Consider the following 46,284-nt stretch of genomic DNA (forward strand, 5'->3'; position numbering starts at 1 on the left):
CCCGAGCAGGAACACACCACCGAGCACCAGCAGCAGCACCACCGTCAGGGCAACCTCGTGGCCGTGCAGCGCGGCGGGGAAGAAGGGGTTCTCCACCACGTGCACCGAGGCATCCGCCGTCGACAAGGTGATGGTGATGATCCACGAGGTGGCCACGAACCCGAGCAGGGCCAGTACGAACAGCTTGCCCCACCAGAACGGCAGCAGATCCTCGAGCATCGCCACCGACCCCGCGCCGTGCGGGCTCTGCTTGGCCACCCGCCGGTACATCGGCAGCATCCCCAGCAACGTCAACGCCACGATCAGCAGCGTCGCCAGCGGTGACACCGCTCCCGCGGCGAGCGCGGCGATCGCCGGCACGTAGGCCAGGCTGGAAAAGTAGTCGACCCCCGTCAGGCACATCACCTTCCACCACGCATGCGCCTCGGCATGCGCCACACCGGCCGCCGGCCCCACAGGCTGGACCTGATGCCGCAACAGCCACCGCGCGGTCCTGCCTGTCGGGTGCGCCCGCAGAGCGGGACTGTCCACCACCTCCGGAACCACCGGCTGACCCGCGCTGTCCATGTCCCCCACGTCCTTCCCTACCTGCCTGTCGGATGCGTCGCGGCGGTCATCGCCTGGATGCCGCCGCGACGATCACCGAGTACACGTCCCGCGATCACGCGATCCAGTACCTGTAATGCCCTGGACCAGCGGCTTGTCCCAGGTGGTCACTCGCCTTGCCGGGCTCTTTGCCAAGGGGCGTCTTCGGACGCGCCGGAAAGGGCCGCCGAGACGATCCGCGGGATCCTTCGGTGCCGGTGGATGCACCGGGTTCGGTGACACCGCAGCACGCGCGGCGCCGCCCGCGGAGTGTGCTGTCCCGGGACACGTCATGGCCCGCGCTGTCGATCGGCGGGGCCGGATCGTAGGCTTCGAATCATGACCGACACCCACACTCCGGCGCCGCGTGATGCCTATGAGCTGTTGCTGGCCGGCAACCAGCGCTTCCTTGCGGGCACCCCTGAGCACCCGCACCAGGACGCCGCGCGCCGCGCGCAGATCGCACCCGCCCAGAAGCCGTTCGCTGTGCTGTTCGGGTGCTCCGACTCCCGGCTGGCCGCCGAGATCATCTTCGATCAGGGGCTGGGGGACCTCTTCGTCGTGCGCACCGCCGGGCACGTCGTCGGCGCGGAGGCGCTGGGCAGCATCGAGTACGGCGTGAGCGTGCTGGACTGCCCGCTGGTGGTGGTACTCGGCCATGACTCGTGCGGGGCCATCGCGGCTGCGTGCGCCGCCGCCGACGGCGGTCAAGTGCCCGCCGGATTCGTGAGGGACGTCGTCGAGCGGGTGACCCCCAGCGTCCTGGCGGCGCGGGCCGCCGGGCGCGACCAGCCCGAGGAGGTCCTCGCCGAGCACATCGAGCGGACCGTCGACCTGCTGCTGGAACGCTCCCGCGTCCTGGCCGATCGGGTCGCTAATGGCCGGGCGGCCGTGGTGGGCCTGTCCTACCGCCTGGCCGACGGCAGTGCCCAGCCCGTCGCGGCCCGTGGGATCGAGGCCTCGCTCCCCGCCGTCCCCTGACCTGCGACTTCGCCCCTACGGACCCCGGCGTCAGTGGCTCGCATGAGTACGTCCTACGGGCCGCGAGACGGTCGCCGCCGAGGCGGCCTACCTCGGCTCATGGGCATGGTGGGGTCCGGGACATGGTGCGTCTTCGAGACGGTGCTTTTGCGGGTGGCCCGCTGGTGAGGAAGTCCAGCGTCGACGCGCAGGTTGTCGACGGGGGCGAGCGTTTGCACGTTGGCGGCGGACTACGGGAGATCCGGTCGGCCATGGTGCCGAGGTCGAACAGAGTGGTCCCGGCGGCCCGGTCGAGAGCGCAGTCCGCTGCCCCACGCACCCAATCCGACCACGCGTCAGCCACGCAGTACCTGACGTGCGCGAGCGAACGGACGTCGGTGCAGCCCACCGCAGGAGTGGATGTCGGTGCAGGAGCTCGTCGACCTTCTCCGGCTCAGCCAACTCGGCCGCCCAGCTTCTGCCAGGTGCAGCTGCCCCAGTAGTCGTGCCAGTCGCGGTGGAAGGCGGCGTGCTGCTCCACCGCTTGAACTTCCCACTCCGGTAGGCGCGTCTGGACCATGGCTTCGGTGATGCCGTCACTTGTTGGGTCTCCGCCGGGCTCGGATCGCCGCAGGGGTTGGTCAGCGTGCCGAGCAGCACCCGTTCCCGGGGCTGTGGTTACGGCGATCTCCGTGATCTGTGAGTTCGCGGACGCTGGGGGTACTCCCCGTTCATCACTGCCCCCTCTAGGGAAAGAGAGAGTCATGTCGCAGGCTACTAGGAACGGCGAGGGTAATCGGTTCTGCAAGGCGTGTGGCACGCCGGCCGAGGATGGGAAGCTGTGCAGCCATTGCGGCGCTGTCCTGGACCTCCCTGACGATGCAGGACTGGTCGAGGACCAAGGTGCAGCAGCGCGCCGTGACTTCGAAGGACGTGCCCAGCGGTAAGGCGTGGGAAGAAGGGCCAACCCGATCAACCTGCAACGTTGAACAGCGTCCGCTGGGGGTACAGGGGCCGGCATGGCATCCAAGTCTGATCGCGTCATGTCATTGCGGGCAGTGCGGCAGCTGCGCCGGGTCCGCACTTTCTACGTGGGTGGCGTCCTGCTGTGGGCGGTGCTGACCGCCTTTACCGCATGGCAGTCGCCCGGCAGCAGGCAGATGTGGGTGTCCGCCCTCCTCCTGATCGTCTTCAGCGGCCTGCTGCTCACAGTCTCCCTGTGGCTGGAGCGCCTCGACGCAACAAGCGAGGGATGTCCCGCGCACCACGCCGTACCCCGGAAGGCGTCTGCAACACGTCACGCGCCCGCCTGACGCACCCTGAGATCCGTCCTTTTCCGGCCTTCTCCTCGGGAGTGGGGGGCAAGGAGCGGTCAGGGGGTAGGCGGGTAGGTGTGGATGGCGCACGACTTCGACAGGGTGATCAGAGTCCCCAGGAAGCCCGTGCCCGTGGGACGATGCGGATGTGGCGATGGGCCAGGTGGGCGGCGCTCGTTCTCGCGGTCAGCTGGGCGGCGAACGGGACCGTCAATCTCCTCCGGGGCGAGCAGGGCTGGGACCTGTGGTGGCCTGTCGCCAGTACCGTCGTCTGGGCAGCGCTGGCCGGGTACGGCTTCAGGACCTACCGCCGGATCAGGACCACGACCCTGCCGGCCATCACTGGCCGCTCGTCTGCCTGACCACCTGGACCAGCCCGCTCCTGTTCGCCGCCGCAGTTCGACCCAGCCGACTACCGCGAGCGTCAAGCGGTCGAGTGCGGGCCCAACCGCTTCAAGGGGCATCGCGCCGTCGCCGCGCGGTACGACAAGCCAGCGGTCCGCTGCGAGGCGACTGTCCTTGTCGCAGTGCTCGTGCCGAGATGAAAGCTCGTGGACGCAGGTACGTACCAAGTCGCGCCCAAGGGGGAGTCAAAGTAGACCCATGGGGTGCCGTGGGCTCGATTAACGGAAGTACGTTCCCCGCATGAACTTACGATTCCGTTCTCTCCCGGCTCGCCGCGCCGTGCTGCGGGCCGGACTCACCTCCGCAGCCGTTGTCGGTGCAGCCGCTGTGAGTTCCTCTTCCGGGGCATCCGCTGCTGCACCGCGGCCGCGCCCGACAACACCGAACCAGGTCCTGCACGCATTGGCCGCGGGGAATCGGCGGTGGCGCACCTTCAGGGAGGTACATCCTGACGAGACGCCGGCCGTGCGCGAAAGTCTGACATCTGGTCAGCACCCCTTCGCTGTGATACTCGGCTGCGTAGACTCGCGTGTCCCGCCCGAGCTGGTTTTCGATCAAGGGCTTGGTGATCTGCTCACCGTACGGTCCGCCGGCGAGGTGCTGGACGAAGCGGTCCTGGGCAGCATCGCCTACGGTGTCCTCGAGTTGCACATCCCGCTGGTCATGGTGCTCGGACACCAGTCGTGTGGAGCGGTCCGTGCGGCTGTCGAGGCAGAGACTTCCGGCACCCAATTGCCCAGCCACATCCAGTATCTGGCGGATCAGATACGTCCGACCATCGACCACTCCAAGGAAGGGGATGCCCGGATAGACGCCACCATAGACGCCAACGTCCGGGCAGTGAGATCCCGCCTGGCCATCGAGCCCGATCTGGCGGCCAAGGTCACCGCCGGACAACTGGCCATCGTTGGAGCGCGCTATGAACTGACCAGCCAGCGCGTACACATCATCAATTAATGGGCTATCGCGCCCTCCTTCAGCGGGCAGCCGATCCAGCGAGCGGCGCCCCCTGCCGATAGGGCGTGACCCAGGAACGCCTTGCCGGGGGGGCGGGGAATGAAGAGTCGCCCGTGGTCACGGGCTTGCCGGCCCGTGAGGCGACATGGTTCCGCTGTGTGCGCATAGCCCAGGCTCAGCCTCGCGCAGTGCGCCCACAGGCAGCGGCCTCAACGGCGGGCGGGCCGTTGGCGGCGACGGCCTCCGCCACGGCGATTCAGGCGGCCCGCCTACGCTGCGAGCCGCGTACGGCTCCGCCCTCTCTCATCTACGAACCGGCCGGCTAGCACGGAAGCGAAGGAGGCGAAGGCCCGCCACCATCTACCTCGCCGGACTCCACCGCGCCGCCACCTCCATCTGGTCGGCACGATGATCCGGCAGCCAGCCATGCACGAGCCACAGCATCCGGCCACCGGGCCCGGAACGGTCACACTGCTGTCACCGCTCGCCGTATCGCCGCTGGCGCCCTGGTCTCCGTGGTGACCCTGCCGGCATCCGCCTCCGAGCACGCCCGCCCCGACCGGCCCAAGTTCCACATCACGGCCGTCCAGTACGACTCCCCGGGCTGTGACGACCGCTCCAACCGTTCCCTGAACCGCGAGTGGGTGGAGATCACCAACACCGCCAGCCGCGCGGTCAACCTCGAGGTTGGCCCTTCGAAGACGAGGGCGGACACACCTACACCTTCGACCACTACCACCTCGAAGGCCGCGAGACCGTCCGTATCCACACCGGCGTCAGCCGCGAACACAGCACCGACCTCTACCAGGACCGCCGCCACGACGTCTGGGACAACCGCTCCGACACCTCCACCCTGCGCAACGACCGCGGCCGATTCATCGACGACGCCTCCTGGGGCCACCGCGGCCATGGCGGTGGCCACGGGCACCGTTGACCGTCGGCACCCCGGCGATGAGCTGACCACCTCGCCGACGCACTGACCTACCGGCTTTGCCCCCGGCCCTCGGGCCGGGGGCAAAGTCGTGGTCCGTGGCTCGCGCTCAGCCCTCGCTGGGCCGGGCGTGAGTACTCGGTCGAGTGAAGTGACATGGCGGACGGCCACCCCCATCGGTACGGCCCCTCGTCATGCCAGGCATGCAACCGGGCAACGAAGCACACGTGGCGCAGCTGGGTCTTGCCGTCGTCGAGGTGGCGGCGTGCGACGACCAGACCGTCTTCGCCATCCAGGAGCTGCTCGCCGGGCGCTGGGCGACCGCGACGGCGGGCCGGACGACGCGGGTGCTGGGCGAGCCCGGTGCATGTCGGTCGCGGGCGGGAGCGCGATCCGGATCGCCGACGGCGGCAGCGACGGGGTTCTGTACGGCGACTACGAGGAGGACTTTGCCACCCAGGCGCGCCCCGAGAGTGCACCTACTTCCCGATCTCCCCGCTGGCGCCGGGGACGCCCTCCATGTGCGAGGAGCACTTGCAGGCCATGACCCACCTGCGGCACAGGTGCATCGTGCCCGGCCGCCCCACCGGCCCAGCCGCCCGACACCGATCAACCTCAACGAAAGGCACGAGCATGAACACGACGACGACCCTGGCGCTCCGACTCGGCCCCGCAGCACTGGGAGCGCCGCTACCCCGTCCTGATCGGCGAGACCACCGTGATCGGCGCGGTGGACCGCTGGCACCGCGACTGGCTCACCCTCACCAGCGAGGGCGAGCACAACCTCGGCCGTCCGGAGAAGGGCCGCCGCGGCGTCCCCCAGGCGGCCGCACAGGCGGCGGCCGCGCACGTGGCCGCCGAGTACGCTGCCGGTTGCATCACGGCCATGTCCTTCGCGGACGTGATGGCCGCCGTGCCGGTGCCGGACGGCGATGTGCCGCTGTTGCACCCGCGGATGCCGGAGACCCCCCGCAACGTCGAGACCGCACAGCAGGTCATGGCCGCGCTGGCACTGCACCGCTGGAAGCCGTACACCGGCTTTTCCGACAGCGACAACCCGTGGTGGCAGGAGTGCCTGCTGTGCGGCTGGCAGGGCCCGCGCTACTGGTCGCACCAGCGCGGCCGCAACGGCGAACTGCCCAGCACCCACCGGCACCCGGCGTCCGCCGAGTTCGGGGCGCCCGCCGGGTGTGCCGGTGACGCCAAGGTCCGCGAACTGATCACCGCCTACCAGCAGTAGCCCTCACCTCCAGGCAGCCGGGCCCGGACGAGCGCCGGGCCCGGCGCCCCTCATCAGGAGGAACCTCATGGCAGTCGACTACAGCGTCAAGGGAACTGTCTAGTTGTACCCGCCCGTCCCGCTCGCCCAGTTGTGGGAGCTGTTCGAGGTCGAAGACTTCCACGTCGCCCCCCACGGCATCACGGAGAGCGAGCTGACGGCACTGGTCGAACGGGAGGCGCGGGTGCTCGTTCCCGACAGCGACAGCGGCACCGACGACCAGGGCCGCCCGAAGGCCGTCAAGTACCTGCGAGTGCGCGACCGCGCGACCTACTCCTACTCGATCAACCGCCGCCTCATGGCCCTGTCCGCATGGATGGGCGAGGCCCACGAGTTCGACGGCGAACTGCACTACCAGGACGGCGACGTCGGCACGAAGGGCGTGATCGAACCGTTCGAGGACGGCGGGCAGCCCGAGTGGCACCAGACCGCCGGACGGCTGTGGTGACGCCGCCGGAGCAGGGCGCCCGCGCTCCCTGCTGATCGGCCCCGGCCCGGCCGGCGGGGGGAGTGGGGAGCGGAAACCTCCGCTCCCCGTCGGCTGGACGGCCCCAGGAATGCAGGCGGCCGACGGGGCGCAAAAGCGTGGGAATCCCGTCGGCCGCAATGGCCCGGCCACCGAGCGCCCTCAACAGGCCGTCAACCGAGCACGCCAGCATGGTAGACGCGTTCCACACACACCAAGGATCAGGACCCATGAAGACCCTCGACGGACGGACGTACGCCACCCGAGCCGAGCTGTCCGCCCGCGCCGGGTACAAGGGCGAGGCCACCCTGCGCAACCTGTGGGCGGACCGCGAGAGCAACGGTCACCCGCCCGCCCGCCGGATCGACCGCGCCCTGTACTGGGACCTGGAGGTCTGGGAGCGCTGGCACACCGAGTACCGGCGGCAGCGCAACGGCGTCGACTACAGCGGCAACCCCGACGAGGAACTGCCCCCGGCGGACCAGGCCAAGGTGCTCGGGATCAGCGTCAGCGCGATCAGCCACTACCGCGACAACCCGCCGCCCGGGTGGCCCGCGCCCGTGCGCGAGGAGGAGCTGGAGAGCGGCCACATGCGCGAGTACCGCACCCGGCGCCAGCTTTGGGCCTACGCCGACGCCGGTCCCCGGGCCGGAGCGGCTGGCCGCACGCCGGCGGAGGGCCCGGACCCCAGGGTCGCCCTGGCGGTCGAGGCCCTGGCCGCCGCGCCCGGCCGGAAGGCGGGGGAGATTGCCGCCGCCCTCGCCGAGCAGCACGGCGAGGCCTGAGCACCTGGAAGCGCGCCGTCACCGAGGCCCGTAAGCATGGCTGACCGCTCCATCCGGCCAGCCATGCCCGTAATGGGTGCCTCAGGGGGACACCCATTAGTCAAAAGTCAGTGTTTCCTATCTTGTAAGTCAGTGTGTAGTGCCCGTCGTCGCCGCCGCCGTCAAAGTCCGCCTCGTGTTCTCCGACAGGCTCACTGGGGGAGATGTCTATCCAGCCGAGAGAGTCGGAACCAAGAGGACTCTCGTCATCCCGCAGGCTGAATCGCACGTTGTTGCCATTGAACGAAACGATGGGGCTGAAAACGTTGTACGTGCCGGTGGCCGTCACCCCGACGGTGCCGTCGCCAGCATTTGGCCAGAATCGGATGCCGTTGTAGAACATGAACAGTTCATCAACGTCATCGTCGTCGGTTGCGTGGCAAGTTATTCGCAGTGCTTGGACGGCCTTACCCATGAAAATCGCCTCCCGACTCGGCAAGTCGGAATTTTTCGCGCTGGTGTGATTTGCGTGCGCTCTTGCGCAAGGCTATGCATCCAGGCAAATGGCGTTCGTCGTAGAGCTGGACTAGTCCCGCCATCTACAGCTCGCCCCCGAGTGATGCTCGTCTCTTTTATGGGACCACTTTTTCGTTGGTGATGCAACCCACCTTCTTGTTCTGTTGAGGATCAATTCAATATTTGACGCTTGGACGATCAGGGGTGTTTAGCCATTTCCGTGAAGTCGCAGTTCAGGCAGGGGGTGAAGGGGTCGGTTGAGGAACCTTGACTCATCCCTAGAACTTGATTGAGTTAGTAGAGTCGGAATGGAGCGGGAATCCCGGACCGGCGCCACCGAGAACTTCCAATGATCAAGGAAGTCCCATGATGAAACCGAACCGGGGGAGCTGACCCCGCAGGCCTGTCTCCGGGTCGCTTGCGCGGTCACCGCCGCTCGCGAGGCCGTCGAGCAGTGGGAGGGCGAGGGCGGCTGTTGCCCCGGCGTCCCGACCCCTGCTCCCGCCGTCGAGGACACCGCCCGGTGCCCCTGCTGCGGACTGCACAAGGCCGTCGTGGCCGGTGTCCTCGCACCCCATAAGCCTGCCCGCGCCGCGGTCGAGGACTGCCCCGGCAGCGGCCTGCGGCCCAGCGGCGAGACGCCCCGGCCGGCCGCCGAACCCCGGACCGAGGACGCGCCGGCGGCGGCCGCCGAACCCGCCCCGGCGCCGATTGCGGACAAGCTTCCCTGGCCTCCCGGGGTGCGGCTGGTGTCGCTTATGTCCACCCGTCACCGGGACTGGTGGGGGCTGGGGTGCGACCGGTGCGTGCCCGGCGTCAGTGCCCCGCTGCCCCGCAAGTGGGACGACAAGGGCGACGCCCGGATCGCCGCTTACGCGCACTACGACCAGGCCCACCGCCCGGCCGACGACATGCTCACCGAGCAGGAGATCGCCGAGGTGGAGCGCTGGCCGCTGTCGGACGCGCAGCGCCGAGTGCTGAGCTGGGCCGAGCACGCTGAAGTGGTGGAGTTTGAGGACGGGTTCTGGGCCCTGGACTGCATCCCGGACCGGTGGGACGTCAACAAGAGGATCGCCCGGTTGCGGGTGACCGACCGGGCCAAGGCCCGCGGCCTGATGGACCGCTGCGACACGTGGGTGATCGGCGCGTCCTCCGGGGAGGAGCTGCGCCGGGTCACCGGCAAGCGCTCCCTAACCGAGCAGGAACGCATGATGATCGGCTCGTGGTCGTCGGCGTCCAGCACCGGGCTGGACATCGACCCCACCTACGACGACGCCGACTACGCTGCCCCGGGCGACGGAGTAGGGCGCCCGGCACCCGGGCCGCGCAAGTACCTCATCAAGATCGGCGCTCGGCCCGGCAACGCGTCCGCGCTGGAGCTGACCTCGACGGAGCTGCGGCCGTACCGCACGGACAACAAACGCCGCCGGATGACTGCCACGGGAGGCGGACGCTGATGATGACGGAGAACGACCGGGCATGCGCCGCCGGAGGCATCCTTCTCGGCGGCGCCGTGACGCTGTCGGTGTCGACGTGGTCCGGCGCGGCCGCCGGCGCCATGCTGACCCGCGACGAGGCAGCCCCCGCCCCCACCTCCCTGGTCGCCGCGTTCCAGATGGTCACTGACTGGAACTCGGCCTGGCCGCACTCGCAGACCGCGTCCATCGTCGGCGCCACCGTGGCGGACGTGGCCGTCGTGGTGTTCCTGGTGTGAGGGGTGCGCTGGGCCTTCCGCTGGTTCAAGAACCCCTCCAGCCTGGCGACGCTGCACCAGGTGCGGGAACTGACGCCCAAGCAGGCCGCACGCACCGCCACCCGGCTGTGCGCCTCTCTCACGGAGGCCAAGACCGCCAAGTCCCGGGCCGCGACCGGGGCGTGCTGCTGGGCGACCACATGCCCTCCGGCGTCGAGCTGCGCGGCTCGGACGAGGACACCTACGTCGCCATCACGGCCCCGCGCGCCGGCAAGGCCACCACCTCGCTGGCCATCCCCGTGGCCAAAGAGGCGCCCAGCGCCCTGCTGAAGACCAACAGCAAGGCCGACGTCTACGCTGCTACTCGCCAGCCGGGCGAAGGTCGGACACCCCTGGATCCTGGACACCCAGGGCGTGGCCCAGGCCGAGCGGCAGATGTGGTGGGGAAGGCGGCAGCGGCCGCGACGTCATGAAGTGGCTGTTCGACCCGAAGGAGAAGGCGCCGCTGCGGGTGCTGTACTCCCACGAGCCCGTCCTCGCCGAGCAGGTCGACAGCTCCATCAACATCGCTGAAGAGACGGAGTCCGGCATCTACCAAAACGCCCGCACCGCCGTCAGTGCGCTGCGCGACGAGAAGGTGCTGGCATGGGTCACCCCGGACAAGCACCACCCGCGGTTCGACTCCGAGGAGTTCGCCCTCAGCAGGGACACCCTGTACCTGCTGTCGAAGAAGGGCGGCCCCTCCTCAGCCGTCGTCGCCGCCCTGGCCGACGCGGTGTTCACCGCCGGCGCCGAAGCGGGCGAGCGCCATGGCGGCCGCCTGCCCGAGCCGATGCGCGCCGTCCTGGACGAGGCCGCGAACATTGGCAAGATCACCGACCTGCCCGATCTGTACTTCACCTCGGATCCCGCGGCATCACCCCCTTCGTCATCCTGCAGAGCTACCGCCAAGGCGTGAAGGCCCTGGGGCGAGGTCGGCATGGACGCCATGTGGAGCGCGGCCACCAAGAAGATCATCGGTGTCGGCCTGGACGACGCGAATTCGCCCAGGACGTCTCCACGCTGACCGGCGCGCACTACGTCGAGCGCGGCTCGTACTCCAGCAGCGCGAGCAGGTCCTCGACCCAGCCGAGATCCGCGCCGTGAAGAAGAGCACCGCCCTGCTGCTGGTCACCGGCATGCCGGTCGCGCAGATCAGCCTGCGCCCCTGGTACGCGGAGAAGCTCATGGCCCACATCGGCCCGCAGATGAAGGCCGAGGAGCAGGCCATCACCAAGCGCGCGGTCGCCGCGTACGAGGAGCGGAAGGCGGCACGCAGTGGCCGATGGACCAGACGAGACCCCGAAGTTCGACGTGCCGGTCGGCATGTTCGAGGACATCGAAGACCTCAAGGTCCAGGTCACCCAGCTGACGGCCTTGGTCAAGACGCTCGCCCAAGGCGAGGAGGCCGGGCCGGGCGAGGCCTACGCTGACGAGGAGGAGCTGGCTGGCGAGAGCGCCGGCAGGAGACAGAGGAGGAGCCGCAGTACCCGCCGTTCATCCTGCTGCTTGATCCGCCGCAATACGACGACGAGCTGCGGGCCCTGATCCGGTGGGTCGAGGGTGTGCTCGTACCCGGCTACCTCGGGGAGCCATCGGCCGACGCCCGCTGGTGCCGCCTGTGGTTCGAGCACCCCGTCGCTGTCGCCCGCCTGCACGCTTGCTGGCTCGCCTGGCAGGAACTCGCGGGCCCCGTGAGCTGCGGAAACACCGGCCCCTCCGTATGGCACCGCGACCACCTGGACTCGCCGTACGAGAACTGTCGCGCCTACGGGCTCATTCCAGGGTTGCACCAAGGGCGAGCACCAGATCAACCACCGTCTGCCCAGCCCGGTACCGAGCGCCTGGAGCCACGAAAGCGGTCACCCCTCGTGACCGCCCGCAGCTTGCACATGTTCAGGGATAACGCTTGACCTCGACGTAAACGTCGTAATTGCAATCGTCGCCGTAAAGGGACCTGTAAGTTTCTCCCTCGCCGACATTAGCCTCCGACACCCTGAAGTCGCCAATGAAGTCATTTGCCGAGCCGCTGTCGTACTCCCAAAGGGAAATTATGGCTTCGGACCCGTCTGCGAAGATGTGGGTGCGCCCGATTATCTTCGTCTCGCCTTCGTCGATCTGCTCGTAGTGAAAGCCGGGCCAGATCTTCACGTCATCCAATTTTCTGTACAGGTCGTCTGCTCCTACACGGTCGCCACGCGACAATAAACTTTTGTGACCGTCACCTGCAGCCCTACGGAAGTCACCTTCCTGTGCTGGCTTGGCCTTCACATCAATAGTCCTATGGAATGCAACCGCAGCGCTGATTCAACAGTCAATTATCGACTTGAGAGGCTGTTGTTATTACTCGGGGTGAGGGTTGCGTTTCCGGGGAGTTGCGGAGTGGTCTTCGGTTCCTGACCGAGCGCCCGGCCCCCTTGCAAGGCAGGGCGCTCTCGCGGGCGGGGCGGGTCAGCGGTGGATCCGAATGCAGGGATTGCCGGACGACTGCCTGGCCATCGCGCACAGCCACGTCCCGTGAGGTAAGGTCCGGTTGACCTTCCAGGCGGCGGCGAACCGGGTCATTCCGGCGTTGTGTCAGCGGGCCGTCTTCCAGCGGGTGACGTTCGCCTGGCTGGCCGATGAGCCGGTGTGCCGGTAGATCCGGAAGGCCTCGTGGGCGCGTTGCTTGCTGCTGGTGACAGTGTTGCCGACGTGCAGGCCTCGGCCCCTGACGGAGATCGTCACCTCCTCGCTGGTGTCGCCGGCGCTCATCGGGACCGCCCCAGACCTCAACGGGGCCAACAGCACGACGGCAACCGTCAGGGTGAAAGCAGACTGGATCACAGGAGCTCGCATGAGCGGCTAATCCTCGCCTCGATCGAGGGGGCACATGACCGGACCCGCAATTACTCCGGCGAGCGATAGCGCGGGGCCGGTATACGCGGGGCCCGCGCCACAGGTGAGTACGAACGTCAGGGCGACATGCCGCACAGGCCGCCGACTTCCTCCGCACCGTCGAACTGGACGGGGCCGAGCGGGGCCGCGCTCGGCCAAGACGTGATCGTACGACGCAGCTGGGCTACACCCTGCGTGCCACCGCTATCCCTGCCGGTGCACCGCCAGCCCCTCGCTCTCTGCCAGCCGCTCGACGCAGTCCAAGGCGTCCCGGCGGCCCCGGCGCAGCGCGAGCATCAGGGTTGGTCTACAAACCTGTAGGAGAGCGCATAATCTCCCTCATTCTCGAAGTGCAGGGTGCGCTTCGTGAATAGAAAGTCACTGTCGCTGTCGTAATCTGCGCGCCATACGGTGGTTGTCTCGGTGTCGCCAGTGAAGGCTGCGCTGGTCTTCTCCAGGTCGAACTTCCACCGAGTGTTTGGGGTGCCGGGGTCGATGCCCCCGTTATAGATATGGCTGAGGTCTATTTCTTCACCCTCGTCCAGTCCCCAAGGCCCCTTGCGGGATACGTTATTCGTAACCAGGGCGACATCATATTCGGAGCCCAGTGGCGTTGTGGCGGCGTCGAGGCACTTCAGCGACAGGAGTTCGATGACGATCATTGCCTTCACCAATCATGAAGCACGGGGCCAACCCTCAGATCAACGGTACACCGGTAAGTTCCCGTCTGCCTGTCGATGAACCCGGAATGGTTCAATGCGTAAATAGATTTCGATAGCTCATGTCCGGGCTGATTCGATCGCGATTGCCTAGGGGGGTAACGTAAACTTGCCGCGTGATCCCTGGCGGTGGCTGTCACGGCGGACAGAGCAAGGGGTGAACAGCATATATATGGGATATGCACAAAAAGACTGGATGAAATGGCCTTCGACCACTACCCTCGAAGGCCGCGCAACGGTCCGTATCCACATCGGCGTCGGCCGCGACCGCAGTATCGACCTCTACCAGGACCGCAGCCATTACGTTTGGGACAACCGCTCCGACACCGCCACCCTGCGCAACGACGGAGGCCGCTTAATCGATGACGCCTCCTGGAGCCACAACCGCCACGGCGGCGGCCACGGCCACAAGCACCGCTGACCATCAACACCCCGGCGATGAGCTGACCTACCGGCGATGAGTACTCGGTCGAGTGAAGCGACATGGAGGGCGGCAACCCGCACCGGCGGGACCTCGTCATGCCAGGCATGCAACCGATCAACGAAGCACACGTGGCACAGCCGGGCCTGGCCGTCGTCGAGGTGGCGGCGCGCGACGACCAAACCGCCTCCGCCATCCAGCAGCTGCGCACCGGGCGTTAGGCGACCGCCACGGCCGACCGGACGACCCGAGTGCCGGGCGAGCCCGGTGTGCGGCTGCGCTGACACCTGGGCGTGCGACAGGGACTTGCCCAGCAGCGCCGAGACTCGGCTACCTAAGGGCTGTCCCGGAGGTGGGTTCCGTGGTCGGTCGGGTTCAGAGGTAGGCCAGCGGGACGTCCTTCTCGATGCACAGCCGCAGGACGTCGGCCAGTTGGCGGGCGTCCTTGGAGTGCTGCTGGAGGAGCTGGTCGCTGCCCTCGCGTGCCCACTGGTCGGTGATCGCCTCCAGCCGGTCCAGAATCGAGGCGCACTCGGCAGGCGAGAGGTCGTCACCGCCGTCATCCGGATGATCGAGGATGGGCTTCAGGGCGGTGGAAACCTCGCTCCACGGGCGCTCGCCGCCGAAACCCCACACCTCGGAGAGGACGAACCCCTCGGCCTCGGCCAGACGCCGCCGGAACGCGGAAAAACCGCTGTAGGACCAGGGGACATCCGGACTGCTGTTGTCTCCGTCGCCCGGGTAAAGAACCAGCCCCATGTGCTAACCCTACTTGCCCAAGACACAGGATCGAGGACATGGGGCAGCGTCGGCAACTGAGATGATCTTGGTGAGGCTGGTGTGATCACGGCGGCGGAGCCGTCCTGGATAACCCCGTTCACCGGGCTCAGCCCACGGCGGTTCGGGAAGCTGGTGACGGTTCTGCGGCGCATGGGCGCGGGCGCGGTCCGCAAGGGCCGGCCGTGGAGCCTTCCGCTGGAGGACCGAGCACTGCTTGTCGCCGCGTATTGGCGCACGGACCTGACCATGCGCCAGCTCGCGCCGCTCTTCGGGGTGTCGAAGTCGGCGGCGGACCGGATCGTCGACCACCTCGGGCCGATGCTCGCTCTCCAGCCCCCGCAAGCGGTTCTCCAAGAACACCGTGCTCATCGTAAACGGCACCGCACCCTGGTCCCCGCCCGGGATCACACCATCGCCGAGCGGTCGAAGAACTACCGGCACTCCACCAACCATCAAGTCGTCATTGACGCTGACACCCGCCTGATCGTCGTGGTCGACCGGCCCCTCGCCGGGGACCGCAACGACTGCAACGCAGGGAGGAATCCGACGCCAAGGCCGCAGTCGGCGAGACTCTCACGATCGCCGACGGAGGCTACCCGGGCACCGGACTCGTCATCCCCGCACCGCCGCAAGCGCGGCCAGGCCGAACTCCCGGACTGGAAAGAGGAACACAACAAGGTCCACAGCAAGTACGCGCCCGCGTCGAGCACGTCTTCGCCCGAATGAAGACCTGGAAGGTCCTGCGCTACTGCCGCCTCAAAGGCGAGGGCGTCCACCACGCCATGCTCGGCATCGCGCGGATGCACAACCTCGCCCTCGGCGGATAGGCCAGCGGACCGAACGGCAGCCCACCATGCCTGAGGCGACCCGGAGATCAATTACGTGACAGCCCTTAGGAGGCACTGGGATCCTCTGTATCGAGGGCGTCCAGGAGCTTGCTGGCGGCCTCAGCGACGTCGGGGTCGATGGAACCGGTCAGCCCCTCGACGACTTGGCGGCCGGCAAGCACCGCGTGGTGCGCGGTGACTTCCCACTGAACCTTGTGGGTGTAGTTGTCGGCGTACTTAGGTAGAGCATCCGCTGCGGAGTGACTCCACTCCCGAGAGGAGTAGATGTTCAGCAGGAGTTGGAGCACCTCGGCTTTGCAGGCCACGTGAGGAGCCCCGGCCAGTTCCAGGAGGAAGGGTACGGTCGGAGCGGTGGCGTCGGAGATGACGAAACCCAACTCGCACACCAGATCAGCCAAGTAGTCCAGGGCCAGGCTGCCAGTCTCGCGATCCGACCAGGCCGCCTTGGAGAGCAACGTGGGAATATCCCGCGCGGACCCCCTGGGCACCTCGAGGTCACCCCATTGGACCCGTCCCAGCCCCATCAGGATGGTTCCCAAGCCCGCTCACCCGCCTCCGAATGTATCGGTGATACCTAGCCGGTCCATAACGCGTTGGCACTGATCACAACCGGGGATCAGCTCTCGGTTGCGGGGATGGTCGAACGGCTTGTGCACCATGGCAAGACTACGGCTCCCCTTGATCCTTCCTGCGTCCAGGGCATCGATGATGCAGCCGATCTCGGCGCACCCGCGGTGATGGCCAAGCTGGTTGTACACCCGCCTGAGCACTAAGGGCCATTCGCGGGCGGGCGTGGCTGACCTAGGAGGGCTCCTCACCCGTGCCGGAGGTGAGCCGGGATGTCCGTTCGGACTCGGGTATGTCTCAGTGGGCGAGGCGGTGGTTCCGCGGCGCCTCTGCGGACGAGGAGGCCGCGCAGCACGGGGGAGAGCTGGCGGAGCATCAGGACCCTTCAGCGCTAGGGCCTGTCTGACAAAGGATCTTGGGCAGGTCCGCGGAGCCAGAGGATGAGCGAGGCGAGTTGGAGTCCGGCTTGGTAGCGGTTGGCCAGTTTGACGAAGCGGGTCGCGATCGCGCGGAACTGTTTGAGGCGAGCGAAGCAGCGCTCGACGACGTTGCGGTTCTTGCAGAGCTCACGGTCGAAGGTCGGTGGCCTGCCGCCGGCCTGTCCGCGCCATACGCGGTTGGCCTTCTGGTCTGTGCCTTACGGGATTACTGCCCGGATACCCCGGTCTCGTAGGGCTTGTCGGATGGCGCGGGAGGAGTACGCCTTGTCCGCGAGGACCGCGTCGGGTCGGCAGCGGGGGCGTCCGGCGCCTGCTCGGGGCACTCTCAAGGCGCCCATGACGGTGTCGAAGACGATGGAGTCGTTGACGTTGCCGGGTGTGACGACAACGGTCAGGGGCAGGCCCCGGCCGTCGCAGGCGAGGTGGATCTTCGTGGTCAGTCCGCCGCGGGACCGACCGAGTGCCTGGTCGTTGCCTACGGGGTGTGCCGGGTCCTCTCGTTTGTCCCCTGCTGGTGAAGGAATACCTACGGGCGGTCGAGGAGATCCGCCCGAAGATCTTCGTCATCGAGAACGTCGATCGCTTCCTGCGCTCCCCACAGCTCATTGACCTCAAGGCGGCCGTCGCGGACAAGGAACGCCTGGGCGACTACCGCATGGTCGTCGCCATCCTGAACTCCGCCGACTACGGGGTACCCCAGGCTCGACGCCGGACCATCGTCATCGCCACCCGCGAGGACGTCATCGCCTCCCATCCCACCGGTGCGCCCCTGACCCACCCCAGCCCCACCCACACGCGCGTTGTGCCAGGTCAACTAACCACCGACGGCGCCCCCGCCTGGGCCACCGTCCAAGAGGCCGTCTTCTCCAAGACCCCCGAGAAAACCGAGGGCACGGAACTGCCCGACATCGGCCCCCAGGGCATCACCATCCGCGAAGACGTTCACGTGCCCGGGCCCTACACCACCACCCAGCTGCACATCGGGCGCAGCCCCAGAGCGCTCTCCCTGGAGCGATACAAGGCCATCCCCCCGGGCGGCAACCGCAAGGACCTGCGGGGTAAGACGGCACTCATCGACGGTGCCGATGTTCCCCTGTCGACTCCGAGCTGGGACCGCCACGACAGCGGCTCGGGTGATGTCATGGGCCGGCTGCACCTCGACCGCCCCTCGGTCACCATCCGCATCGAGTTCTACAAGCCGGAAAAGGGCCGCTACCTGCACCCCACCGCGCCTCGCCCCATCACCCACTACGAGGCCGCCCTGATTTAGGGCTTCCCCGATGACTTCAAATGGCACGGCACGAAGATTCAGATCGCCCGCCAGATCGGCAACGCCGTCCCCGTCGGACTCGGCGCCGCCATTGGCAAGGCGATGCACGAATACCTCCGACAGTGCCGTCCCTGACGGCAACACCGAGCTGCCTCCCAAGGCGGCCGTGCCTACCCGCTGAGGCGCACACGGAGGCCGTCGACGCCGGATGCGGGAACCCAAGGGGAGTTCGGCAGGCGACGAACCACCTTCGGGTAGGGGCCGGCCCCGGTGCCGCGGCACCGACACCGTGCGTCCGGCCAGCATCCGGTCGCCCCGGGGAATTCCCCGCGGTGATTGACCATCAGCGCGGATCCGTAGGGTGCCGAGGAAACGGGCGAGCGACGGAAGACGGGGGATAGGCGTAGCCCCACGGCGGCACGGGGGCGGCTGGAAGACCACCCAACCGCCCCTTGCTCCTCTCCGCCCGCCTACCTGTCGGTGGGTGTCGTCGTGCAGGGCGCAGACGCTGCACGAGGAGCGAGTGATCCGCGGGCCGTCGAGGTTGAATCATTCGTCCGCTTGTGAGTAGTAGCCCGTGATCTTCAGTTCGGGGGCGCCCACGAGCAGAGCGCGGTCGAGCAAGATGTTGTTCAGCTCGCAGCTGGTCTCCGGAAGCAGGACACACGCGTGGCACGCGGCGAGGTTGAGTCCGTCCGTGCCGCTGGCGTCTGCTTCCATGCACAGCGGATCGGCCGAACACCAGCAACTGCGGCGCAGCGCCGACTCGAGCGAGGAGGCGAGTCGCTCGGGCTGTCCTTGGGCGATGATGCCGCCGAGGCTGCCCGCCGAGTCGCTGGTCGCCGTGTACAGGAGGAACGCCGCCATCTCGTCCGAGACGTACAGACGCTCCCGCAGGGACGCCGCCGGATAGCCGCAGTCCAGGCTCCATTCGTTGATGAGCGCATGGGCCAAAGTATGTACCAGCACCAGTCGCGCTGAGACCGGTGATTGAGGCTGTGTGTCGCCGCGGTCGTGGAGCATCTTCAGGTGCCGCTGGCGCAGGCCCTGGAGACGAGTGCCCGCCGGCTGGGACTCCACCGTGGCCTCCCAGGCCCGCAGCCGGTCCGTGTCAAGGCGGACGAACACCCCCTCGCCGATCACCTCGATCGCCGGGAGCCAGGAGATACCGCCCCGGTGGAGCCGGGCACGGCGACCAGGCGGGTCCGACGGGGTGGGAGCGGTGACCCGGGTGAAGGACGTCAACGCGCGTACTTCGCGCAGGCGCTTGACCAACATGGTCTGCTCGATGCCGGGCACGGCCGGCGAGTCGGGCGTGACGTCGGCGGGCACGCACACGAAGTGTTCGTTGTCGGGGATGTCCTCGGTGGTGGAGCTGAGCTGGCGGAACTCCTCGATGCGCAGCGCGTCAGCCAACTCCGAGACGTCCGGATTCTCCGGGTCGGCGTCTTCCTCGCACTCGGCCGCCTCGAGGGTGCGCACGGCCTCGATGATGTCCGTGCGGGTGTAGCGGCCGTCGGCCAACCAGCCTTCGTCCAGGGCGTACTCGGCGATGCCAGCATCCTCCTTGCCGACGAGGTGCCGGCGGTGTTCTCGCCGCATCACCAGCTGCATCAACGCCTTGTGCCACGGTGGAATGGTCAAAGCGGAGCGGAGCACGGGGAACCAAGCCGCGGAAGCACCGCGCTGCAGCGCCTGGACGCTCTCTTTGCAGTCCGGCTGCCCGGCGTCGCCGCCGAGCCAGGGACGCCGGCCCTCACAGCGGATTCCGAGTCGTTTCATCTCCTTGCTGCTGAAAGCCCCTTCAAGGGACGCCTTCTTGCCGCAGCTGCACTGGATCACGATGGAGCGCAGCGAGGCGGTGCGTCCGGTGGAGATCAGCTTCATCCGACACCGGTCGGTCGATCGGGAGGCGGACGCTTCCCGGCCCCGATGGGTCCATTCCCAGTAGGGGAACTCCGACAGGTGCCCCTTGGCGCACGCCACGATGAAGCGGGAGGGGGTGACCGTGCGGTCGCACAGTCCGCAGTGCCCGCGCCCCTTGGGCGAATTGAACTCGTTGTAGGGCTTCAGAGCACCGCACCCTTGACAGGAGTACGTGGTGGGGAAGCGCCGCACGCGGACCCCGTCACCGGCCGGAGGATCGGACGCGGGCGGCAGGTGGAAGCCGCGGACGCCCAGATCGCTTTCGAGCCGTGGCTCGCGGATGTCGAAGTCTGGGCCCACTCTCCAGCTGTCCAGTCCACTGACCAGGAACGACTGGTCGCCGATGGCCACCATGGAGCCGACCCCGTAGGTGGTGATCTGCTGGGCTCGGCGTACCGCACCGAGCCGTCCCAACACGCCTTGGGTCGGTGTCTGGGCCTCTTGGTCGAGGCGTCGTCGGCTGCCCGAGCGTAGTCCCATGTCAGGCCTCCAGGTACAGGTCGGATTCGACGTCCACGTCGCGGAAACTCCACATGGTGTCGATCGCTTCGGTCAGGTCGTCGTCGTTGTGCGCGCGCAGCAGTGCGGTGTCCGCCTCACGTTTCTCACCGGGGCGTCTGCGCCGGGGGGCCTCGTAGACCAGGGAGGGGTTGGCGGCGGCATAGGCGCACCAGTCTTCGATGATCCAGCCGATTTCCTGGGCCACGTGGTCGGCCTCGGCGGGGTCGATGTTCCGGGCCCGGGCGACGAGGTCGTCCCGGAGGTCGAGGAGTCGGTCGGCATAGTGCTTGACGCCGGCGGCGGCGGTGTTGGGGCGGGCCTCGGCGATGGTGAGCCGGGCCAGCCCGACGAAGGCGGCGTGCAGGGCGCGGTCGCGGGCTCTGGGGGAGAAGGGGGTGACGCTGGTGGACTCGACCTGCCGGTACAGGGCCGTGTGGTAGGGGATGAAGCCCTCGTAGTGCGAGCGGTCGCGGGAGCGGGCGGAGTTGAAGAGGGTGACGACGAGCCCGGGACGCAGGCGTCCCACTCGACTGGTGGCCTGGATGTATTCGGCCGTGGTCTGGGGCTGTCCCAGTACCGCCATCAGGCCGAGTCGATCGACGTCCACCCCGACGGAGATCATGTTGGTGGCCAAGACGACATCGGAGGCGGTCTTGGGCAGGCTGGTCTCCAACTCCTTGAGTCTGTCGGGGATGCGGCTGGAGGGAACGCGGCTCGTCAGCTCGGTGAGCTGGTCCACCTCCCGCGCGCGCTCCGACAGGCCTTCGTGGCCGGCGAGGAGCTCGAGTCGTTGGTGGACGTCGTCGCGGACCTGTAGTTCGGCGGCGGCGAGGAGACGAAGGCTGTTGAAGTAGCCCACCAGCGTCCAGTAGGCGTCGCGGACGTCGTCGTCGCCCTCGATGATGGCGGCGTGGTGCAGCAGCGCGGCGTAGGCCCGCACCAGGAGGGTCGCCTGCGAGGTACCCGGAGCCAGGAGGCCGACGTAGCGGCGGGTCGCCTTTTGTTCCTTGGGGGTTTCCACGGCGAACCAGGAGTCCCGGGCGTCGATGCCCGCCGGCGGGAACTGGGCCACCTGCGCCCGGTCAAAAAGGGCTTTGCCCTGGTCCTGTGCGCGACGGATGGTCGCCGTGGACGCAATGACCTTCGGACGGCCACAGGCCAGGTCGATCGCCGCTTCGTAGAGGCCCGCGAGGGTCCCCAGAGGTCCGGAGATCAGGTGCAGTTCGTCCTGGACGATCAGTTCCGGCGGCGGTGTCTCCTCATGGTCGAGGTCTTTGTTGAAGATGGCCGCCACCTGGTCGCGCCAGGCTATCTGGGCGAACTTGTCCGCCGTGGCGATGACCAGGGTGGGGTGGTGGTGGTAGACGGCTTCGTCCACCAGGTGCACGGGGAGCCCGTCACGGTATGTGCAGTCGGCATGCGGGCAGCGGATCGCCAGGCGTCGCTCGTCCGGTTCGACGCTGTAGGCGTGGTGGTCGAGCGCGGTCCCGCACCAAGGGCAGGACCGGAGCTGGACGGGGTTGGCTTCGCGGAGCGGTTTGCCCTCGGCCAGCTTGCGCAGGCCGGTCTCCGCGGACTTCTCCCTGTCTTTCTCCGTGGTCAGATAGTTAGGGGTGGCCGCCTTGCCCACCCACATGCCGATGGAGATCGGTTTCGTTCCGAGTCTCTCGGGTTCTCTGCGGCGCATGTCCTCCATGACGCAGATGAGCGTGGAGGCGCGCTCGAACTGCTGCAAGGTGAGCAGGCGCAGCGTGTAGCGCATGAGTACGGTCACGCCGGCACCGCGATCGCCCAGGCGCAGGCGTCGCAGGAAGGTGGTGTAGGCGATGAGACCGAGGTAGGCCTCGGTCTTGCCGCCACCGGTGGGGAACCAGAGCAGATCCGCGGTTTCCCGATCGGGGTGGTGGGAGTCGGTGATGCCGTCCAGGCACAGCAGGAGGAAGCCGATCTGGAAGGGACGCCATTGGCCGTCTTCGATGGGCTCGCCGTGTCGGCCCTTCTTGATCCAGACGGTGCGTGCCCGCTGTGTGGCCATGGCGCGGTTGGCCAGACGGAAGGCTCGCATGGTCTGCGGGTCGCGTTGGAGAAGGTCGATGCCGGAGTCCATGCGTTGGCGTGCCTGGTCGCAGAGCGCGAGCTGGCGGTCAAGGACTCGGGCGAAGGCGGCGTCCTGACGGTGGTGGGTACGCAGCGTGGCGGCGTCGATTCGGCGATCCGCGATCCAATTGCCGTAGGTGCGGGTCAGACGTCTCAGGGTGTTGATGACGTCGGTGTCCTCGGCGTCGGCCAGCCGGCGCATGCCCAGCGACGCCGCGTCGAAGTCCGGGGTGGAGTCGGTCAGCAGTACCTCGTGGGAGGGGACGAACTCGCTCCACACCGCTGACGTCGCGGCCGGTGCACAGTCCTGGACCGCGAGGTCGCGTGGTGTGGGTGGCCGCCACCGCCAATCGGCCGCGCATCCGTGTCCGGTGGCGAAGTTGGGGGCATGCCGGTGGAGCAACCGGCTCAAGATCATCTCGTCGTCCGTGCTGGACGGCGCGGCCCGTTCCACCAGAGCGTTCGAGCCGTCGCCGGTGTCGATGCGGATCCCGGCCTGGAAGAAGCAGAAGGTGTCCTGAATCTGGCCCGCCGTGACCTCGTGGGTGTTGACCAGGGTGGTGGTGACCGCGACGACGCCGGTGGACTGGCTGCGACGACGTACTCGGACGCGCAGTTGGAGGCCGGGGGCGAGCTGGTGTTTGATCTGCTGCGGTTCGGTGACGTCCACCGGCACGGGCACAAGCTTCAAGGGACGCCGTCGCCAGTTGAGGTCCTGCTCATCGGTGGTGCGCCGTTCCGCTCGCTCGGCCGTGGTCGGGAGGCCCGCCTCGTCGACCGGGTCGTACACGGCGGCGCTGACGGTCACCGTCACGGTCTCGCAGACGGCCGGGGCGACGGCGAAGGTGAGGCCCAGCGCCGAGGGCTTGCGGACTCTCGCCAGGGTGACGCCGGTGTCGGAGCTCTCGTCCACGGTCAGGGTGGAGTCGGCCTCGTCGTGGTCGAGTTCGTGGGACTCGACGGACACAGCGTCGGCGTCCCGCGTGCGGGGGAAGAGCACACCGAGGGCGTATGCCGTCGCGGGCCAGTCGCTGATCGTCTCCGTCGAGTCGGCGTCCGTTCCGGAGGGACCGAGGAGGTCGCGGCGCAACCGGTCGACGAGTTCCTCTCTGAACCGGTAATGCTCGCGGTGGTCAATCACGGGTGCCCTCCGACGCGGTGGTGGTCTGGTCGTAGTGGAATCGGCTCAGTCCGCCCAGGCGGGGGGTGAGCCAGACGCCGTGATCGCCCAGTCCCGTGGTGCTGCCGGCGGCCGCACTGCCGGTCACCGTCTCGACGGACTCGATGCGGACGTCCGTGATCCGGCCGGGCCAGGTGGTGGGGTGGTGCTTGGGACCCTGCCGCTGGTAGCGGTAGAGGTCTTTACGGAAGGCGTCCGACACCAGGCCGATCGGGCGATCACCGGCGCGGATCAGGTAGCCGGGAGACAGCGGCCCGGAGCGGTCGTCCTCATCCGTGGAGGACGGGGTGCCGATCCGCTCCAGGACGACCGGGGTGCCGGATGCCAACTCTTCGCGGAAGAAGCGCTGCAACTCCTCCACCTCGCCGGTGAACCCGATCGTGCCCGCGGGGTGGGTGACGTGGACGTCCCCGCTCTTCAACTCGATGCCTTTACGCTCCCACCTCTTCCAGCCGTAGCGGCCCCATCGCCCGGTCGCCGGGCAGGCACGCACATGGGGAGGCTCAGGACGGGGATGACGGTATAGCTCGTCGCGCGGTCGGGTCATCGCGACGTACAGGGCCCGGATCTCCTCGGACGCCAAAGTGGGCGACTCGAAGCGTGAGGCGTCCAGAGGGCCGGGATCGACGACCAGGACGCGGTCGAACTCGAGTCCCTTGGCGCGGTGAAAGGTGGAGACGACCAGGTGGTGCTCCGGCTGGGCCGTCAATTCGTCCGGGAACCGGCCGCTGGCCAGCGACTCGCGCAGCCGGTCGAGGGCGACGGTGCGGCCGGTGGGGTCACCGAAGGAACCGCGCAGGAGCCGCCACAGCCGATCGTGGTCGTGGCCAGCCGGGATCACGCCTCCGGCGTCGTGGAGCTCGTCCCAGGTCCGTCGGGACAGCGAGGACCCCTCGGTCTTCCGCAGCAGGGCCGCCAACCACGCGGGAGCCGACCGATCACGGGCACCTCGCCGCAACTGGTGATCGATGTCCAACCGGTGCAGCTGTTCGGAGATCAACAACGCCTGACCGTTGGTGCGGCACAACACCGCGGTGGGTCGCTCCGGATCACTCAACAGCTCCCGAAAGTAGGGCTCGTCCAGATCCCCGAAATCGTTGCAGGCCAACAGCTCCTGGCGAAGCTTCGCGTGCAGGGCCTCAGCACCCGGGGCGTCGAGGTCACCGCTGTCGCGCACGGGGGCCTCGAACCGCAGAGCGGTGCGCGCGTCCGGTGAGCGCGCACGGAAGTTTCGACCGAGTGCGAGGTGGACCAGGTCCTCACCGAAGAGGGTATGCAGAGCTCGGAGGAAACGCCCTGGTTCCAGGGCCAGCTCGACTGGGTCGCTGACCGAGAACGCGTAGATCGCCTGGGCGGGGTCACCGACGACCGTGAAGCCACAGTCATAGCGCTCCAGTAGTTTCTCGACGAGAGCACTGCGTGCTCCGGTCAGATCCTGAACCTCGTCGATGACGACGTGCCCGAGTCCCTCTTCGAACAGGACGTCGGTCCGCCCCGCGGCGATCGCCAGTGCGGTCTGCTCGATCCGTGCGTCGAAGGAGAGGCTGCGCCAATCGGTCGCCTGGTCGATGGCGGTGAGCACGTTCAACGCCCAGGAGTCGAAGGTCATGACCCTGACCTGCCGGGAGTCCTCGCCTCCGTGTAGCAGGATCCGCTCCCTGAGTTCGCGCACCGCGGCGCGGGAAAAGGTCAGGACCAGGATCTCTCCAGCACCCAGGCCCTCGCTCTGCAGAAGGTGGTCCAGACGCCTCACGAGCGTGTGGGTCTTCCCCGCCCCGGCGCCGGCGGTCACCAATACCAACGCGTCGGCGGGCTGCTCGACTACGGCAGCCTGCTCCGGGGTGAGAGGCCTGTCGGCCCCGCACGCTTCCATCAGTACGCCTTCTTCCACAGGTGCTCGAACTCCGTATACGCCAGGTTGCGACCGAAGTTCACGATGTTGTCGCGGACGTTGAGGATCAGACACTCGGGCTCACCACCGTTGGCGGGGCCACGCAGTCCACGACCGATCATCTGCACGTAGGTGTTGGGACTGTAGGTGGGGCGGGCCACGACCACCGCGCGGACCTTCGGCGCGTCGAACCCCTGGGTGAGGACACCGTAGTTGGTGAGGACTCGGATCTTGCCGTTACGGAAGTCCTCGATGCGACGCGCCCGGATGCTGGATCGAGTCTTCGATTCGATGTAGGCGGCTGAGACACCACGGTCGTTCAACAGCGCGGCGAGTACCTTGGAGTGCTCCACGGAAGTCGCGAACACCAGGACCGGCCAGCTCGGATCGAGCCCTTGGATCTTCTCGACGATACGTTTGGTGCGGGAGACGTCGTCGGCGAGCTTCTTGGTGATGTCGTCGGGGATGCGCATGCTGTTCTGTTGGAGGACCTTCTCAGCCTGGCTCTGGTCCAGAGCGACGCGACCGCCAGTCAGCTCACGCTGCTCCACCTTCGACAGCACCCCCAGGCGCTGCAGATGCCGGTGCGCCGCGTTCTCGTCGTCGCCGTCGAACGCACCGAAGTCGAGGCGACGTTCACCGAAGCGCTTGACCAGCCGCCGGGTCTCCTCGTCGTTACGGCCGCGATAGGCGGTCGCGGTCAGGCCTATCAGCGGACGCGAGACCCGGTACTGATCGATGCCCAGGAGATCCAAAATCTTTGTGTACGTCTTGGGGACCGCGAAGTGCGCCTCGTCGATGATGACCGCCGCTGCGTAGCGCAGCCAGGCGTACCGTTCGTCGGCCAGCCGCTGAACGAGGGTGTCGTCGGTGGCCACCACCAGGTGATGGCCTTCGTTGAACGGCTCAGGGTAGTGACCCTGCCGCATGCGGCTGATGTGAAGCTTCGTGGAGGAGCCGAGATGCGGCCAGAGGAACTCCCAGGTGGCGATCGCCTGCTCGCACAGCTCCTCGCTCTGCGCGATCCACAGCACCGGACCCACCAGATGGCCGTCGCGCATGGCGCGGATGGTCGCCTCCGCCGCGACCCGGGTCTTGCCGGCCCCGGTCGGCAGACTGAGCATCGCCCGCTGCGGACTCTCCTGAACGAGTAGGCGGTACATGTTGGACACGATCGTGACCTGGTAATCGTGTAGGTCGGCGATGGTCGTCGGCCCCATGACCGAGAAACTTGTGGCGGGCGGGGTGTCGTCCGGATCTCCGGCCCAGGACGCGGGGAAGCCGTAGCTGCGCAGGAACGCCCGGGTCCGGGACCCACCCACCCACTGGGTGGGGGTGTCCTCGAAACCCGCCTCGCGGAAGGCCGGGGCGAGGGTGCGCAGCACGTCGTCTCCATAGGACGCCATCACCAGGTGGGCCACACGTAGATCGTCGGCCGGCGCGCCGCGCAGTTCCTCGTCGGTCAGAAGCAGACCCGCCGGAAGCCGGTCACGCAGCCGGTCGACCCCCACGGCCAGGAGCAGCTTCCGGGCGAGGTCCGGCTCCCGGCGCACCGCGACGAACTTCTCGTTCTCTCGGTCTTTCGCCTGCTGCGCCAACAGCGCTCGGCACGCCGCTTCGTCAAGTTGAAGCCCGAGCGCGGCGACCACGGCCATCAGCACCGACAATTCGTCGTCGGGACCGCACAGAAGGACGTCGGAACCGGAGCGCGTCTGGGTCAGCGGTTCCTCCTCCCGTCCGTGGCTGCTGGTGGTGACCACGCGGGCCAGCGACGAGCACTGCACGATCCGCAAGTCTGTGTCGTGCGGGAGACGCTGTTTGAGCCGAGGATAGACGTCGAAGAGGGGGGTCGGCTCGCCCGCTGGGACGTGCTCGATCTCCTCCTTGATAGCCCGATCACCGTCTTGCATCGACCACAGCCTGCGCATGCGTTCAACGTCCTCCGCGTCCGGTGCGAGGAGAGCAGGCAGTCGATGGACCCTGAGAGCCCGGTACTTGGCTCGATCATGGGTCACGTAGATCTCATCGTCCGGTCGCGAGGTCCATTCCTCACCGATGCGGCACCTCGTGCCCTCGTCGCTCGGCCATGGAATGTCCGCGTCACCGTCCGTGGCGTGCGCGAGGAGAGCGTAGGCACGGCCGACGAGGACGTCGTCGTCGCTCGTCGCGAGCCGCTCGAACAGCACGCGCCAGGCACCGGCCGGGGCGTCCTGGATCGTCGAGGCCAACCGAAGCGCCGCGGCGAGGTCCGGGTCGACCTCGCACACGGGAAGGAGATCGGCGTATGCACGCAGCTCGGAGGCGACGGACTCGGTGACCGAGCGTAGCCCCTGGCTGGTGGACAGCGACACCTGCCGACGGATCATCCACACGATGGGGGAGTCGATGGAGACCTGTGCCCCGGTGTTCGGGCGGCGCACGGTCCAGCGATGCGGCACGCCGTGACGGGGCACGGCGCGTACGAAGGCGGCGCGCCCCTCCGGGGATAGCCCCAACAACAGTTCCAACGGCCCGGCGGTGTCGGAGCCATCGACGGCGACCGCCTTGACGCCGACGTGTCGGGCACCGGCGGGCAGTGACCGGTTGAACGCGCCGAGCGCGTAGTCGAAGTAGTCGGTGAACCACGGCGCCTCCCGGTCGACGCGCGCAAGAACAGGGGTCTCCGCCGCCCCCAGATCCCTCAGCACCGTCATGTCGGGCCCGTGAAAGCGCGGATCGATCGCCGCGTGCGCGTCACGGGACAAATCCGAGGGGACGACACGACCAGGCAGCAGACAAGTGTTCAACGGGCGGAAACGTCCGTCACAGCACCGCACGTGGATCGATTGCCGAAAGCCCGGGCACCGCTCGCGGATCGCCGCCACCGCCGCGGCACCGCCAGCATGGCGCGTCAGCTCCCAGAACTGTGCCCAGTCGCCCTCCCCGTACCGGGCGAACCCGATGTCCAGGACGGCTTCCAACCGGCCCACGGCGCTGGCCTCGGTGATACCCAGGATGGACAGTGCCTTGGACGCCTCCCGATCAAGGGCGACCTCGGGATGCACATATCTCTGACCGTCGTTCAGAGCTCCGGAGGCCGTGATCCGCCGGTACACGGCTCCTGGCCGTGGTTCTTCCAGCTCACCGTCCTCGGTCAGCAGGATGGCCGCACGGGCCGCCTCCGCGGCGAGTGAGGAACCCTTGGTCTTCATGTCAGCCGCGATGAGGAGAGCCAGAATGCTCGAGCCGGGACTGTGGTCGGATACCAGCGCTTCGAGCCAGTCCATGACCGACTCGGCGGATCTGTCCGCCCGTTCCATGATGTCACGCACGCGTGAACGCCGCTCCCGCGCCTCGACGCTGTGGTGCACCCAATCGGTGGGACGACCGGGGTGTTCGGCCCACAGCCGCAACCACTCCGGCTGCAGGTTCTCCGGGTGCAGGTGCAGCTTCTTCGGTTCACGCAGTACGCCCGACTGGTCGGGTAGGGACGCGCGGACGACGGCCGCGTCCAGCACGTTCGCGCTGAGCTGCCGGTCCGCCCACTGGGCGGCCTCGCGGCCTCGTGCGGTCAGCAGTGTCAGGTAGGAACCTGGATCGTCCGCCTCGACGAGTTTGGGCACCGAGTCGACGATCAACTCCGCGGCCGCCCGGATGAGTTCCGTGTTGAAGGGGCTCGTCTGCAGGTTTTGACGGTCGGGGTTGGTCTGCCAGGCTGCATTCAACACGCCGGTGAGCGTCGTGTTGTAGTGGGTGGGGAAGTATGCCCAGAACTCGCCGCGTTCCGAACGGTTCTTCAGCCCCTTGCTCGGCACCGCCCACGAGATGCGGATCGTCGGCCTGCCGTGTTGGTCACCCGCCGCCTCCAACGCCTCGGAAGAGGGTGCGTGGTCGCGGGAGAAGACCCGCCAGTGCTCGGTTCGTACCTGCTTGCCGTCCAACCTCTCACGGATGCTGTGGGCGTCGCCGACGGCCTCCTGGTCGATGACGCGCAGACGATGACGTCCGGTCCGCGCATCCTCCAGGATCACGGTTTCCACATGAGGGGAGAACAGTTGGAAGTGCAGGGGAAAGTCGTGCAGATCTGCACCGAGGCGGTCGACCATACCCAGTTTCAACGGCAGCACCACCACCGTGGAGGCCCACTCCATCAACGCATCGAGGCGTTGGTCGTCCCTACGCTCGGCCACGTCGTCCAACACCTGAGCCATACGAAGGACCGGCGTCTCCTGGTTCTCCGGGACCGAAACGGTCTGCCGGATCATCTGAGAGGACCACTGCTTGTCGAATCCGAAGCTGCCGCTGGTGCTGAAGAAGCGAGGGGTGTCACAGACGCTCAGAACGGACTTCACGCCCACGCCGAATCGCCCGATCTTCCCGCCGCGCTTGGCCGACGAACTCATGTGCAGAATCGTGTCCACACCCTGCGCGGACACGGGGGTACCGGTGTTCGCGCAGTACAGGTGAGTGTCCGTCAGGACAACCTGGATGCGCCCCTTGTCCTGAATCTCGTCCGCACCGTTTTGGACGAGTTCGTAGATCTGCCGGTCACTGTAACCGCCTCGGGCGATATCCCGTTCCAGATTGGCGTGCTCCAACACATGGCGGGGATCGGCGCGATAGACGTCGAGACTGCGTCGCGACAACTCACGTACGGCTGACACGACATCGAGCAAAGAGGACTCGGACGCCTGCATGGTGCGCGTAACTCCTTCGACCCTGAAACACCAGGGACGGCATCGTGTTCGATGAATGGGAGGCAGGAGCTGCATACCCCACGCGGTCGTGTGCACACGCGCGCGGCGGACCGCGCCGCAACAGCGTCAACCGGTAGGTTCAGCGGCATCCTTGCTGGTCACAGTGGCCGTGTGGGGCGGCCACGCAGTGAGCGTGCCCAGGTTAGAGTGTGTGTAGGTACCGTGACAAGAGGATGGATGCTCCATGTGTTTATAGTGAAAGTGGTAGGGGTGGTGGACGCCCTTTCGCCTAGGTGATGCTCACGGCTGCAAATGGACGTTCCTTCACGGACGTCGCTGCGCTTCTCCTTGCGCTTGAGTGCACTTGCGGAGTCCGATGACCTGCATTCGCGATTTCCCGTTGACGGTTCGGCGATTAACTTGTCTCCGTATCCATCGAAGTCAATCCGCCAAGTATCGAAAGTCCCCGTCCCCGAGTGCTGGGCGACCAGGTCGCGGCAGGAGGGACTCGAATCTCCGGCTCGCCTCTTCGAAGGTACGGTCCGGATGTGCACCCAACCCATGCGCGAAGCGAACTGATGCGCTGTGTGCTGCGACTGTCTCATGCTGTCCCTGAGGCTTTCCGTGGCTTGTAAGGGTGTGACACGTGAAGACCGTGTCTGGTTGCCGTGATACCGCGAAGTCACCCGATCGTGATCCAAGTTGCCCCACAGGTAAAAACCATCAGTTGAGGAGGCGCCGAGTGCCGAAGCGAGCTGCGCCCACTTCGCACATGGGATCGCTGGCTCACCTGCTGGGCTGTTGCGTGTACCCCTCTTTGCCGGCGACGACGTTCGCATGAAGGGTGTGCCGTCGCGAAGGTGCAGCGCGTTCAGGGCATGTTGGATCCGGCGCCGGATGCGGTCTGGCAGACGAGCGGATGGCCGGCTTCAGTGACGAACGCGGCATCGGGGTTGTCTCGTGGTCGTAGTCGGTCAGTCTGATCCTGGGGCACGTCTGCGCCGTCGAAGATGAAAGCGAGCCGGCCGTCGCAGGGCCGTCTCGGCGCGGCTGGCAAGCTCACCCGCGGCTACAAGCCGCAGAACCAACTGCAAGGTCGAACGCTTCAACCGCACCCTGCCGCAACGGAGACAGCCACCCCCCGATGGTCCCACTCGAGACACACCTCGACGACCACGGCCCCGTCGCCGCCCCCTTCGACGCCGTGTTCCTGTGCCGGTCCGGCGCATGGGTCCCCTCCCCTCCTGGTGCGATGACCAATTCACTCGGCTCCTCAACGCCTTCCCCGGACTCGCCCAGCCCTTCCCCGGGGCTGACTAGAGCCATCCGCTCCCCGACCCCCTCTCACAAGCCCGGCACCATGCCGCCCTCTTCGCCCACACCGCCGGCAGCCACGGCGCCAGCAGCCATGCACCAGCCCGGCCCCGCCCCAAGGGCCCAGGCCATGACCACAAGCCCCGAGCCTGACGCCACGCACGGGATGCCCCGACCCGAAGAAGCCGCCGCAACCGATCAGGCGGCCGAACCCAAGGAGCGGCCAGGCAACTTATCACTCAGACCGCACCAGCACAGGCGGAAGGCGAGGAGCACACCCTCTCCTACGAGGAGTTCCGCGTACGGTGCGAGGACCCCGACGTGCTGCAGGAGGCGCTGCGCAGGATCGCCGAAGTAGAACCGGCCTCACACCAGCGCCTCAGGCAGAATGCCACAGCCCTGGAAGCAGCCCTGCCCCACGGCCCAAAAGCTGCCGCGCCTGCTCAGCGAGCGGAACCCTCGCCCCCACGACACGCTGCCCGCCCGATCCAGACCCCCACGACACTGGCACCACCCGGTTCTTCCCGATGCACCCCCGGATCCTGACCGTAGAAGGCCGGTCACGCTGTACGGCCGGCGCCCGTGATCGTGGCTCTGCTGACGGTCGTGCCGATGCCGTGACACGCGCTTCACGGGGACAGGGCACGCCGGACCGGCCGCATCCCGCGCCCCGGAACGCGAGCGGCGGTTGCGTCCCGTCCCCTGACCGCCGAAGCCTCGGCTCAACCACGCACACCATTGTCGGCGGGCATGCTTGTTGATCTCGGCCGTGCCGCCCCTGCAACACTGGCCGGTGCGCGCCGTCTGCGGCGCTGTCGTCCGAGGTGACCCGCTGGGGGCTCCCGCCCCAGCGGCACGGTCTTCTCGAGGAGCAAGTGGTGAGCGCACAAATGCCGTCGGGTCCGGACTTCACCCAGGTACGGCTGACCCGGGCCGCCCGCGGCCGTCGACCGGCTCGTGGCGGCTCTCAGCGGCAGCGCCGAGGTCATTACCGACTCCCCGTCACATCCCGGTGTGGACAGCAGTATCGAGCGCGTGGTGGACGCTACTGGTCCAGCAGACCCTGGCTGGCACTGTCTGACAACGCGCCCCCTACCGCGTTGTGCCGGCGTCTCTGCGCCCGGACCGTCCAGCTCGGCTGGTGCCTGTGAGGAAGTGCGGGTCGGGCCGCTGCCGGGGGACGCCTGGGCGGGTCCGTTCCGGACACGGCCGACGGGCGGCTGCGTATCTATGCTCCGGTCGGGGGCACGCGGTGCATACGTCGGCCCGGCGGCACGGCTCGGGACCGGCGCGGGACGTCCCGGTCAGGAAGGAGGGGGCGGCAATCTCGCGGACGTCGAGCCGCGCCTCGGCATGTGGGCCTCCGTGCAGGGCGTGCCCGAGGAACCGGTGCCCGCCGGGTGAGGTTGGCGGAACTCCTATGCGGACGGGCCGCGGTTGGAAGACTCTTGGTTATGAGCAACACGACTACTGCGGGCGTGCAGCCGTACCCTCCGGGCACGCGGTGGATCTTCCGGTCCAAGAACGGGTACGTCCACACCGAGGAACTGGCGCTGTCCTGGCTCGTTGGGGGCGCCGAGCCGATCTGTGAGGACCCCTCGGCGGAGGGGCAGCCGGCGGACGTCCTATGGCGCTACTGGGCAAAGGACGCCAACCACTATCACGAGCGGTGGCCGGAGGCGTTCCGGCCGGGCGAGGTGCACATCTCCTGGCGGGTGGTCTCGCCGACGTCCGACAGCGGGGTGTTCGAGGGGGCGCCCTACACCCGCGACCCGCGTCATCTGCCGCGCCAGTCCCAGGTGGACGAGGAGCAGGACGACTTCCTGGCTCACTACTCGTTCCCGACGCACGCCGTTTCCGGGGAGCGCCTGAACTGGCTGCGGCTGCCCGTGCTGGACCTGGCGTGGCGCGAGGACCGGGAGGACGTCGGCGGCTTCGTCCAGGAGGCGTCCGGGTGGAAGCCGTCGCCGCTTCAGCTGGCCATGGACGTCGTACAGGTGGCGCGGTGCTCGGGGCTGTGGACTCCAGAGCTGGCGCTGATGAGCGGGGACCTGGACGACGGTGAGCAGTACGAGCTGGGCAACTGGCTGGCCGAGCACCAGGAAGGTATGGACAGCGACGTGTTCGACGCGCTGTACGCGAAACTCGGCAAGCACCACCAGCGCGACTTGGACGACTCGATCTCGGACTGGGCTGACAGGGCGGTGGGCGATGGGAATTGGAGGAGGGGCTGACCTGCCGGAAGACAGTGCGTCTTCGCCACAGGTCAGCCGACGGTGAGCTGGGGGCGCTGTACTAGGTGAGTTCGGCCAGCTCAGGTTCTCGCAGCCGGCTTCGGGCCTCACGGATGTGATTCGAGTTCCTGACGGACGTCGAGACAGCAGTGCAGCCGTACACCCGGCTCGCCCGGCACACGAATCGTGCGGTCCGCCGACGCGGTCGCCCAGCGCCCGGCAAGCAGCGCCTGAACGGCGAAAGCGGTCTGGTCGTCGCACGCTGCGACGTCGACGACGGCCAGGCCCGGCTGCGCCACGTGCGCTTCGCTGATCGGCTGCATGCCCGGCACGACGCGGCCGTGCTCATGCGAGTTCCCGCCCGCTGGCACGTTCACCCGACCGAGTAGGCCCTCACCAGCACCGGAGCACTCCGCCTCTGCGGTCGATAGGCGCTCACCTGCCGGAACCTGATGGGCTTCGCGTCAGCGTCGTGGTCCGGGGGCCGACCCGTTCGTAGGCGCAGTGCTTGGTGACCGGATCCAGTACGGCGACCTTCAGCGGGCTCTGAGCGGCTTCCTCGAGACGCAACAGCCAGGCCCGGCCGGGGACCAGGATGGTCAGGTCCGCGGGCCACCGGGCGAGCGCTGAGGGGTCAGGGCACGCCACACCGCCCAGCTGGAACGCGGCCCCCGCGCGCGGCCGGCTGTAGAGGAGCAGCCCGTTGCCATGGGCGGGGCTCTGCTCGCCGCACGTGACGGCCTTGCCGGAGGCGGAGCGGACCAACTCCATGAACGCGGGCCACAGCGAGGCCTTGATGCCCGCGTGCTCGAAGAAGGCCGTCAGCCGCTCCTGCTCCGCCTGCTGCTCCTCGTGCGCCTGTTCCTCAGCGGCCAGCCGTCGGTCCTCGGCAGCCAGTCTTCGCTGCTCGGCGGCCAGTCGGGCCCGTTCGGTGGCAGCGGCCCGCTTCTGTGCGGCCTGTCGGCGTTGCTCGGCCGCGGCCTCCTGCCGGACGGCTTCGGCATCGGCCTCCAGCCGGGCCCGGGCGATGGCCAGGTGGACGTAGGAGCGGGCGGTCCACCACACCGTGCCGTCCGGGCCGGTATGGGCATGGACCCGTCCCTGGAGAATCCACCGGATCGCATCGTCCAGGGAGCAGCTGATGTGGGTCCAGGCCGCTTTCGTCTTCACCGTGTGTGGCGTGGCCCAGGTGTAGCGCGCCATGCCATAGCGCACCGTCCATGCGTCCCCGCGGTTCCTGGGGGGTGCTAACCGCAGGGAGGGCACGCCGCGCTCCCACGGCCGCTTCTCCACCGAGATCCAGCACACCGCCACACCGTCCGCCGCGTAGCGGTCCGTCCGCATCCGCGCGTCGTGCGGCGTCATGGGCGAAAGCTGCGCCTCCAACGCCATGAACGGCCGGTCCTGCTCATCGAAGACCAGCACGTCGGCACGCCAGGTCCGGGCCTCGTTGCCGACCTCCAGCTCAGCTCTGAAGCCCGCCGCCCGGGCAGCGGTGGCCAGCTCCAGCTTCAGCAGATGATGCTCAGGAGACTCGTTCGCCAGCGCGCAGTCGCGCGGCCGCACCTGGTGGTAGAAGTGCCTTGCACGGTGTGGGGAGACCCGCGCGAACACCCGCCCCCCGCACTCCGGACACGCCAGTTCCAGCCCTTTCACGCGGTGGACGTCCGCCCAGGACCGGCCACAGCCGAGATCGTCCAGCGACGCATCCAGCCGGCCCCAGCGCGCATGCACGGCGGTGTACCCCATCAGCCCCCTCCCGTGTGGCCCGAGAAGGACAGCATCCCCTCCCGCTGGGACGGCGATACACCGGATGCGGACGTGCGGCTCGGGCTGTTCCTGCGCCGATGAGCCGGTCCGGCCGGCCGCTGGCGGTGCCCAGCGGCGGCAGCATCGGCCGGACACAGGGCGCACCGCCGGGCGGGTCCAGTCTCTCCCACGACCGACTCGGCCCGGTGGTGGTGCCCACGCTTCACAGGGGGACGGCCCGGTCCGGCCCGTGCGCTGTCCCGAGGGCCGCCCGTCCCGCCGCTCGATCCGCTCGCGCCTGACCGCCCAGATCTGTGCCTCGGGCAATGGGGTCTCGCAGGCGGCGAAGTGCGCTACGTTCGTGCCGCATGGAAGCAACATCCCAGCTGCGTCAGGCCGTTCTTACCTGGCTCGAGCAGGCACGCGATCTTCCCTCCATACCCCAGGCCATCACCGATGTAGCACTGTCGGCGCGGCCGGAGTTCGAAGCCGTGATCAATGCGGTGGTGGGTGCCGCGCCGAAATCAGAGCACCGCGACCTGTACGGCAAGGTCGAGGGCGACTGGCTGCCCCGGTGGTCCACGCTCCTGGGAGGATCGAGACTGGGTGATGCGACCCGTCTGGTGGCCCAGGGCGCGACGGTGCCGGTGGAAGACGTCGCGGACAGCTTCGTCGCGTTCTGCGCGGCCCCCGCTCCGGCAGCGGAGGACTGGCTGCTCCTCACCGGCGAACTCCCGGCGGGGACATGGATCCCGCTGGGCCGCTACACCCTGCAGACCTTCACCGCCGACGAACTGAGGCAGCTGGGCCCCATGCCGGCCCTCCAGGGCCTCCAGCCGGGCGGGCTCGACCTCGCCCTCCTGGCCGGTGCACCGTTCGTCCACGCCCCGAACCCCGAGCGCGCCCCGGACCGTAGGGACACGGGCTGGTTCGACTTCGCCGGGCCACGTTCGGAATCCCTGCACTGGAGGGCGTTGCTGCCGCTGATCCTGTGGAGCGAGGAGCTGCTGCACGTCGATGCGGTGTTCGGCGTCGAGCGGGGCCGCTACTTCGACCTGAACCGGAACCAGGTGCCCACCACCATCATCTACGAGGACCGTCACGGCATCCCGGAAGAGGTCGAAGTCCGTGAGAGCGGAAGCTTCCACGTCGCTGGAGCCGCTCTCCCGCGGCTGCAGGCCTTCTGCTCCGCGGTGACAGCGAAGATCGATGCCGTCATGGACGGCATCACCAGCGGACAAAGTCTTCCCAGGAAACGCGCCCGTCGCTTGGAGCGAGCTGCCCGTCACCTGCTGCAGGCCTACCAGCGCACCTACAGGGATGACGGCGTGTGGGAGGAAGAAGCCGACGAGCGGCTTCTGGACTACGTCATCGCGCTGGAAGCCCTGATGGTCAGCCCCGGCGACAAGCACGAGGGCATCAGCGAGAGGATCCGGACCCGGACGGCGGCCCTGTTCCCCAGCTCAGTGCGCGAGGGCGTCGAGAGCAGAGTGCAGAAGGCGTACAGCGCGCTATCGAAGTACGTACACGGAGACCTGCTCGCCGACCAGAAGGAGGCCGAACTGCGCGAGCTCAGGCTGCTCGTCCGGCAGGTCGTCCTGCGCTGGCTCATCCTCACCCCCTACGACACGCAAGACCTCGCACCTCGTCTCGACGCCGCAGCCCACTGCACCAGCTGCTCACGCGCCATCGACGAACCCCTACGTGCCTTCTTCCAGGCATCACCGCCACAGGAGGACGTCAGGGCCTGAGACAGCACTGCCTGCGCTGCCGCGGCCGGCGTCGCCGCACGCCGCAGCCCGGATCTGCGGTGCGGCAACCCCCCCAGTCAGTGCAACTCAGGCACGAGTTGCACTGAACACGGCATCAGAGGGTGACGTGCGCGCCGTCGAGCCGCCGGTGCACCATCGACAGCGTGGTGAGCAGTTCTAGCAGCTCCTCTTCGGTGACCGTGCGGTGAAGGCGCGGCTCGTGTGTGGCCGGGTTGCGGTACATGCTGAACAGGCCCTTGACCAGGTTCGCCAGTCCCTTCTGCTCATCCAGCTCGGGCCCCGTGGCGTTCGCGTTGATGGCCACCCGGGCCGTTCCCTGGCCGGGCATGAGCACCGCGTCGACCAGCCGTGCCCCGTCCAGGCCCTGGCCGGTGAGGGTCCGCAGCCGGTCGGCCACCGACTTGACCGCCTCCAGGCTGGCGTGGAAGGGGTTCTTGGTCAGGATCTCCAGGGTGCAGTAGCGCAGCACTTCCGGATGCGTGGAGCGGCGGCGTAGCTCGGCTCGCAGGGAACTGGCGTGCTGTGCGGCCTCGCTCAGCGTGGAGGCCGCCGGCCCCCTGGCTACCTGCCCCTGGTCGTTGACCCGCAGCCCGACATGGACCAGGACCTCGTTGAGGTCGTCCTGCCGGCGTGAGAACGTGTGGGGCTGCTGAACGTAGCGCACCGGGGCCATCGCCTCTTTGATGAACGCGATCACGCAGTTCGACGCCCCCTGGCGCGCTTGCTGCGCCAGCAGCACTCCGGCCAGCCGGTCCCGCTTGTTGCCGCCGTCGGCATCCGGCACCCTCACGACGGCCAGCAGTTGCCCGATCTCCCGCCCAGTCAAGCCGTGATCGGTGTCGCCGAGCACACCTGCCACCGCCGTGATGACCGTCGCCGGCCAAGGCTCGTGACGTGTTGCCATGTCCCGTCCCCTTCCCCTCGTCCCATGGCCAACCGACCAGGATGACACGGGAGTGAAGGGCAGATCCCCGCTTTCTTCTGCGTCCATGGCAGCACCTGCGCAGCAGAGCGGCTGCCGGCGCAGTGCCGCCCCGGTGTGACGGTCACGCCAACTCGCCGCTGCGGAACCTGTCTCGAAATGGCTGTACCGATTCGTTTTTCAGTCGTGTACTACTGGGCATCAATAACGCTGTAGTCATATACAGCAGTGAAGTCGAGAAGGGGAACACGTTGGTCTACGACATCCGGCCGCTCGCCAACGGCCTGCGCACCGACCATCCGGTGCCCGGTCTGCCATTCGTCGACGACTCGCACCTGCCGCTCGACGACGGCCCCGACGCCATCGAGGCCGTCGGCCGCAACAAGGGTGAGGGCATGTGGGGCCGTTGCGACCCCTCCCGTGAGGGAGGATGGCTGGCCTTCACCACCGACCCGATCGCCCACCACCTGGGCTGGGCCGTGCGCTACCACCCCGACCACGGACGCACCGTGCTCCTGCTGCGCGACGAGGACACCGCCAGCCTGCACACCTACTGGACAGGCGCCCCGCTGCTGTTCCGCGCCGGGGGCTACTCGTGGGACGGCGACGCCTGGTACCGGCCCGGCCAGATCTGGGACCCGGTCACCGAGAACTACGCCCGTCACAAGGCCCGTGCCACGGCCACCGTCCACGCCGACGACATGCTCGACGGCCGCGCCCACCCGGACCGCGCCCACGTCCACAAGGTCGCCACGTTCGACCCGGCCACCGCAGCACCGGACAACTGGCTCGACGACCTGACCCTGTGGGCGCAGCACCACCAAAAGCAGGACGACCCCCTGCCGCTGCAGAAGTGCGTCGTCGACCTGGCCAGCCCCGAACTCGCAGGCGACCGGCTGCTCGGCGTACCCGAGATGGCCGCGCTCGGCGGCATCACAGCCTCCACACTGCGGGGCTACATCTCCCGAGGCGAGAACGACGTGCCGCTTCCCCAGGCGACCGTCGGCGGACGGTCCCAGTGGTCACGCCCGGTCGCCGAGGACTGGGTCGAGGCCCGGCGCCGCTCCTCCGAGGGGCTGAGGAAGGCCATGCCGGCCGGTGACCGCCACCGTTTGGCCCCGGGGGCGGCTCAGATCCGCGACCGTTTCAGCGAGACCTTCTTCAGCTTCCTATGGAAGCGGCCCGACATCCGCAAGCGGTGGGTCCTGCGCCAGCGCAACGAGCCGAGCGTGCGGGAGGTGGCTGACCAACTGGCCTTCGAGGTCGCCGACAGCCTGAGGCAGATCATCCCCACCGACGCCCTCGGACCGACCATCCGCCACGCCGTCCTGGAGGACTTCGCCACCTCGCTGCGCGTCAGCGAACGCCGGGGCAGCCAGCTCAAGGACTTCGACCTCATCCTGTCGGTGCCCCTGGCCAAGATGCTCGGCTGGTTCATCCAGCACTTCCCCACCTCGGCCCAGTGGTACGTCGGTGAGATCATGGGCGAGGCGGACAAGTACCTCGACATTCCTGCCCAGGTGACGGGCGAAGCGCTGCGGCGGTCTGCGACCACGAACGGCAATCTCGACGCGAAGACGGTGGAGGAGTTCTTCTCCCGTGTCGTCCCACGCGAGCTGGAGAGCTGAGGGCCGCCCACACCCCCGGGCCTCGCACCTCGGCGACCGCAGGCCCCGGGGCCCGAAGCACCCGCCGGAGCCGCGTCGCCCGCCGCCTTGCCACCTCCACCTGAGAAAAACGCGCGGAAATTTTTTGTCGGTACGGGGTCCGGCCGTCCCGGAAGGGTGAGGGAGAGGCAACGGGCCGCTCCCCGCCCGGCGAAGGGATCTGGCTGGTGAACGTGTACGTCCTGGTGGTCTTGATGGCGGGCATCATGGCGGGCTGGGGCCTGCTGTCCGCGGGCGCCTCCCCGGCCGAGGCGTTTGGCGGTGCGGTCGCGGCGGCCGTCCTCACCGACCACCTCCTGGAGCGCCCGTGAACACCCGCACCAACCCGCCCCCCATGATCGGTGGTCTTCAGGACCTTGGGTGGGTCGCCGGGCCCGCGGCCGGCCTGGGGCCCGCCTGCGTCCAGTGCTGCCCGCCCGCCCGGTACCGCGAGCCGGACCCGCGGCGCTGGCTGGACAGCGCTGCGCGCCCCGACGCCGCTCAGCTGGCCGCCGCATGCGCACTGGTCGGCTTTGAACGGCACACGGCCACCGTGCTGCGCACGGCCGAGCTGACGCGGCAAGCCCGTAGACGCGCCCAACAGCTCTTCCCCTACGGTCTGGGCCCGGTGCTGGGCGATCTCATGCTCCCCACCGATGGGGGAGGGGACATGCTGCACGCCCTGACCGACGTGGCCCAGAGCCTGTTCGCCCGCCGCCGACCACCCCGCGTGTTCCCGGCGTGCCCGTGGGGGAGCACCGACAGCGCCAACTGCGACCGAGATCCTTTCGGCCGCCTTCTCCACGACCACTGCCGCACCCCCACCGACCCCGTACCTGCCTGGCGTTCGAAGTCCTGGGCCGTCTGGAGCCAGCGCACCACGCACGAGCTGAACCGTCTGCCGCCGCACCTCATGCAGCACCAGCCCAAGCCGGTCGAGCAGGGCGCACCCAGGCGCATCGGAGCGGGAATGATCGGTCCCATCACCGTTCTGATCGGCCGTGACGTGCCCGCCCAACGGGCCAGTCGCTCCCGCGACGCGCTGTACGTGCTCGTCCAGCGCCTCAGCCCCGCACACCTGGATCCGATCACGGTCCTTGGCATGCTGCACCGCCACCTCGGATTCACGACCGCGGGCCCTCACGTTTACGGCTGGCGGGGATACGCGCCTCGTTCGCTGTTCACCGCCGCCCTTCAGGCCCGTCACGCCAGCGTCCACCAGGGGGCCGACGATGTCCCCGTCGAGCGCCTGGCCCGCTTCATTGCCCCCGGCAAACGGACTGAGCTCACCGCCCAGGGACTGCTGCTAAACGGCTGGGACGACCAGGTGCTCGGCAACGAAGACCTTCAGGCGCGGTTGCGGGCTGCCATCCGCTCCGCCTCCTTGGCGGACACCGAAGTATGGGAGCGAACCCGCCAAGGCGTCCTTGCCTTGGACAACCCAGACCTGCTTGCTGACGGTGAGATGCCCCGGCAGGACACATCGGACCACGAGGAGGCGGTGCACCGGGTCCTGGCCAAGCTCACTGCTGTGGAGCGTGCGGTTGCCCAGTGCTACGCAGCCGACGGCCTGACCTGGAAGCAGGCGGCGCTCAAGACCGCCCAACCGGCATCGATGGGGGAACGCGTACGCCGCAAGCTCAAGAGGCTCGGCGTGGAGTACACCGGCCGACGGCGCAGCCACGGGCGCCTGTAAGGACCGTCGGATAAGCACCACAATGCAGTGCCCCAGGAGGGCCTACGCCGGGCCGAGGCCCTGACGAAGGCCGGCACGAGGGTTGAGCCGGCGCCTTTGGTCTGCGCACCGAGCCGCGCACCTCTACTGCACGCGATGAGTACGCGAGATGTCCGATGTCGGAGGCGGTGGTTTGGAGACGCGGGCATGCAGTGTGTCGGGGGATAAGAGCCGACGCAGACCGTTGTCGGGGAGGCGGGGGCGCAGGGCAGCCTCGGGCGGGTGCCGACGCTGGAAGAGCCCCGCGTCGCCGACGGGGTAGCGGGTGTAGAACGCGTCGTCTTCGGCGAAGAGCAGGTCGTAGGAGAAGAAGACGGGATCGACGTCCGCGGGCAGGGCGGCGCCGTTGCGCCGGACGTGTTGAGCGACGACCTGGGTGACGCCGATGGTGAGAGCGGTCTCGACGTCGTCGGCCGACATGGAGTCGAGCAGGTTCCTGAACCGGGGGCTGATCTTGTCGGTGTAGTGGGTCATCCGCGGTGGGGGTGCAGGGGTCACGCGTACCCCTCGGACGGCGGCGAAGCGGTTGTAGGCCTCGGCGTACAGGCGCTGTTGTGCCGGGCTGACGCCGCAGGCGGTCAGGTACGTGACGAGCTGCTCGAGGCTGGCGGGCAGGCCCTTACGGTGCACGATCCGCCAGGCGGTGGTGGGCGGCAGCGGCGGCCGGTGGGGAACCCTGCGGCTGAGCTCGCGCAGGGAGGGTGCGCCGGCCCGCTCGTACTCCGCGGCCAGCGCCGCACCGAGGTCGTCCTCGCTGTTGATGAGGGCAGGTTTGGGCGCGTTGAGAGAGCGGAGCCGGCCGCGCTGCTCGGTGCGGCCGCGGCTGCGCAGCAGTCGGGCCCTGGTCTGGTCGGGAGCACTGGCCCGGCACGCCCGTAGATAGGCGTCAAGGACGGCGGGAGAGGGCGCCGCTGCGCCGGACTCGGCGCGCTGGACGGTGCCTCGGGAGATGCTGGCGGCCTGGGCCAGGGCGCGCTGGGTCAGTCGAGCGGCCCGGCGCATGCCTGCAAGGTGCTCGGCGAGGGCCGTGAAGGAGCTGTCCGGGGAGTTGGCGATGGGGGAACGGGGCACGGCCTTCACTACCTACCCGCGGAGGACTGCACGGCGGCCTCGATGAGGACTGTCACCAGGCGGCGGCCGCCGCCGGCCGCGGTGAGGGTGGCCGCGCCGATCGCCCCCAGGCCACCCAGCAGGGCGAAGACGATGCTGAGCTGGGTGCCGGCGAGGAACAGGCCGCTGCCCAGCCCCAGGACGGCGACCAGCAGGATCAACGCGTGCGTGGGACCGAAGCGTCCGGCCGCGCCACAGCCACAGGCCGGTGCCGCCGCAGCGGGGCAGGGAACAGGGACATTGTTCATGGCAGGAGGATCCGTCCTGACGGGGCCTGCCGGCGGACGCGCCGGGGCCGAATTCTGGTCGCAAAGTGACGCAGCTCAGGGGCAGTTGGCCCTGCCCCGTGGTGCGGGCTGCGCGGACTCACAGCCTTCCACGCCCGACCTCAGCGCGCCTCGTCTCCGTGAGCGCTTTGCCCGATATGGGAAATCGTGGCCTCACTGGTGTTCCGCACCAGCCACAGAATCTGCAAAGCACCTGTCCCGCGTAACCAGGCCTGCAAGCGACGAAGTGAACGGATGCCACGCCTGCGGCAGCCCACCTTTTGTTCCAGCAGACTTGCGGCCTAGACCCCCTCACCAAGACAGTGCTCCCCATACGCCTCCGACAGCTCTTCTGGTTGGTGGCCTCCTGACAGCTCCTGGTCGCAAGCCCAAAACCGCTTCAGGACCCCAGGCAGGCGCGTTGGCCCGCGCCCGCCGACACGAAAGTCGGCACCGTCACCGGTGCCGACTTCCGCGTGAGTTCCCGAATCGGGCCGCCACTCGGCCCGGCATGTGCGACGAACCTCGCGCGGCCTCCCGCCGACTTCGTACGGCCCGCCCTGCTCCGCCCGCACGGCCGCAGAATGTCAGCGCAGCGCCGTAGCGTTATGGCTCATGAACTTCCAGTACATACCGCCGGTTCCGGCGGGACAGATCCGGCAGCTGCCCACGCGAGACGTCGCACTCCTTCTCCTGCAGTACCTCGCCACCGGGACCGGATATCTGCAGTACGCGAGCACCATGAACTCGGCTCGGCAGGCGTTCCAGGAAGAGCCGGATGCGGCCGCGCTCGTGGACCGGCTGTCCGATGCCTGGTGCTGGCTGGAGGCTCAGGCGCTGCTGACCCGCGAGCCCAGCCAGTCCGAGGCCTTCCGCCGGATTTCCCGCGACGGCAGGGACCTGGCGAAGGACCCGCAGGGCATCACACGGTTCGAGGCCCGCGAACGGCTCTCCGGCCCACTCCACCCGGATCTGGAGGGCACGGTGCGCACCAACTTCGACCTGGGTGACTACGAGACGGCGTGCTTCGCCGCGATGAAGGCGGTCGAGGTCGCCGTCCGCGACGCCGCCGGACTCGACAACTCTTTGGTCGGAGTGAAGCTGATGCGGGAAGCGTTCCGGCCTCACGAGAACGGAAAGACCGGCGGCGCGCTCGCCGATGCGGAGGCTGAGGGCGGCGAACAGGCGGCCACCGCCAACCTGTTCGCCGGCGCCATGGGCGCCGCCTACAAGAACCCTGCCAGCCACCGCACCGTCAACTTCGACGACCCAATCGAGGCGGCAGAGATCATCCAATTCGCCGACCTCCTGCTACGCCAGGTCGAACGGGCCAAGCGCCGCCAGACCGTGTCAACGACGTAGACCACGGGACACCAACCCCGGCCGGCCCTACACGGGCTCCTCACAGCTCGCATCCGCTCGCTGCCCGGCCCTTGCGGTCTGCTCGCGCAGAGTGCGGGTCCACGTTTCCATGAAGCCGGCTGCGCCGGTCTCGTCGCCGGGGATCTGGAAGAGGTCCGGGGCGGCCGTGAGCTGTTCCATGAGCGTCTCGTAGAGCCCGTCGAAGAGCGGCTCGAGGCCGATGGCCAGGCCCTGGGCGAAGTGCCTGGGGGAGGAACTGAGGGCGATGACGTGGTCCAGGATGGGGAACACACCCAGCTCGTCGATCCTCGCCCGCAGCGCGGCCAGCGCCGGAGTGTCCGGCATGAACAGGGCGTGCATCACGTGCAACCCGTAGAACATCCGCAGCCCGAGCAACACCGTCCGGGCCCGCAGCAACTGCTCATCGCTGGCCTGCTGAACCGGCCCCAGCACGTCCGCGCGCTGCTGGAGCAGCCCCCAGTCCACCGGCGGACTCTCCCCGCGCTCAGCCGCGCCCAGCATCTGTGCCCAGTCCTCGGCCGTCAGCCCGAACAACGCGAAGGCGCCGAACGCCTCGGCCAGCGCATCCCCGCCCACCTCCTGCGCCCCCAGACCGATCGCCGCGACCAGGTGCACCACCTCCTTGAAGTCCGGCCCGTCCGGCACGTCCACGTCTTCATCGGCCTCAAGCGCCGCGCGCACCAGGGCGGGGTCCGCAGACCCGCGGTACGGATGTGCCGCCAGAAGCCGGCCGGCGACCTCATACAGCGCATCGGCGGCCTCTTCACCCGCCCCCGCCGCACCGCGTGCAAGCTCCAGCAGCCGATGCGACACCGTGCCCCGCATCACCCAGACCACAGCCTCCCGCACCGCCGCCAGCGGCGGCTCCGGCACCCGCACCGTCCCCGGCTGCACAGCCCCGCCCGCCTCGGCGAACCACTCCAGCACCGCCAGCCGACGATCCCGCCCCTGGCGAAGATGCCGCGCCAGCACCGCCGCGCTCTCCACCACCACCGGATCGACCGCGTCCACCACCGACCCCCGGCCCCGCCCGAGCGCTCGCCGCCGATGCCGCGGCAGCAGCCCCGCCCGCCGCCAGCTCTCCAACTGGCTTGCCGTCACCATTACTCCACGCGGGGCCAGTTCACGGACCACCTGCAGATCAGCCGGACTCGGCGCCCCTCGTGCCATGCCCACCATTACAACCCCGAGAGGTGCCATTTTCTGCGGACTTGTGGCTCTGGCTCACTGGTCTCGGCACCACCCAGATCCGCCAACTCCAGACAGCAGGCCCACCCATGACCCCAGAGCACCGAAACCGCATCCGAACCAAGACCGCCGCCGGCCTCGCCACCGCGCTGCTCACCCTCCTCATCGCCAGCGCCCTCCACCACCCCGGCCACGAGGCGAGCATCCTGCTCGTCCTCACAGCCGCGCTCGGCGCAACCACCGCCACCCTCGCCCTCGCCGCGGCCTTCGCCCCCACCACCGCCACCCGCACAGCCGCCCGCCACACCCTCGACCTCCTGCTGCGCCTCGTACCCTGGTACACACCCCGAGACTGACGACACGAGCGGCAGTATCAGCCTGGATGTCTGTGCAGCGAACCGGAACTGACATCACCACACCCACCCGCGCACCCCGCTGCGCAACACCGTGATCTCCACGCCGAGAGGCACCCGCCCCAAATCCGGATCCATCGAAAATTTTCACCAAAGGCAACGACCGGCCCCCTTATCCCCGTAGCCAGCTGCCCGCGAATGCGGGCCAGGTCCGGGAGCGCAGCGAACGGACCCTCAAGGCTCCCTCCAGGGAGCGCAGCGACGAGGGAGCCGCCGGCTCGAAGCGAAGCGGAGAGCCGGAAGGGGCACTCACTCAAACTGCGGATATAGCCAAAGTTCTGACGGAAGGAAACACAGGGCTCGAAGCGCAGCGCAGAGCCCACTCCTCGCAACGCGAGGAGTGGCACTCCGTCACCCCGCGCGCAGCGCGGGGCTCCACTCCAACTCCCGCGCGCAGCGCGGGAGTTCCCTGGAAGCCTGCGCAGCAGGCTTTTACCCGCTCCGCGGG

Annotated in this window: 41 protein-coding genes and 6 pseudogenes (1 of these 47 cut by a window edge); 28 read left to right on the plus strand and 19 right to left on the minus strand. The window is 68.3% G+C overall.

Going from position 1 to position 46,284, the window contains the following annotated elements; all coding sequences use genetic code 11:
- Window positions 1–567 carry the start of an APC family permease gene (locus ACZ6ZN_RS19835; RefSeq protein ID WP_469647923.1) on the minus strand. Its footprint begins 1,416 nt before the window's first position, so only the first 567 of its 1,983 coding nucleotides appear in the window; its start codon is at window positions 565–567; the stop codon falls past the left edge of the window.
- Between the two features lie 357 nt (window positions 568–924).
- On the opposite strand from ACZ6ZN_RS19835, the gene ACZ6ZN_RS19840 reads away from it, so the two are divergent.
- The 8 genes and pseudogenes from ACZ6ZN_RS19840 (at window position 925) to ACZ6ZN_RS19875 (ending at window position 7,684) form a co-directional block, all read left to right on the plus strand.
- The gene (locus ACZ6ZN_RS19840; RefSeq protein WP_469647927.1) at window positions 925–1,566 is read left to right on the plus strand and encodes a carbonic anhydrase; all 642 of its coding nucleotides are present in this window, start codon (window positions 925–927) and stop codon (window positions 1,564–1,566) included.
- A gap of 998 nt (window positions 1,567–2,564) precedes the next feature.
- Window positions 2,565–2,858, plus strand: a complete 294-nt coding sequence (locus ACZ6ZN_RS19845; RefSeq protein ID WP_451878473.1) for a hypothetical protein — start codon at window positions 2,565–2,567, stop codon at window positions 2,856–2,858.
- A 648-nt stretch (window positions 2,859–3,506) separates the two neighbouring features.
- Window positions 3,507–4,223 carry a carbonic anhydrase gene (locus ACZ6ZN_RS19850; protein ID WP_469647929.1) on the plus strand — a complete coding sequence of 239 codons (717 nt, stop codon included), beginning with the start codon at window positions 3,507–3,509 and terminating at the stop codon, window positions 4,221–4,223.
- Between the two features lie 491 nt (window positions 4,224–4,714).
- Window positions 4,715–5,203: pseudogene (locus tag ACZ6ZN_RS19855) on the plus strand (lamin tail domain-containing protein).
- A 154-nt stretch (window positions 5,204–5,357) separates the two neighbouring features.
- Entirely contained in the window at window positions 5,358–5,858 is a 501-nt protein-coding gene (locus ACZ6ZN_RS19860; RefSeq protein WP_469647932.1) for a DUF6207 family protein, read from the plus strand.
- Window positions 5,859–5,872: 14 nt separating this feature from the next.
- A complete protein-coding gene (locus ACZ6ZN_RS19865) occupies window positions 5,873–6,394 on the plus strand; it encodes a hypothetical protein (RefSeq protein WP_469647934.1) in 522 nt (173 codons plus the stop codon).
- A gap of 103 nt (window positions 6,395–6,497) precedes the next feature.
- Entirely contained in the window at window positions 6,498–6,881 is a 384-nt protein-coding gene (locus ACZ6ZN_RS19870; RefSeq protein WP_469647937.1) for a hypothetical protein, read from the plus strand.
- Window positions 6,882–7,129: 248 nt separating this feature from the next.
- A complete protein-coding gene (locus tag ACZ6ZN_RS19875; protein ID WP_469647940.1) occupies window positions 7,130–7,684 on the plus strand; it encodes a hypothetical protein in 555 nt (184 codons plus the stop codon).
- Window positions 7,685–7,784: 100 nt separating this feature from the next.
- On the opposite strand, the gene ACZ6ZN_RS19880 is transcribed toward ACZ6ZN_RS19875, so the two are convergent.
- Window positions 7,785–8,138, minus strand: a complete 354-nt coding sequence (locus ACZ6ZN_RS19880) for a hypothetical protein (protein WP_469647942.1) — start codon at window positions 8,136–8,138, stop codon at window positions 7,785–7,787.
- Between the two features lie 799 nt (window positions 8,139–8,937).
- Between ACZ6ZN_RS19880 and ACZ6ZN_RS19885 the strand changes: the two genes are divergently transcribed.
- From ACZ6ZN_RS19885 to ACZ6ZN_RS19905, 5 genes are all read left to right on the plus strand, one after another.
- On the plus strand, window positions 8,938–9,636 hold the full coding sequence (locus ACZ6ZN_RS19885) for a hypothetical protein (RefSeq protein ID WP_469647945.1): 699 nt from the start codon (window positions 8,938–8,940) through the stop codon (window positions 9,634–9,636).
- Window positions 9,636–9,893 (plus strand): hypothetical protein, encoded by a 258-nt coding sequence (locus tag ACZ6ZN_RS19890; protein WP_469647947.1) that lies wholly within the window; start codon window positions 9,636–9,638, stop codon window positions 9,891–9,893. The genes ACZ6ZN_RS19885 and ACZ6ZN_RS19890 overlap by 1 nt, the downstream gene beginning before the upstream one ends.
- Before the next feature lie 161 nt (window positions 9,894–10,054).
- Window positions 10,055–10,345, plus strand: coding sequence for a hypothetical protein (locus ACZ6ZN_RS19895; protein ID WP_469647949.1), 291 nt, complete (start codon window positions 10,055–10,057; stop codon window positions 10,343–10,345).
- Window positions 10,342–10,830, plus strand: coding sequence for a hypothetical protein (locus tag ACZ6ZN_RS19900; protein WP_469647951.1), 489 nt, complete (start codon window positions 10,342–10,344; stop codon window positions 10,828–10,830). The genes ACZ6ZN_RS19895 and ACZ6ZN_RS19900 overlap by 4 nt, the downstream gene beginning before the upstream one ends.
- Window positions 10,827–11,018, plus strand: a complete 192-nt coding sequence (locus ACZ6ZN_RS19905; protein ID WP_469647953.1) for a hypothetical protein — start codon at window positions 10,827–10,829, stop codon at window positions 11,016–11,018. The genes ACZ6ZN_RS19900 and ACZ6ZN_RS19905 overlap by 4 nt, the downstream gene beginning before the upstream one ends.
- Here ACZ6ZN_RS19905 and ACZ6ZN_RS19910 read toward each other — a convergent pair.
- Entirely contained in the window at window positions 10,949–11,251 is a 303-nt protein-coding gene (locus tag ACZ6ZN_RS19910) for a hypothetical protein (RefSeq protein WP_469648061.1), read from the minus strand. The genes ACZ6ZN_RS19905 and ACZ6ZN_RS19910 overlap by 70 nt on opposite strands.
- Here ACZ6ZN_RS19910 and ACZ6ZN_RS19915 point away from each other — a divergent pair.
- Together ACZ6ZN_RS19915 and ACZ6ZN_RS19920 are read left to right on the plus strand one after the other, a co-directional pair.
- Complete coding sequence (locus ACZ6ZN_RS19915; protein ID WP_469647956.1) at window positions 11,190–11,459, plus strand: hypothetical protein; 270 nt, start codon at window positions 11,190–11,192, stop codon at window positions 11,457–11,459. The two genes, ACZ6ZN_RS19910 and ACZ6ZN_RS19915, sit on opposite strands and share 62 nt — an antisense overlap.
- Before the next feature lie 17 nt (window positions 11,460–11,476).
- Entirely contained in the window at window positions 11,477–11,824 is a 348-nt protein-coding gene (locus tag ACZ6ZN_RS19920) for a DUF4913 domain-containing protein (protein ID WP_469647957.1), read from the plus strand.
- Here the strand turns inward: ACZ6ZN_RS19920 and ACZ6ZN_RS19925 are convergent.
- The 3 genes from ACZ6ZN_RS19925 to ACZ6ZN_RS19935 all read right to left on the minus strand — a co-directional run bounded on the left by ACZ6ZN_RS19925 (window position 11,808) and on the right by ACZ6ZN_RS19935 (window position 13,450).
- Window positions 11,808–12,062, minus strand: a complete 255-nt coding sequence (locus ACZ6ZN_RS19925) for a hypothetical protein (protein WP_469647959.1) — start codon at window positions 12,060–12,062, stop codon at window positions 11,808–11,810. The two genes, ACZ6ZN_RS19920 and ACZ6ZN_RS19925, sit on opposite strands and share 17 nt — an antisense overlap.
- A gap of 426 nt (window positions 12,063–12,488) precedes the next feature.
- The gene (locus ACZ6ZN_RS19930) at window positions 12,489–12,665 is read right to left on the minus strand and encodes a hypothetical protein (RefSeq protein ID WP_469647962.1); all 177 of its coding nucleotides are present in this window, start codon (window positions 12,663–12,665) and stop codon (window positions 12,489–12,491) included.
- A 419-nt stretch (window positions 12,666–13,084) separates the two neighbouring features.
- Complete coding sequence (locus ACZ6ZN_RS19935) at window positions 13,085–13,450, minus strand: hypothetical protein (RefSeq protein ID WP_469647965.1); 366 nt, start codon at window positions 13,448–13,450, stop codon at window positions 13,085–13,087.
- A 277-nt stretch (window positions 13,451–13,727) separates the two neighbouring features.
- Here ACZ6ZN_RS19935 and ACZ6ZN_RS19940 point away from each other — a divergent pair.
- Together ACZ6ZN_RS19940 and ACZ6ZN_RS19945 are read left to right on the plus strand one after the other, a co-directional pair.
- Window positions 13,728–13,928, plus strand: a pseudogene (locus tag ACZ6ZN_RS19940) (lamin tail domain-containing protein); the annotation flags it as partial.
- A gap of 107 nt (window positions 13,929–14,035) precedes the next feature.
- Window positions 14,036–14,212: pseudogene (locus tag ACZ6ZN_RS19945) on the plus strand (DUF6207 family protein).
- A gap of 91 nt (window positions 14,213–14,303) precedes the next feature.
- On the opposite strand, the gene ACZ6ZN_RS19950 reads toward ACZ6ZN_RS19945, so the two are convergent.
- The gene (locus ACZ6ZN_RS19950) at window positions 14,304–14,687 is read right to left on the minus strand and encodes a hypothetical protein (RefSeq protein WP_469647968.1); all 384 of its coding nucleotides are present in this window, start codon (window positions 14,685–14,687) and stop codon (window positions 14,304–14,306) included.
- Between the two features lie 171 nt (window positions 14,688–14,858).
- Here ACZ6ZN_RS19950 and ACZ6ZN_RS19955 point away from each other — a divergent pair.
- Both ACZ6ZN_RS19955 and ACZ6ZN_RS19960 read left to right on the plus strand, forming a co-directional pair.
- Window positions 14,859–14,984: pseudogene (locus ACZ6ZN_RS19955) on the plus strand (transposase family protein); the annotation flags it as partial.
- A gap of 338 nt (window positions 14,985–15,322) precedes the next feature.
- Window positions 15,323–15,535, plus strand: coding sequence for a transposase (locus ACZ6ZN_RS19960; protein WP_469648058.1), 213 nt, complete (start codon window positions 15,323–15,325; stop codon window positions 15,533–15,535).
- 65 nt (window positions 15,536–15,600) lie between these two features.
- Here the strand turns inward: ACZ6ZN_RS19960 and ACZ6ZN_RS19965 are convergent, their stop codons facing one another.
- Together ACZ6ZN_RS19965 and ACZ6ZN_RS19970 are read right to left on the minus strand one after the other, a co-directional pair.
- Window positions 15,601–16,095, minus strand: coding sequence for a hypothetical protein (locus tag ACZ6ZN_RS19965; RefSeq protein ID WP_469647970.1), 495 nt, complete (start codon window positions 16,093–16,095; stop codon window positions 15,601–15,603).
- 419 nt (window positions 16,096–16,514) lie between these two features.
- A pseudogene (locus ACZ6ZN_RS19970) lies at window positions 16,515–17,075 on the minus strand (IS5 family transposase); the annotation flags it as partial.
- Window positions 17,076–17,077: 2 nt separating this feature from the next.
- Between ACZ6ZN_RS19970 and ACZ6ZN_RS19975 the strand changes: the two are divergent.
- Window positions 17,078–17,833 (plus strand): DNA cytosine methyltransferase, encoded by a 756-nt coding sequence (locus ACZ6ZN_RS19975; RefSeq protein WP_469647974.1) that lies wholly within the window; start codon window positions 17,078–17,080, stop codon window positions 17,831–17,833.
- Window positions 17,834–17,845: 12 nt separating this feature from the next.
- A pseudogene (locus ACZ6ZN_RS19980) lies at window positions 17,846–17,968 on the plus strand (DNA cytosine methyltransferase); the annotation flags it as partial.
- Between the two features lie 414 nt (window positions 17,969–18,382).
- On the opposite strand, the gene drmB reads toward ACZ6ZN_RS19980, so the two are convergent.
- The 4 genes from drmB to ACZ6ZN_RS20000 form a co-directional block, all read right to left on the minus strand.
- Window positions 18,383–20,176: a DrmB family protein gene (drmB, locus tag ACZ6ZN_RS19985; RefSeq protein ID WP_469647977.1), complete on the minus strand. Its 1,794-nt coding sequence runs from the start codon at window positions 20,174–20,176 to the stop codon at window positions 18,383–18,385.
- A gap of 64 nt (window positions 20,177–20,240) precedes the next feature.
- Window positions 20,241–23,498 carry a helicase-related protein gene (locus tag ACZ6ZN_RS19990; RefSeq protein WP_469647978.1) on the minus strand — a complete coding sequence of 1,086 codons (3,258 nt, stop codon included), beginning with the start codon at window positions 23,496–23,498 and terminating at the stop codon, window positions 20,241–20,243.
- Window positions 23,491–25,428, minus strand: coding sequence for a UvrD-helicase domain-containing protein (locus ACZ6ZN_RS19995; protein WP_469647980.1), 1,938 nt, complete (start codon window positions 25,426–25,428; stop codon window positions 23,491–23,493). Before ACZ6ZN_RS19995 ends, ACZ6ZN_RS19990 begins: the two co-directional genes overlap by 8 nt.
- Complete coding sequence (locus tag ACZ6ZN_RS20000) at window positions 25,410–30,104, minus strand: DEAD/DEAH box helicase (protein ID WP_469647984.1); 4,695 nt, start codon at window positions 30,102–30,104, stop codon at window positions 25,410–25,412. Before ACZ6ZN_RS20000 ends, ACZ6ZN_RS19995 begins: the two co-directional genes overlap by 19 nt.
- Window positions 30,105–32,872: 2,768 nt before the next feature.
- Between ACZ6ZN_RS20000 and ACZ6ZN_RS20005 the strand changes: the two genes are divergently transcribed.
- Window positions 32,873–33,652: a hypothetical protein gene (locus tag ACZ6ZN_RS20005; protein WP_469647987.1), complete on the plus strand. Its 780-nt coding sequence runs from the start codon at window positions 32,873–32,875 to the stop codon at window positions 33,650–33,652.
- Window positions 33,653–33,759: 107 nt separating this feature from the next.
- Here ACZ6ZN_RS20005 and ACZ6ZN_RS20010 read toward each other — a convergent pair whose 3' ends face one another.
- Both ACZ6ZN_RS20010 and ACZ6ZN_RS20015 read right to left on the minus strand, forming a co-directional pair.
- Entirely contained in the window at window positions 33,760–34,029 is a 270-nt protein-coding gene (locus ACZ6ZN_RS20010) for a DUF6207 family protein (protein WP_469647989.1), read from the minus strand.
- A 58-nt stretch (window positions 34,030–34,087) separates the two neighbouring features.
- Window positions 34,088–35,401 carry a competence protein CoiA gene (locus ACZ6ZN_RS20015; RefSeq protein ID WP_469647991.1) on the minus strand — a complete coding sequence of 438 codons (1,314 nt, stop codon included), beginning with the start codon at window positions 35,399–35,401 and terminating at the stop codon, window positions 34,088–34,090.
- Window positions 35,402–35,769: 368 nt separating this feature from the next.
- Here ACZ6ZN_RS20015 and ACZ6ZN_RS20020 point away from each other — a divergent pair, with 368 nt between their 5' ends.
- Window positions 35,770–37,152: a hypothetical protein gene (locus ACZ6ZN_RS20020; RefSeq protein ID WP_469647995.1), complete on the plus strand. Its 1,383-nt coding sequence runs from the start codon at window positions 35,770–35,772 to the stop codon at window positions 37,150–37,152.
- A gap of 115 nt (window positions 37,153–37,267) precedes the next feature.
- Here the strand turns inward: ACZ6ZN_RS20020 and ACZ6ZN_RS20025 are convergent, their stop codons facing one another.
- On the minus strand, window positions 37,268–38,077 hold the full coding sequence (locus tag ACZ6ZN_RS20025) for a TIGR02391 family protein (protein ID WP_469647998.1): 810 nt from the start codon (window positions 38,075–38,077) through the stop codon (window positions 37,268–37,270).
- 269 nt (window positions 38,078–38,346) lie between these two features.
- Between ACZ6ZN_RS20025 and ACZ6ZN_RS20030 the strand changes: the two genes are divergently transcribed.
- From ACZ6ZN_RS20030 to ACZ6ZN_RS20040, 3 genes are all read left to right on the plus strand, one after another.
- Window positions 38,347–39,723: a helix-turn-helix transcriptional regulator gene (locus ACZ6ZN_RS20030; protein WP_469648001.1), complete on the plus strand. Its 1,377-nt coding sequence runs from the start codon at window positions 38,347–38,349 to the stop codon at window positions 39,721–39,723.
- 206 nt (window positions 39,724–39,929) lie between these two features.
- The gene (locus ACZ6ZN_RS20035) at window positions 39,930–40,073 is read left to right on the plus strand and encodes a hypothetical protein (protein WP_469648002.1); all 144 of its coding nucleotides are present in this window, start codon (window positions 39,930–39,932) and stop codon (window positions 40,071–40,073) included.
- Entirely contained in the window at window positions 40,070–41,437 is a 1,368-nt protein-coding gene (locus tag ACZ6ZN_RS20040; protein WP_469648004.1) for a hypothetical protein, read from the plus strand. The genes ACZ6ZN_RS20035 and ACZ6ZN_RS20040 overlap by 4 nt, the downstream gene beginning before the upstream one ends.
- Before the next feature lie 123 nt (window positions 41,438–41,560).
- Here ACZ6ZN_RS20040 and ACZ6ZN_RS20045 read toward each other — a convergent pair whose 3' ends face one another.
- Both ACZ6ZN_RS20045 and ACZ6ZN_RS20050 read right to left on the minus strand, forming a co-directional pair.
- Window positions 41,561–42,547, minus strand: a complete 987-nt coding sequence (locus ACZ6ZN_RS20045; protein ID WP_469648007.1) for a helix-turn-helix domain-containing protein — start codon at window positions 42,545–42,547, stop codon at window positions 41,561–41,563.
- Between the two features lie 8 nt (window positions 42,548–42,555).
- Window positions 42,556–42,834, minus strand: a complete 279-nt coding sequence (locus tag ACZ6ZN_RS20050; protein WP_469648010.1) for a hypothetical protein — start codon at window positions 42,832–42,834, stop codon at window positions 42,556–42,558.
- A 633-nt stretch (window positions 42,835–43,467) separates the two neighbouring features.
- Between ACZ6ZN_RS20050 and ACZ6ZN_RS20055 the strand changes: the two genes are divergently transcribed.
- A complete protein-coding gene (locus ACZ6ZN_RS20055) occupies window positions 43,468–44,214 on the plus strand; it encodes a TIGR02391 family protein (protein WP_469648011.1) in 747 nt (248 codons plus the stop codon).
- A gap of 27 nt (window positions 44,215–44,241) precedes the next feature.
- On the opposite strand, the gene ACZ6ZN_RS20060 is transcribed toward ACZ6ZN_RS20055, so the two are convergent.
- A complete protein-coding gene (locus ACZ6ZN_RS20060; protein WP_469648013.1) occupies window positions 44,242–45,339 on the minus strand; it encodes a hypothetical protein in 1,098 nt (365 codons plus the stop codon).
- A gap of 173 nt (window positions 45,340–45,512) precedes the next feature.
- On the opposite strand from ACZ6ZN_RS20060, the gene ACZ6ZN_RS20065 reads away from it, so the two are divergent.
- On the plus strand, window positions 45,513–45,779 hold the full coding sequence (locus ACZ6ZN_RS20065) for a hypothetical protein (RefSeq protein ID WP_469648015.1): 267 nt from the start codon (window positions 45,513–45,515) through the stop codon (window positions 45,777–45,779).
- The last annotated feature ends 505 nt before the right edge of the window (window positions 45,780–46,284 follow it).

It is taken from the genome of Streptomyces sp. NPDC053665 (assembly GCF_055585285.1).

Excerpts from the sequence above, each read along its gene's own strand:
- ACZ6ZN_RS19840 (WP_469647927.1), top strand. The coding sequence starts at position 925 with ATGACCGACACCCACACTCCGGCGCCGCGTGATGCCTATGAGCTGTTG.
- ACZ6ZN_RS19845 (WP_451878473.1), top strand. The coding sequence starts at position 2,565 with ATGGCATCCAAGTCTGATCGCGTCATGTCATTGCGGGCAGTGCGGCAG.
- ACZ6ZN_RS19850 (WP_469647929.1), top strand. The coding sequence starts at position 3,507 with ATGAACTTACGATTCCGTTCTCTCCCGGCTCGCCGCGCCGTGCTGCGG.
- ACZ6ZN_RS19860 (WP_469647932.1), top strand. The coding sequence starts at position 5,358 with ATGCAACCGGGCAACGAAGCACACGTGGCGCAGCTGGGTCTTGCCGTC.
- ACZ6ZN_RS19875 (WP_469647940.1), top strand. The coding sequence starts at position 7,130 with ATGAAGACCCTCGACGGACGGACGTACGCCACCCGAGCCGAGCTGTCC.
- ACZ6ZN_RS19880 (WP_469647942.1), bottom strand. The coding sequence starts at position 8,138 with ATGGGTAAGGCCGTCCAAGCACTGCGAATAACTTGCCACGCAACCGAC.
- ACZ6ZN_RS19885 (WP_469647945.1), top strand. The coding sequence starts at position 8,938 with ATGTCCACCCGTCACCGGGACTGGTGGGGGCTGGGGTGCGACCGGTGC.
- ACZ6ZN_RS19890 (WP_469647947.1), top strand. The coding sequence starts at position 9,636 with ATGATGACGGAGAACGACCGGGCATGCGCCGCCGGAGGCATCCTTCTC.
- ACZ6ZN_RS19900 (WP_469647951.1), top strand. The coding sequence starts at position 10,342 with ATGAAGTGGCTGTTCGACCCGAAGGAGAAGGCGCCGCTGCGGGTGCTG.
- ACZ6ZN_RS19910 (WP_469648061.1), bottom strand. The coding sequence starts at position 11,251 with ATGTCCTCGAACATGCCGACCGGCACGTCGAACTTCGGGGTCTCGTCT.
- ACZ6ZN_RS19930 (WP_469647962.1), bottom strand. The coding sequence starts at position 12,665 with ATGAGCGCCGGCGACACCAGCGAGGAGGTGACGATCTCCGTCAGGGGC.
- ACZ6ZN_RS19935 (WP_469647965.1), bottom strand. The coding sequence starts at position 13,450 with ATGATCGTCATCGAACTCCTGTCGCTGAAGTGCCTCGACGCCGCCACA.
- ACZ6ZN_RS19950 (WP_469647968.1), bottom strand. The coding sequence starts at position 14,687 with ATGGGGCTGGTTCTTTACCCGGGCGACGGAGACAACAGCAGTCCGGAT.
- ACZ6ZN_RS20000 (WP_469647984.1), bottom strand. The coding sequence starts at position 30,104 with ATGCAGGCGTCCGAGTCCTCTTTGCTCGATGTCGTGTCAGCCGTACGT.
- ACZ6ZN_RS20005 (WP_469647987.1), top strand. The coding sequence starts at position 32,873 with ATGAGCAACACGACTACTGCGGGCGTGCAGCCGTACCCTCCGGGCACG.
- ACZ6ZN_RS20015 (WP_469647991.1), bottom strand. The coding sequence starts at position 35,401 with ATGGGGTACACCGCCGTGCATGCGCGCTGGGGCCGGCTGGATGCGTCG.
- ACZ6ZN_RS20020 (WP_469647995.1), top strand. The coding sequence starts at position 35,770 with ATGGAAGCAACATCCCAGCTGCGTCAGGCCGTTCTTACCTGGCTCGAG.
- ACZ6ZN_RS20025 (WP_469647998.1), bottom strand. The coding sequence starts at position 38,077 with ATGGCAACACGTCACGAGCCTTGGCCGGCGACGGTCATCACGGCGGTG.
- ACZ6ZN_RS20050 (WP_469648010.1), bottom strand. The coding sequence starts at position 42,834 with ATGAACAATGTCCCTGTTCCCTGCCCCGCTGCGGCGGCACCGGCCTGT.
- ACZ6ZN_RS20055 (WP_469648011.1), top strand. The coding sequence starts at position 43,468 with ATGAACTTCCAGTACATACCGCCGGTTCCGGCGGGACAGATCCGGCAG.
- ACZ6ZN_RS20060 (WP_469648013.1), bottom strand. The coding sequence starts at position 45,339 with ATGGTGACGGCAAGCCAGTTGGAGAGCTGGCGGCGGGCGGGGCTGCTG.
- ACZ6ZN_RS20065 (WP_469648015.1), top strand. The coding sequence starts at position 45,513 with ATGACCCCAGAGCACCGAAACCGCATCCGAACCAAGACCGCCGCCGGC.